Here is a 41,064-nt window from a genome sequence, read left to right on the forward strand (position 1 = left end):
CCTGATAAGGATGAGGCCCCAGGTTCAAGTCCTGGTACGCCCACCAGCAGAAAGGCCCCCCGATGGGGGGCCTTTTTTCGTGCCCGTGCGCCACTCGTGCGCCACGGCGAATCCCGCGCTCCGCCGTGCGCCACTTCTCTTGCGGGTAACGCTCATTACATGTATCGTCTGTTACGTGGAACCGAGCAACGGTCCCCCGACACCGGAGCAGGCCCGCGCCGAGCTCCGCGAGTGGGCCCGAATGAACCGCGACCGCGACCGGCGCGTCCGGCAGGCGATCGCCGCCGGGCTGCAGAAGAAGGAGATCCACGAGATCACGGGCATAGGCCGCCCGACCATAGATCGAATCCTCGCCACCAAGAAGTAGCGGCCGACCCTACCGGCCGACAACCGAAGAGCGGCCCCGCCGCGGCGACCCTACCGCCGGGCGGGACCTAACCCACCACCTGCGTAACCAGGAGAGTGAGCTGTGAGCGACCCTATCGCCGTAGCAGGCGCCGACGACAACCCTCCGCCTACCGGCGACACCCGTTTCACCCTCGGCCTGATCACCGACGTTCTCGCCGTCCTCGACGCCCACGGCTACGTCCGCGGCGGCCCCGCCGCCACCGGTGCCGCCGTCGGCACCCTCGCACGCTTGGTCGCCGACTACGAGGGCACCGCCGCGCAGCACGCCGAGGACGGTGAGCAGTGATGCGTCTCCCGTTCACGGGCGCCACGATCGGCGCCGACCCCGTGCGCGCCACCATCCTGGCCGCCGCCATCCCCTCGCTGGCGTCCCTCGTGCTGACCGCCTGGTCGCTCATGGACGCCCTGCCCGAGTCCGCCCCGTGGGGTGTGGGCCTGGCCGCCGGTGTCGTCCTCGACATCGCGCTGGTCTCCGCTGTGGCGATCGCGTGGGTCACTCCGGCCGTGGCCAAGCCCGCGCAGGTGGCCGGGTGGCTGATCGCCGCCCTGGCCGCCGGGTTGGTGGGCTGGCATTCGTGGCTGATCGACTGGCCCCTGATGGCGCTCGGCCTCATCCCGCTGGCCGCGAAGGGGCTGTGGGGGCTGGCGCTGCAGGCCCGCCTCGCCCGCCTCGCCCAGGAGGCGGAGGACGCGGAGGAGACGCGCGCGGCCGAGGTCGAGCGTGAGCGTCAGGAGGCCGAGCAGCGCCGAGCCGCCGAGCAGGAGCAGGCGCGCCGCGCCGCGGAGCTGGCCACCGACCTGACGCACGACCAGCAGGCCGAGATCGCCCGCCGCCGCCGCGACGCCGCCTACGCCCGGGAGCTGTCCGACGCGCAGCGCGACCTCGACGACGCGACCGCCGAGGCCGCCCACCAGGCGGAGATGGCGAAGATCCGGCGCGCGGCCGAGCAGCAGCGCGCGCTGGAGCGCGAGCAGGCCGAGGTCGTGAAGGAACGGCAGGCGCTCGTGCGGGAGATCCAGGCGGGCCGCGGCCTCGCGCTGGAGGTCGGCGACACACCCGACGACCTCACGTCCCTGCCCGACCTGGACGCCTCGCTGATGGGGTTCGGCTCGGCCCGCCCGCGGGAGCTGGAGCCGCGGCTACGGGAGCTGCTGGAGTACGTGGCGGCCGCCGAGGCGCCGTCGGTGCGCGGCGCCGCCCGCGCCCTCGGGGTCGACGCCGCCACCATCCGCCGGCGCCGCGACGAGCTGACCGAGCAGGGCTACAACGTCTCCGCGCTGAAGCGCACCCAGCAGTAGCCCGCCTCCCCGGGGCGCCCGCGCGCCCCGGGGGCGCCTCCCCCGGGCGGCGCGCCCGCCCCCTCCGCCGCGTGCGGGGTGGGCGAGCACGCCGGCCGAGGACGGGCCAGGCCAGCGAGCGCCCGCGGGCGAGCGCAGCCGGCGCCCTCCAGATCCACCGACCTCCGACCACTGGAGACCGCTATGCCCAACCGCCCGATACCTCTCGACAGTCTGGTGCCGGTCGCCGTCGCCTGCGTGATCATCGCCGCCCTGGTGGCCTTCGGCGCACCCGACCTCATCCTCATGCCGATCGCGGCGATCACTGTCCTGTGGTCGGCCGTGATGGTCGCCCGCCACTACCTGGCCAAGAAGAAGACGGAGGACTGATCTTGTACGGCTTCCTCGCCCTGTGCATGTTCGGCTTCGCCTACTGGCTGAACAAGAAGCTCCAGGGCAAGCGTCACGGGCTCATCGCGCTGCTGGTGGGATTCGCCGGGTCGATGCTGCTGTACCAGTCCCCCGCGTCCATGGAGATCGCGACGTGGTCCGACAACCACTTCCTCGGGACGCTCGCCTCCAACTTCGGCGGGTGGATCGGTGAGCCGCTGCCCACCGGGACCGTGTGGTCGGTTCTGTGCATCGGCGGGTTCGTCATGACGCTGGTGGACCTGCGCTATGACCACACCTACAACCCTTGGGCGATCGCGGCGCTGATCATCACGCCGGTCGCCGCGAAGGGGTCCGGGTCCGGTGTCGTCACCGGCTTCATCGACTGGCTGCACTCCGGCGGCGCATGGGTCGTCGCCTGGGCTGTCGGCGGGGCCGTCGGCTCCTGAGCGTGAAGCGGGCCGCCGGCGCTCCCGGCGGCCCGCGCTGGAAGAAAGGACCACAATGCCGGATCAGGACGACACCATCACGATGGGTGTGGTGTGGGAGGCGGGCGCCTCGGAGGCGCCCCGGGGGCGCGAGCTGGTGCACGTCCCCCGCCCCGCCCCCGCGGCTGACCGCCTGCGGGCGGCCGCGGCGACGTGGAACACCTATGCCGCGCTGGCGTGGTCGCGGCGGTGGCAGACCGCCGAGGCTTACGTGCAGGACCCGGATCTGTACCGGGAGACGGTGGACGCGGCCCGGGAGGAAATCCGCCGCGAGCGCGCCCAGGTCGCCAAGAAGCTCGACAAGGCGCGGATGCGCAAGGACGAAGCGCAGGTCAGGCTCCTGTCGGAGCAGCTGCAGGATCTGGAGCGGCGGGCGCCGTCAGCGTTGAAGATGGACGCGCTCACGCTCAAGGCGAGGAGCGGCCGGCTGGCGCGGCAGGCCGCTGTTCCGGCCGCGATCACGCTCGGGCCGGTCGCCGCGCTGGCTCTCGCGGGCATGTGGTGGCCGCTGCTGGCGTGGCCGGCCGCGTGGGTGTGGCTGGCGGTGCAGGGTCACGGCATCGCGGTGGCGGAGGGCGCTGTGAGTGCTGCGGAGGCGCCGGCCGCCGTGGAGCCCGCGGCTGCGCCGCCCCCCGGGGCGCCCCGGGGCGCCTCCTCCGACTCGGTGGGCGCCTCGGAGCAGGAGACCGCCATCCTCGGCCACCTCGCCGACTGGGACCGGCGGTCGGCTGGCCGCGGCCTCGACGGTGTCACCCCGGCCCCGCCGTCCCTGGACTCTCTCGGGATCCGGGTGGTGCTCGCGACGTCGGGCCGCATGACCCCGGAGAAGCTGGGCAAGCGGCTGCCGGAGGTGCGCGCCGCTCTGGCGCTGCCGCGCGGGGTGCGCGCCGACCTGTCGCCCGGCGACGTCGGCGACCAGGCGGTGCTGCGGATCCGCACCCGCACCCCGGAGCGGGACATGACCTGGCGGCCCGGCCGCGCGGGCATCGGTGTGGACTCCGACACCGGCCGCCCGGTTGTCCTGCCCAAGGGCCGGATGCTGATCGCGGGCACCAGCGGCGCCGGGAAGTCGGTGCTGCTGCGCGTGGTGATGGCCGAGGCGCTGTGCGCCGCCGAGCCCACCGCCGTCGTCTATATCGACCCGAAGGGCGAGGAGTCGGGGCTGTGGCGCGGGAAACTCCGCTGCGCGAACACTGTGGACGAGATCCTGGCGGTGTTGGCCGAGCTGGATGCGGAGTCCGACGAACGGTCAGCCATCATGCAGCAGCGCCGTGTCTCGTCGTGGGCACCGACCGAGGAGCGGCCACGGATCGTGGTGGTGGTCGACGAGGGCGCCGAGATCGTCTCCATGGACGCACCGCAGGATGACGTCGACCTGATCCGGCGGCTGCAACCGCTGGCCACCATGGGCCGCTCGCGCGGCATCGACCTGGTGTGGGCCACGCAGAAGCCCCTCCTCGGGTCGGGCATCCCGAGCCAGCTCAACGGCGTCATGCAGGACAAGGTGGTGCTCAAGACCGCCGGGCGCAACGAGAACAACCAGGTGCTCGGCGCCGACTGGTCGAGTCACGAGCTGGAGCTCGGCGGGAGTGCGCTCGCCAACACTGGCGGGCGCGGCCCCGACCAGGCGCCCATCCAGGTGTGGGACCTCTCCGACGACGCCGCGGTACTCGCGCTGCCCGACGCGCAACCGTGGGCGCACCGCCCCGCGGGGAAGCAGCCCGCCGAACCGGAGGGGATCCCGCCGGTGCTCGCGGCCGCCTTGGCGCTGTCCGAGGGCGCGCGGGGGGTGACCGGCCCGGAGATCGCGGACGGGTGCGGCCTGGACTTGGTGGACGTGCAGGAGGCGCTGCGCGCGGTCGGGGTGCTCGGCGACCGCTTCACGCGCGACGGCGTGCAGGTGCGCGGGTACCGCCGCGACGCGCTGGAGGAAGCGTCTCGGCGATACGCGCAGTGAGCAGACAGGCGGGTGTCTGGGGGGTGTCTTCTAAGACGGGCGGTAGACACCCCCTAGACGCCCCGCTGACCTGCGGAAAAGTTGATCTTAGACGGCCAAGACGCCTATGCAACCGGAAGCGCACCACACGCGTTTCCGCAGGTGGGCGACGCGTCTAGGGCATGCGTCTGCGCAGGCACCCGGGCGTCTAGGTAACGCTCAGTCCGTGGGGCGCTTGAGGACCGCGCGGATCTTCGGTCCCCTCCGCTCGTCGGGCAGTACGACCTCGGACACCAGTTCCCACCCGGACCGGCCAAGGCTGTCCAATCGTCCCTGGCTCAGCCCGTACTCGTGCTCCTCGACGCGGTACTCCCAGCGCTGCACAGCGGCCTCCCGGTGTGTGGATGAGTCGAGTGTAGGCGGACGCCCGCCGCCGCCACTGTTCAGAATCGAACACTCGCCGGTATCGGCCGGCAGCCCGCCGCGGAGGGTGGCTGCAATCCCCCCGGCGGGATACCATCGGATCGGTTCTGGTACGAGAAAGGCCCCGGCAGGCGAACCTGCCGGGGCCTGCCTCATGCCGGGGCGGCTTACATGCCGCCGGACTTCAGCCCTTCGACGAATGCCGACCACTCGGCGGCGGGGAACTCCAGGTGTCCGGCCTCGCGGTCCTTCGTGTCACGCACCGCCGAGCCGCCCGCGAAGTCGGCGACCTCGACGCAGTCGTTGCGGGTCGCCGAGTAGCTGGACTTGCGGAAGGTCAACGTCTGGTTCTGGTTCTGGTACATCGGGTTCTTCCTACTTACTGGTAATGGTTCTGGATCAGGGTCCGCATCCGCTCGGCCGACGCCTCGGGATGCAACGCCATCACGCGGATGTCATCCCAAGCGTCCCGGTACGTCTCGACCTCCGGCGACTCCTCCAGGTACAGCCCGTCCGTCCGGTTCTCGATGTAGACGATGGACGGATCCGCCGGGTTGGGGAAGTCGAGGAGAGTGAACGATCCGGCGGTGCCGGGATGCAGGCCGACCTCCAGGGGAAGTACCTGTACTTTGATCGTATTGACCTCCTCCGAGACCTGGATCAACTTCTCGATCTGGGCGCGCATCACATCCCGTCCACCAGCCGGACGCAGGAGAACAGACTCGTCGATCACGGCCCACAGCCGCGGCGCGTCCTCGCGGTCAAGGATCTCCTGCCGCTCCATGCGGGCATCGGCCGCCCGCTCGGTGGCCGCGGCATCCTGGGTGTGAACCGCACGATCTGAGGCGGACGCGTACTCGCGGGTCTGCAACAGCCCTGGAATCACCATGGACTGATACGTCGAGATCACCGATGCCTCAGCCTCGAATCCCACGTAGGCGCCGGTCAGCACGTCGCCGTAGCGGGCCCACCAGCCCTTTTCGCGAGACTGGCGCGCGAGCGTGACGAGCCCTTCGCGGACCTCCTCAGAGGCGCCGTAGAGGTCGGCCAGGGCCCGCACGATCACCGGGTCGGTGCGTTTCCACTTGTTCAGCTCCATGTTGGTGAGCCGTCCGCGCGACCATCCGAGGCGGTCACCTACCTGCTCAGCCGTGAACCCGGACTCCTCGCGCAGTCTTTTCAATTCGGCGGATAGCCGCCGACGTCTCACGGTCGGGCTGTGCCTGTCCGCCACGGTCCGTGCTCCTCGCGTCTTCCGGCGCTTTCGTCCTGCGGCGATGGTAGATCACCCCTTCGGCCAAGGTTTTGCGGACAGCATCGCATCACTCCGAACCTTTGTATTGAAAATACTGCGCCGGTGTGCTCACCATGGGGTCACCAGAACCACGCGGCCTTACCAGCCGCCCGTCCCCGCAGGGGGTACGCATGCGCAGACTGTCCAGGATCGTCCAGGAATGGCGCGACAGGGTCCTGCCGCCGCCGACCGGCCGCCACGCCGCCGCAACGGCGCCCGCGCCCGCCCCGGAGGTGGAGGCGCCGGCCGAGCCGCCCGCCACCCAACCGATCCCCACGGTGCCGCTCTACACGCGGCGCCGCATCGTCCCCCCGTGGGCGCCCCCCGCGGCGCCCGCCGACGACGGGCTCGACGACCTCCGCGCCGCGCTCGCCGGGCCGATCCGCGCGCTGATCGCCGACCGGCCCGACCTCGCCCACCCCGCCCCCGACGCGGGCACAGTGCGCGAGCTGGCGGTGCGGTGATGGCCACCCTCCCCACCCCGCGCGCCGAAGACGCCGAGGAAACGCACCTGTCCGTGCGCGACGCCGCGCGGCTCGCCACCGTCGCCGGGCAGCTCCACGCCGCCGCCTACGCGGTCCGCGACGACCAGCTGCTCCTGCGCGCCCTGCTCGACGACGCCCTCGACAGCATCGACCAGGTCCGCGGCCGCGACAGCCGCTGCGCGCTGGCGCGCGCCCGCACACCCCACCAGCAGCCCTGACCCTGCGACACGGACACCGGGGGGGATCCGTGCCCACATACCGCCTGCGCGTCGAGCTGGAGCTGACCGACGACCAGCTCACCCAGTACCGCGCCGAACACGACCTGCACGCCACCGACGACCCGCGGCCCCACCTCGCCGCCACCGTCCGCGACGAGCTGACCGGGCTCGGCGAGGACCGCGGCTGGTGGCACACCGCCCACGTGACCTGACCTGATGAGAGGGGCCCTGGTGCCCGACCCCGACCACGACGACCAGCCGGAGGCCACCGGCGCTGACCGGCCCGACCCCGACCCGCGGTACCCGCACCGCTACCAGGACGACCCCGACGACGGCACCTCGCCCTGGTTCTACGCCGGGTTCCAAACCTGAAGACCGGCCGCGCCGGGACCGTCCACGTCTTCCCACCGGCGCGGCCACCCGCCCCCTGCCCCGTCCTCCCGGGCAGGGGGCACCCCACACGAAGAACCGCCCCCGCCCCTCCCGAAGGAGGAGCGGGGGCGGTTCTGTTCGGCTGCCTACTGGATTGACGCGTCCTTGCTCGCGCCTTCCAGGCGCCGCTGTATGTAGGCCGCCAGCGCGGTGACCACGGCGGTGCCGATCGCGGTCGCGGCGGCGGGCCAGTCCACCAGCTCGCCGGGGGTGACAGTGTCGACGACGACGGTGGCGGCGGCCACCAGGACCACCGACACGGCGCCCTGGGCGATGGTGCGCCAGGACCGGTTGGTGGCGTCCTGCTTGGTTTCGCGGGTTGCGGGCATGAGCGGCCTCCTGTCTGTCCGGTGGACCATGACGGCCCTCCACATGAGTGAGCCCCGGCCGGAAGGCCCGGTCGGGGCGGTCGTGCTTGGGGGCGGGTGGCTATTTGGTGAGGCGCAGCTTGCCGCTGACGTCGACGGTGTCGGGCAGGGCACCGCCCGAGGCGGATCCCACGGTGTCGCGCACGATCTGCTCGACCCACCCGCGGATGATCTGCTTGGCGGCCCAGCCGCTGACCCAGTCGCCGAAGTCCTGCTCGGAGCCCTCCGCCTGGCGCGCCCCGAGCACAGCGGACTCAACGTCGCCGCCGTATTCGCCGTCGACGCCGTACTCGCCGACGTCCTGGCCCTGCTCCTTCAGTACGATCTGCAGGAACTTCACGTGCTCGCGCTTGCCGGTCTCCGAGCCGTCGCCCTTGCGCAGGTTGATGATCATGTTCATGGCCTCCTCGATGACCCCGACTCCGCCGGGCATGCCGTCGTCGACCCAGGACTGCAGGTTGCTGCCTGGGCAGGATGTGCTGTTCACGTCGCCGTGGGTGCGCTTGGGCAGCGCCCGACCGGCGCGCTCGCTCGCTTCGTCGTACAGCGCCCGGATCGTGGCCTTGGCCGCCGGGGTCGGGCTGTTCTGGCCGATGTAGCAGATGCCGATGCCGCTGGTGTTGTGGCCCACCGCGTGGGCGCCGGCGACGGTCCACCCGCGGCCCTCGTAAGCGGCGCCGTCGTCGTCAACGAGCAGGTTGTAGCCGATGTCGGACCAGCCGCGGCCGTCGAGGTGGAAGTCCTGGATGGAACGGACCGTCTGCGTGGTCGGGCCCGCCGAGTGGTGGACGACCACCTCGGTGCGCTGCGACCACGACACGTATGACCGGTCACGGGGGGCGCGTGCCCCCCACTCCGACCGGGAGATGATGCGGACCATGCTGTGTGCCTCCTGGCATGCGAGCGCCCCGACACCGGGCCGGGGCGTATGCGGGCAAATCGGGTCAGGGGTCGGAGCGTCGGCGGAGCTCCGCCATGTGCACCTCGGTGCGCCGGACCGCGTCCTTCAGTGAGGAGCCGTCGTTGGTGCGGACCTCGTGCTCGACCGCGCCGAGACGGTCCTCTATCGTGCACAGCCGCTCCATGACGCCGGGACGCGCCTCGACCCCGCGCCGCGCCGCCTCACCTGTCCAGTCGTCGAGGAAGTGCCCCACGCGGCGGCCGAACGTCCAGACCTTGCGGGCCGCCGCGATCAGCACCCCGGCGGCACCCACGACGCCGGCCGCACCCAGCAGCCACGGGCCCGCCTCCGCCAGGCTGCCCGGCCACATCAGTCCACCTCATAGCGGCCGGACATCAGCAGGAAGTTGCCGTCCTCCCAGCCGTGGCCGTCCCACCCGCCGGCGCTGAGACCCGAGGTCTCACCGTCGTCCGCGACCCGCACCAACCCGGTGTTGTACAGCAGCACACCGAAGCTGTACCGGTTGGTCGCGGACCCGATCTCGATGATGCAGGTGGCGGTGCCGCCGATGTTGGAAGAGCCGCCGTAGGCCTTGGGGGCGGCCGGCAGCCCGAAGTCGTAGGTGCCGTCGCCGTCGGAGGTCGTGCTGCCCCACACGATGCGGACCATGAACTCGATCGTCGACCCGATCTGCATGTACCGGAACGCCAGGGCACCGTTGCCGATGCTGGGGTTCGTGGTGGAGGCGGTCCACGCCCCGCCATAGTCCTGCCACACCCCGGCCGTCTCGCGCAGCCGCTCCGCGGTGGTTCTCATCCCGGCGAGCCACTGGACCATGGCGGCCTCCTCTCTACAGGGCGACGACTGCGGGCGCGGCGAGCTCCACGGCCGTGCCCTCCGTGTGCGGTTTGCTGATGCCGTTGACCGAGCGCACGACGGTGAACTCCTGCAGGTCCCCGAGCGGCGCGGCGGCCGCGGTGACGGTCATGACCTCGCCGCCCACCCGGATGTCGAACGGGAACTCGCCGGGCAGCGCTGCCGAGGCGATCCAGGGCGGCCCGTCGTACACCTCGACGTCGAAGCTGGCCTGCCCAGCGGTGATGTCGGTCCACAGCCGCGACCCGGACGTGTCGGCCCGGTCGGGGCCGCCGATGGTCGCCGGCGCGTACACCTCGCCGACGGTGTAGGCGGCCGCGTCGCTCGCGTTGAACACGATGTTCCAGGTGAAAACCGAGATGGTCTCGGTGTAGCCCTGGATCAGCAGGTCGATATCGCGCGGTGGGAGCCACTCCGGCGGGTTGATGACCCGCAGCCAGTCCCCGGAATCCCGGGACGTGACGTCGTCCACCAGGAAGCTCTTGTTGCTGAGGTCGACGCGCACCTGGGGGTAGCGGGCCTCGTCGACCGTGCCCAGATGCACCCGCCACGCCGCCTGATCCGCCAGCTGGTCGTCGTCGGCGACGTTGAGCGTCACCGACTCGTCGTAGACCCCCACCCCGTCCGGAGGCGGCAGCACACTGAGCGGCCCGGTCTCCTGCACATGCCGCGCGCTGGAGCCGCCCTCGCGTTTGACCTCGACGTCGTTGCGGATGTGCTGGTCATCGTCGATCGGCTCGAACGGGTCCGAGACGTGGCCCGCGCCGTAGTCGATGAACAGGGTCGTGCCCTGCTCGGTGTCGACACCCCCGCCGAGCACGATCCCGCCGGACGCGCCGATCGTGGTGCTCTTGGACGCGGCGGCCGCGCCGCCGAGCGTGATGCCGCCGGAGGCGGACACGGTGACGTGTTTGCGGGGCGAGGCCGACCCGCCGAGCACGATGCCGCCGGAGGACGCCGGACGGGCGTTCCTGGACGCCTGCGCGGTGCCGCCGAGCACGATCCCGCCGGCAGGCGAGACCACTACGCCGTCGGAGGGCTCCTCCGCTGGGCCGATCAGCGCCGCCGTGTCGGCGACCGCCAGGTAGCCCACGTACACCGAGGTGGGCAGGCTGCTACCGGAGACGCGCGCCGTCGACCGGTCCACGTCGATCGCGCGCAGGATCTCCGCGCCCGCGCCGCCACCCGCACCGAACGTCCCCACCAGGGAGTCCAGGCCGACGTCGGCGGCGTAGGCGTCCCACTGGCCCGCCATCTCGTCGCCGTAGAACCCGTCCGCACCCCATTCGGGTGCGGGGTACCCCTGGTCGATCAGTTTCTGCTGGTAGTCGGCCACCCGCTGGTCGAAGGACCCGTTGCCGTAGGGCAGGTAGGAGCCGAACGTGAACGGGTACCCGGTCAGGTTGTTGGCGTCGGCCGAGGGTGCGAAGCCCGCCAGGGTCGCGGTCCGCGGCGTCGACTCGTCCTGCCCGAGGTAGGTGTAGATCGTCGTGTCGGTGCCGTCACACAGGACCTCGACGCGGATGAGCTCGTCGTTGAGCGCGTGCGCTGACCCGCCCAGCGACACGTTGACGCCGGCGGCGTCCAGGTCGAGCGGCTGCATCCGGAACCCGATGTTGCCCGACCCGGTCTCGTAGACGGTCAGGGCGTAGTCGCCGAGCCGGACGAGCCAGCACCGCTCGTTGAACAGGTCGTCGTACTGTTCGTTCCACGTGTTCCACCCGGCCGGGAAGTAGGCGTAGAACCGGATTGCCCACGGCGCACCCGGTATCGAGAACGCCAGTTTGGGTTGCGGCCCGGCTGAGAGCCCGTCGTCGCGGGTGGTGCCGTCCCGGTGGTTGCACTGCCACAGCCGGACCATGGTCTGACCCGAGAACACCTGCTGGGTGTCGGAGTAGGCCGCCTGCGGGCTCAGCCCGGTGCCGGTGTTGTTCGCGTCGGAGACGGTGACGGTGCCCGTCTGCGCGGAGGCGGCCAGGGTGGCGTCGGTGACGGCCGCCCCGTCCGCCCCGGTGAGCGTGTTGTCGGTGGTGATCGTCGCCGGAGGCGGGGCCACGGGCCCCACCGGCGCGGCCGTGTCGGTGATCACCATCTCGTCGGCGTGGACGCCGCCCGCAGAGTAGTCCTCGATGAACGCCGACCAGTCACCGGACGGCGCCGACGCGAGGGTGCCGGTGGCGTCCACGTCGGGGGTGGTGCCGTCCGGGTCGGTGACATAGGCCTGGACCGTCCAGGCCGTGCCGTCCACCAGGATCTCAAGCCGGAAAGCGGACCCGTCGGTGGGCAGCACACCGGTCTCGGTGCCGCCGGGGTGGTCCAGGTCGCCGTTGCCGCGCACGGTCGCGGCCATGATGCTGCCGGTGTCGGGGGACATGGCGATGTCGAGCGCGTCGTCCGAGGCGACGCGCAGGTACATCCGCCACGCGGTGGTGCCGGTCGGCCAGTCGGGCGGCTCGACGCCGTTGAAACTCCCGACGCCGGGGCCGCCGAGGAGGATGGAGGCCGACCCGGCGGCCGACCATGAGGTGTCGTAGACGACGGTGCCGTTGACCGCCGCCAGGGCGTCGCCGTGATCGGCAGAGTTGGTGGTGGTGACCGCGACGCCGTCACTGCCGTCGAGGGTGTTCTGCCAGACGACCGCCACGCTGCCCCCTCTCCTACGACGGGTCGGTGGCGGCGGTCAGCGTCGCCGGGTCCACCGTCAGCTCGCCGGCGGCCCCGTACTCCTCGGGGACGTCGAACGCGAGCGCGCCGTAGAAGACGGTCTCTCCCGAGTCCCAGAACCCCACGTGCGTCACGGTCGTCGAGGCGGGCACCGTGAACGTGGGGATGGACGTGGACGACAAGCTGCCGCCGGAGGCGGTGCCCCACGTCACCGACTGGCGGGCGTAGCCCGACCCGGCGAGCTCGTTCGAGCCGGACGCGTTCGGCTGCGCGCTGTGCAGGCTGGCCACCGTCGCGTTCGCCGCGACCTCGGACAGCGCCGCCTCGAAAGCGGGCCCATAGAACACGGTCATTCGCCTACTCCTTCTGTGCGGCCGCGGTTGTAGAGGGTGTCCCGGCCCCGGTAGGCCAGGCCGAGCGCGGCGCGCTGCTCCGACAGGATCCCGCCGTCGGCGTCCGCGCACTCGGTCAGCACGTCCAGATACGACGCGGCCGGCTGCGCACCCATCCGGGTCGCCGCCTCACCGGAGACCACCATCGGCACCCCGGCTTGGGCGGAGGTGCGGGAGATGCGCTGGCGCGCGGTCTCGCCCGGGAAGCCGGCGACGGCGCCGAAGTAGCCGCGGGTGGTGGGCGCGCCCCACACCGACAGGTGCCCGAAAGCGAGGGCGCCGACCAGCTCGGTGCCGAAGGTCGTGGAAATCGAGGCGACCCGTCCGGGACTCCCGGAGAACGTGCCGGTGGTGCCGCCCCCGGCACCGTCCTCGTCGACCCAGAACAGCGTCCAATACACGTCGCCGCCGTCCTCGCGGACATTGAGACGCAGTTGCCGCCACACGTCGAGGAACGCGACCCCGGTCCCCTGGACGTCGACCGCGCTGGAGTCCAGCACCGCGTCGTCCTCATCGAACGCCTGCAGGACGATCAGCAGGTCGCCGGAGGTGGTGCCCGTTCCGAGCGAGACGCGCCAGCGCACCGCCCGCCCGGAGCTGGCCACCGACAGCATCTCCTGGTCAACGCCCTCCGGGAAGTCGTCCTCCGCCAGGTAGTAGAGGAGGTCGACCTCCCACACCCCGGTGTCGGTCATCTCGATGGCGGGCGAGACGAATCCTCCGCGGACCCCGGTCACGACCGGCAGCGGCCCGGACCCGGGTGGCCCGTCCTCCTCGGCGAAGGTGAGCCCCTGCACGCGCAGCGGCTGGCCGCCTTCGAGCCCCGAGGCGGCCGACAGGCCCGCGTCGGGCCCGTCCTCCAGCGGCCAGTACGCGAGCGGCTGGTGCGCGGGGATGGTGGCCGCCAGCGCCGACGGCGCCGCCGCCGACCCCTGGGAGAGCCTGCGCAGGATCCCGCTGGCGGTGATGGGCACCCACACGTCGTTGCCGGACAGGTCCCACCGCATCGGCCACTCGCTGACCTCGCCCACCATGCGGGTGCGGATGTCGGGCGGGGTGGGTTCGCGCACCTCGAGGTCGGAGAACTCCAGCAGCGCGGGCACCGGCGTGTCCAGCGCGGTGATGCCGCCGCCCACCGCCACATCGCCCGCGGCCAGGTAGCCGGTGGTATAGCCCTGCGCATGCCACACCTCAGGCTCCTCGGCCCCATCCGGCCAGACGCGCATGCGCACCTCCGGGCCCGTCGCGAGCACCCGCAGCCGCAGCCAGCCGCCCGCCTGGGCGGTGACGCCGGGCGCCACCTCCTCCGGGGCGGGGGTGCTGGCGGGGGTGAGGATGGACGTGGACACCCGCAGTCCCCCGTCGGGCCGCCCGGTGTCGGTGCCGATCGTGACCCCGAAGAACAGGCCCTCGTTGGTGTCGGGGTCCCACCGGACGTACACGCCGGCCTGGATGCCGCGGTAGGCCTCACCCACCGGGGCGGTGTCGGTGCGGATCCGCACCGTCAGGTCGAGGTCGGCCAGGCCCGCGTCGAGGGTGACGCGGCGGATGGCGGAGACGGCGTCCACGGTGATGGTCCCGACCCCGCCGTCCACCGAGAAGTCGGCGACGTCGCCGGCGTCGACGACCCAGGCCTGACCCGAGTCGGCGCTGCCCCACCCGTCGGCCACCGTCCGGTCGAAGGAGTCGACCAGCACCGGCGACGGCGCGGGCGGAGGAGTGCCGACCCGCACCCGGATCGGGGTGTTGCGGCCGATCAGCCCGTAGTACGGCGAACCCGGATGCCGCGGCGAGTACTTCCCGTGCCGGTTGTTCAGCAGCAGGCTGCACGTCGTCGGATCCACCGAGGCGCCCTCGTCGCGCCTGCCGCGGTTGATCGTGATGTCCTCCGACGTGCGCACATCGGAGGTGATGTCCACCCACTCCGAGCCCGCGCGCATGTGCACGCGGGGGTTGATCTTCCCGGCCACGCTCACCCCCTGATCTCGGCCGCGAGGCCCGGTGTCGTGCGCAGCAGCTTGCGGAACATCCGCTTGAACTCTTCGTCGGCGCCGGTCACGTCGATGACCACGCGCGTCTCCGCGCCGCCGGTGTGGCGCACCGACCCGGTGACGTTGCGGGGGATCTCCCGCGTCACGCCCTGCAGGGTCGAGCGGAGCCCGGGCAGCGCCTTCTCGACGCCGCGGCCGAGGCCGGCCATCAGCGCCGCACCGGAGGGCTCCAGCAGCCTCATGTCGACGGACATGGGGCCCTTCCAGTCCGGGATCATCCCGGTGATGGAGCTGAACTTGGCTTTCAGCTTGCCGATCATCCCGGTGACGCCGTCGATCAGACCCTGGATGATGCGCCGTCCGGCGCTGAGCAGGAAGTTCTTCGCGTTCGACAGCGCCGACTTGACCTTGCCGGGGATGGACGTGACCAGGCTCATCATGCGGCCCACACCGTTGGACACGGCGTTCTTGATCGCGTTCCACGCGCGGCTGGTGAGGCTCTTCGCGGCGTTCCACGCCCCGGAGATCGCCGCCTTCGCGACGCTCAGGTAGCGCTTGACCAGGTTGACCGCGCCGGAGATCAGCGCACCGATCTTGGCCTTGACCCACTGCCAGGCCGCGGCGGTCGCCGCCTTGATCTTGTCCCAGTGCTTGATGATCAGGCCGACGGCGAGACCGACCGGGCCCAGGATGATGCCGAGCAGCAGCATCCAGTTGGACTTGAGCCAGTTCAGGACGAACTGGACAGCCGCGGAGATCGCGGACTTGATCCATTCCCAGGCGGCGGTGACCGCGTTGACGATGCCCTGCCACGCGGCGACCGTGACCTGCTTGACCCACTGCCAGGCCGCGGAGATGGCCGCGACGATCTCGTCCCAGTACAGGATGATCAGCGCAACCAGGGCGATGACGGCGGCGATGATCCAGGCGATCGGGCCGAGCCCGATGATCCACGCCAGCGCCATCCGGGCGGCTTGGATCATCGCCTGCACACCCATGAGCACCCAGGCGGCGACGTAGCGGGCCGCCGAGACGACCATCTTCGCGGCCGCCTTGGCCATGGACGCGATCATCTTGGCGGTGGCCGCGGCCACCTGCGCGGCTGCGCGGCCGGCGGCGGCCCCGACCCTGCCGAACGCGGACGCGATCGTCTTCAGCCGTCCGCCCGCGGTGGCGGCCTTGCCGAGCTTGAGCAGCCCGCCGGAGAGCATCTTGATGCCGCCGTACAGCGGCATGATCTTGCCGGAGACCGCGCCGAGCACCATCGACCAGGCCAGCATCTGCGTGATGGTCGACTGCACGGGCCCCGGCAGGCTGGTGAAGGCGCTGGCGATGGTGCCGATCACGGAGGCGACCCCGGGCAGGATCGCCAGCAGGTCAGTGAAGATCTGGTTGAGGGTGGTGAAGATCTGGCCGAGCTGCTCCTGGCCCTGCGCACTGTTGGCCCAGGTGGCCCACTGCGCGGTCAGCTGGGTGACGGTGTCCAGCAGGGACGCGCCGTCCACACTGGCGGCACCGAAGATCCCGGCCAGCAGCGAGCCGAGGTTGCCCGCGATCTCGCCGAGCTGGGCGAGGACGTCGCCGGCGCGCTGGACGATGCCGGTCATTCTGGCCGCGCCCTGCTCCGACGTCAGGAACGCCGCGGCGCTCTTCAGCGCGCCGGCGGCCCATTCGTTGAAGCGGGTGATCAGCGGCAGCCCGACGATCGCCAGCTGGGCGAGGACCGTCAGTAGCGGGCCGACGACACCTGAGAAGGAGCGGGTGGCCTTCGCGGTGCCGTCGAAGATGTCGGCCATCTGCCCCTTGAACAGGGGCGTCTTCATGGTCGCGAGGGCTTCCTTGCCCAGCCCGTTCAAGGCGGAGGCGACCGCGGTCATGCCGCGGCGTGCTGTCGGCAGGATCCCCTGCGCGAGCTCGGAGAGTTCCTTGCCGAGTCCGGCGAACAGCTTCTGCTGTACGGCCTGCTGGATCGGCTTGAACTGCTCGCGGATCCCAGCGAAGCTGCGCACGAACTTCTGTGCGCTGGGCGCCAGCTTGTCGAGGGCCTTCTGCAGCTCCTCGCTGGTGCCGCCAGTGGCGACCATCGCCTCGCCCACACCGGACAGGCCGGCCGCGAGGGTGGCGACCCCCGCGGAGGCGACCAGCGCGGCCGCGGGCAGCGCCAGAACGGCGCCGGAGGCGGGCCCGGCGGCGGCGGCCAGAGAGGTGAACGCGGACGCGCCGGCCGTGATGGCGGTGAACTTCCCGAGCTTGTTCAGCTTGTCGAGGCGGCCGACCAGTTGGTCGAGGCCGCGGACCGCCTTCTTGGCGCCCTTGTCGAACCTCTTGCTGTCTAATCCCAGCTTGACCAGCAGGGATGCCACTGTCGCCACGCGGGATCACCTCCCGCCTGACGCGCTATTCAGATGGTTCGTCGGCGACCGTGCCGCCCAGCTCCGCATTCGCCGCGCGGATCTGAGCCCACATGTCCTCGTCGGACTGGTAGTCGTCCCACTTGGGCAGCAGTTTTTCGGGGTCGATGGCCTTCGACCCCTTCTTCCGGTTCACGTTGTAGATGGCCGAGGTGATGACCGCCATGTGGATGTCGCCGCGGCGCTGGCCCAAGGGGCCGGCGCGCTTCTCGAACGCGATCCACTCGGACAGCTCCCGGGAGCTGATGCGGGCGAGGAGTTCCTCGACCGTGTAGCCGAGGTAGCCGGCCAAGCGGAAGTAGAACTCCCGCTCTGGCCGGCGCCTCATTCCCCCAGCAGCTCGTCGACGTCGTCGTCGGTGAGCCCGGACAGCTTCTGGCACGCCTCGAACACGCGGTTGAGCACGGCGGCGTTCTTGCGCCCCAGGGCCGCCACGTCCGCGGTGCTAAACACCTGGTTGCCCTGGGCATCGACCACGCTCTTGGCGACGAACTTCGCGCGGACGTTGTCGAGCTTGAGGCGCTTGGTGTTGCCCGCAATCTCGGACTCGAACTTATCCCTCTCGGTGCCGGTCAGGCTGCGGATGCGCACCCGGCCGCCCCATTCGGGGACGTCCACGTGGTCGTACTGGGCGTCGTCGGCGCCGAGGATCTGATCGCGGCTGAGCAGAGGCCCCTCGGCCTCGGGCTGGTCGCCGTCCTTGCGTGTGCTGTTGAACACTGTGTCTTCTCTCTGCTGATCAGGGGGCGGGGGTGATGATGGGCTCGCCGGAGACCTGCCAGGTGATGGTCGCGGCCATCTGCCCGTCGACAGGCATCTCCCGCTCCCAGCCGTTGAGGACCGCGTCGAACGCCCACACCTCGCCCTCCGGGGACTCCATCTCGTAGGAGACGGGGTCGGGGTTCTTGAAGTCGCCGTAGAGGGTGTCGTGCTTGGCGGGGTCGTAGTGGACCTCGACGGACACTTCGCCGCCGTCGACCAGCCCGCCGATGAATTCGCGGAAATTGCTGGCGCTGTCGTGGGCGGTGACGTCGTAGGTCTCCCGCTCGGAGTTGGGGCCGCCGAAGTTGCCGACGTTGCCGATGGGTGCGAAGGTGCCGGCGCCGTCGTCGCGGCGCAGCTCGGTACCGAAACCGTCCTTACCTGCCATTGCTCTACTGCTCCTCGCTGAGCCAGACCCGGAAGCGCACCGGGCAGTGTCTGATCTGTGGGTCGGGGTCGCGCATCATCCGGTGGTGCTCCCGGTGGATCGACGACATGGTGAAGCCCTCGACTTGCAGCGGCCGACGGTCGAGGAGCCGGTCCAGGTGGGCGAGGATGCGCGCGCACTCGGCATAGCCCGGGTACTTCGACCAGATGTGCAGCACCAAGGACACGTCGAGGCCCTGGTTGTCGTGGGTGTCGTCGAGCTCCTCGATGACCTCGCCGAGCGTCACGTGCGGGTACGGCGAGTCCTCGCGCACCTCGTCGAGGACGGCGGCGACGGCGGTCAGCGGCGGATCGGAGGACAGGCGCGCGACGACGGCTGTCTGCAGCGGCCAGGCGCAGGTTGCCATGGCTCAGCCGCCCTCGACCTTCTTCTCGAACTCCTCACGCACCCAGCCCCTGATCTGCTTGTTCGCCTTCTTGGCGTTGGGGTACATGAACGGCTGTGCAGGAAACGCGGACGTGCCGAACTCCTGGAACTGGCCGTAGTACTCGTCCTTCTCCCACACACCGACCTTGGCGTCGGCTGTGGCACCCGAGCCGGACCGGCGCTTCTCCAGCGCCGAGCCGAGGTCGCCGGAGTCGATCGGCACGTCGGCGATCGCGCCCTCGTACATGGTGTCGGCCCACTTCTCGGCAACGACGTCCATGGTGTCGTGCATGTCGGTTGTCAGCCGGGCCAGCGCCCGCCGGGCCGCCCGCGCCCCAATCACCCGCACGCTCATGGTCACCCCCTCGGCAGCTGCACGACGGCGACCTCGACGCCGGTCGCGTCGTCGTAGGCCACCGAGGCGCGGCCGGTGGCCGGGGCGCGGTAGACCTCCCCCAGCGGCACGATCGCGACGGCGTCGGCCGCCACGGTCCGGTCGACGTCAGCGATGGCGATGCCCTCGACCGTGCCGGGTGTGGTGATCGTCAAGGTGTGGGGCGCGGCGTCGGTGTTGCTGACCAGCAGCACCAGGCCGCGCCCGGTCGGTGTCTCGTCTCCGCCCGGTGCGGCAGCAGTCCAGGTGACCGCGTCCAGCCCCGCTACGGGCACGCTCTGAGCCGTGATCGTGGCCATCAGTCCTCACCGTCCTCGTTGCCGTCGTCGGCGGTCTCCATCTCGTCGGCCACGGCGCGCAGGAACTCGGCGATCTGCTCGCCGACCGGTTGCCCGCGGTCGAGGGTGATCGTCCCGGCCTCGGCGGTGTGCTCGCCGACGGAGATCCGTACTGGCAGCTCCACCTCGGCCGGCACCGCAATGGTCGCTGTCGCCATCAGGTGGGTGTCCCTTCTGCTTGGTGCTCGCGGCAGTCCGCGCGCTTGTAGATCTCGATGGAGGGCTCGACCACCCACAGCACCCGGAAGTAGCGACCGCCGGTGCGGATCTCGTCGCCGCGGCGCACGTCCGTCCCGGGCCGGAAGTAGACCTGATGGGTCAACTCCGCACCACTGCGTTCGGCGCGCTCGCGCTCGGTGGCGTGCGGCTGCGACATGCGCGCGGGCACCCGCTCGTGCATCGGGCCCCAGGTCTCCGAGAACCCGCCGCCGCCGTCCGGGGTGCGGGTGACGCGCCATATGTCCACGCGCCGATTCAGGCGGTGGCCGATGCTGCGGCGCCTCACCGCGACCCCACCACCGCGGCGCCGCCGCCGAACCGCTCGGCGAGCCGCTGACGCAGGTAGTCGGGCAGCTCCATCTCGGTGATCAGCCCGCCGTCCCCGTAGGAGACGCTGTAGTCGCCGATGCGTTCCTGGGTGACGGCGCCGGCCGCCAGGCCCTCGCCGCCGTCCCCGTCGCGCCAGGCGTTCAGGGTGGCGGCGACGATGCGGCACACCAGCATCACGATGTCCTCAGGCACCGCCGGCATGCCGTGCGTCAGGGTGACCTGCACGGTGGACGGTTCGCCGCAGGTGGTCTGCCACCCGCGGCGGCGCCACAGGTCGGTGGTGCGAAGCCGGTAGTCGGTGACCTCATCGCCGTCGAGGAGCACCTGCGACACGGCGGTGATGGGCGGGCCGGGCAGGCGCAGCCATACGCCCGTCCGGCCCTCCAGCTCCACGGTCGAGGTGATCTGACTGATCGGCACCCCGGCCGCGTCGCGCACGGCGGCGGACGCGGCCCGCAGGTACCGCTCGACCATCGGTTCCTCGTCGTCGGCCACGGTCAGGCCGAGCTCACGGGCGTCGGCCACCGTCGCCAACGGGTCCAGCGCCACGGCAGCCACCCCCTCCTATCCGGCTCGCTTGGCGAGTTCGGTCCGGATGCGTTCGGCGATGTCGGCCTTGGTCAGGGGCTGCATCTCTGTGCGGTCCAGCCCGAGCACGTCGGCCGCGTAGTCGACGTGGCGCGGCTTGGGCTCGCTGATGGCCGGCGGCTCCGCAAGCGGCTGATTCTTCTCGGCTGCGGGCTGCTCCTCCGGTGCGCCGTCGCCGGGCGCCGGGGCGTCGGAGGCGGCCGCGGGCTGCTCGCCCTCGGCCTCCCGCGCGCCGTCGCCCTGCTCGCCGCCGTCGTCGTCGCCCGGGTCGCCGGCGCCGGGCAGGGTCTCTCCCGGAGCCAGCGCCACACCCTCGGTGCGGATACCGGTGAGGGCCGCGGCGGTGGCCGGGTCGTCGACCTCGGCCACCCCGTCGCGGAACCGCACCTTCAGCGCGGGCAGCCACAGCTGCGGATACCGAGTGCTCACGAACTTCGTCATGATCAGCTCGCAGACGTGGTCAGGTTGATGATCTTGCCGTGGGCCTTCTCGTTGCCGTACTCCAGCCCGACCTCGCCGTAGATCTGGGTGCGGTCCGACGCGCCGACCTTCGCGAGCTGCTCCTGGAACAGGAACCCCTTGCCGGGGATCGGCAGGAACCGCGGCGCGCACTGCTCCAGCGACACCACCGACAGCTCACTGGCGGGCATGTAGCGGTTGAGCATGATGTTCAGCCGCCCGAAGTCGGTCTCGATGGTCTGCAGGTTCACACCGCCGACGTTGCGGGTCTGCTCCTGGTAGTTCTTGTCGGTCACGAAGATGCGCGTGAGCTGCCGCTTCTGCCACGCGTTGGCCATCACGGTCGCCGTCTCCGACTCCGAGATGCCGCCGTTCTCCCACACCGACTGCATCAGGCCGAGGATCATGTCCTCGTCCAGCGGCTGGTCGGCGGTGCCGTTGTTGGCGTCGACCGCGTTGGTGGTGATCGCCGCCATCAGGCCGCGGGTCTTGCGGGCGGTGGCGTTGTCGGCGGGCTCCTGGAACGTCCCGGCGATGAACGTCGCCTCGACGTCGCGGGCGATCTGCTTGAGGGCCTGGGCGATCTGCCACGAGTGCTCGTCAGCGACCGCGTTCATGCCGCTGAGGCCGGCCGCGTGCGGGTGGTTCGACCCGGTTCCGGAGAACTGCCCGGTGGCGGCCTGCTTGGTGTAGGACGTGTTCACGGTCTCCTGGTGGATCTCGACCACGTTGGAGACGCGGAAACGGGACCGGCCCTCACCCGAAGGCGCGTCGGCGCCTTCGAGGCGCTGCCGGTCGGTGGCGGCGTCACGCAGGTCGTAGCCGCTCCACGTGAAGATGGTGGCTTCGGCGGGGCGGCCGCCGGTCAGCCCACCGATCGCGGACAGGAACGGGGTGTCCTCCGGGGTGACGGCGAACAGTTCGCCGACGTAGTTCGGCAGGTTGAACGTGGTCCCCATGCCGGTGATTCCGGGCACTGGTCCTCCTCATGCTGGCCCGGCACAGGGCCGGGGATTACTTGGTCTGGTTGAGCTTCTGGGTCTTCAGCCCGATCGCGCGCATGGTGTCGCCGGCCTTCTCGGCTTCGGCGATCTGCTCGTCGAGGCTGGGCTGCTTGGAGCCGCGGCCCTGCCCGCCGTCGCCGCCGCCCTGGAACCGCTTGTTCGCGCCGGCGGCCAGGTACGGCTTCGTCCTGAGCAGGTCCTCGATGGCCTCGCCGATCTCCTCCTTGTCGACGTCACCGGAGTCGTTGACCTCGAACTGTGTGAGGTCGATGAACCGTGCGGCGTCGGCCGGGTCGGCGAGCTTGCCGGCGGCGGCGGCGCGGACCTCCGCCGAGACGATGCGTTCGTTCGCCTTGCCCATGACCTCGGCCTGGGCTTTGCGCCGGATGGTCTCGGGGTCGTCTTCGCCGCCCTCGCCGCCCTCCTTGGAGGCTCCGTTGCGGAGCTTCTCCAGCTCGGCCTCGGCCGCCTGCCGCTTCTCGCGCTCTTCCTTCCACTTCTTCTTCTGGGCGTCCAGCGCCTTCTTCCCGGCGTCGCCGAGCTGGTTGGCGTCCGGGTCGCCGTCTCCTCCTGCGTTTCCGCCGTCGCCGTCGCCGCTGCCTCCGTCGGGGTCGGGGTCGCCGGTCCCGCCGGCGGGGGGCTCGCCGCCGTCCCCTCCGCCGCCGTCGGGCGGCGGGGTGGTTCCGTCGCCGCCGAGCACCGGCCAGATCGGGGCGCCGTTGCGGCGCCACCCGAGCGCGGTCAGCCCGGTCGCAGGGTGGGCAGGCAGCTCAATCGTGTTGTGCATGGTGATCTCCCGTTGCGGGTGTTCGGTCGCGCGTTGCGCGCGCCCGGGCATGGCTCGGCCCCGGCAGCGTTGCGCCACCGGGGCCGGAGGTGAAGGGCCCGCCGAGCGGGCCGGGTCTCAGCCGGAGTAGTCGATCCTCATCGGCCGGACGGTCTCGTAGCCGGTCAGCCACGCGCGCCACAGCATCCGCTCGCGGGCGGTCGCGGCGGCCGGCCGGTAGGGGTTGGCCGAGAGGGCGTCGCCCTGGCGGGCGGCGCGGACGCCGGCGGCCCGCGCGCGCAGCAGCTCGGTCGCTACAGCCACAGCGGTCCCCCTCTCAGCGGTTGTAGTCGCGGCCGGGCCCGGACATGCGGCCCTGCTCAATCGAGGTCACGTACTCCTCGAACGTGAACCTACCGTTCTCGTCCCACCAGCGTTTCAGCTCCTCGCTGGCCCACCGTTCGGCGCGCGCCCGCGGTCCGGAGAACAGGGACACGGGGTCGACGCCCTGGCGGCGGCCCTCGTTGGTGAGCAGGTACCCGCGGGTGGCCTCCTCGGCCTGGTCGACGCGGCGGGCTACGTCGAGCTTGTACTGCTCCCTGGCCACGTCGCGGAAACTCCGCCGGTCGCCCGGGGGCCGGTACTCACGCACGTACTCCTGGCGGCGGATCTCCTCGACGGTGCGGCCCTGCACCTCAGCGACCGCCTGCTCCCAGGGGTAGCCCTCCTGTTCGACGAGCCGTTCGATCTCGGTGTACTGCTCCTCCTCGCGCTCGCGCCGCTGCTGCTGCTCGTCGGTCTCGTCGTCGGGCACCTCGGCCTCGGCGGGCGGGGCGTCGGCCAGTGCGGCGCGGCGCTCCAGCTCCGCCTCGATGACCGCGGCATCCGCTGCCCGGTCATCTGCCCAGGCGTCGCCGAGCATCGTGGCCAGCCGGTCGTCGGTGACGTACATGAGGTCGTCGGCGGTCACGCCGCGATCCACGGTCGCGGCGGGTGCCGGGGGGTCGGCGGGCTGGTCGCGCCGGTCCAGCTCGGCGACGAGCGCGGCCATGCGCGGCGACTCCACGTCCCCGGCCGCCAGCAGCTCACCGATCTCGGTTTCGAGGTCGGTGTCGCTCATCGCCGGCGGGTCCGGCAGCGCCGCCGGTGCCAGGGCGGCCGGTGGTTCGGGTGCGGGCACGTCCGGTTGCACCGGACTGGACCGCGCGGAGACGACCGGCGCCAGGTAGCCGTAGCGGATCAGCCCGTCGATGGCGGCCTGCCGGTCGCCGTCGGCGTCGGCGATGATCTGCTCGGGCATCAGGCGTGCCTGCGTCGAGCGGGCGTAGCGCTGCCCGGCCTGCCGGACGAAGTCGCCGCCGCCCATGCGTCGGGCCGCGTAGCCGCGGCGGGTGGTGCCCTCGGTGGTGGCCACGCGCCCGCCCGCGACGGACATGCCGCGGCGGGCGTTGACGACCTGCCCGATGTCGGCGCCGTCGCGGATCGCGGCGGCCGCCGCCGCACCGAACCGCCGGTCCTGCTCCTCCGCGGTCATCGCGTCGAACAGCTCGCGCGGGTCGATCATGCCGGGCGGCTGTTCGCCGGAGCGCAGCGGCAGCGTCACGCAGTCGCACCGCGGATGCCGTTGAAACCCCTCCGACCAGGAATAGGTCTGCCCGGCGAGCAGGATGCACCGGGCGCACGCCGGGAGTGTCACCACCCGGGTGTAGGCCACACCGGCGGGTCTGCCGGTCAGCCCGACCAGGTCCGCGACCCGGCCGGCGTCGGTCACCTGCGTGCCGACGATCATCTCCAGCGCGGTCGCCGCGGCGCCGAGCGCGTCAGCGACCGCCCGGCCGCCGGCGAGGTAGGCCAGCGCGGTGATGACCGGCTGCGTCAGCAGCGTGGGCAGGTCCCGCCCGTCGGATGCGACCCCGGACAGGGCGCCGGGGGCCAGCCGAGCGAGCGTCTCGCCCGGGATGACCTGGTCGAGGTAGTCGTCGCCGAGGCGGGCGGCGGCATACTGGGCGGCGGTGGTCAGTCCGAGGATCTGCGGCAGGGTCGCACGCCATGACCCGCGGATGTCGGCCGGGTCGAGCCCTTCTCGGAACACCTCGCGGGCGCGGCGGGCGGCGCCGTGGGCGAGGTCCACCTGGTCTGCCCGATGCTCCCGCGCCTGCGCGACGGTCACGGGCCCGGCTCGGCCGCCGGTTCGCCGGCTGGCTCCGCCGCGGGCTCGGTCGGTGGTTCAGCCGGGGCGCCGCCGCTGCGGCCCATCTCGTCGACCATCGCCGCGAGCGGGTCCATGCGCGACTCGTGCTCACGCATCTCCATGACCCGCGCCACCTCCTCCGGCTCCAGCCCGTACTGCTCGGCGATCCACGCGAAGGGGAACCCGATCTGCTTGAGCTTCATCATCGCGTCGACCTTCTGACCGAGCGCCCGGTACTGGGGGTCAGCCCACAGCACGGTGCCGCCGCGCATCGCCCTGGCTTTGGCATCGTTGTCCAGGACCAGGTAGGACAGCGCGTGGATCTCGCGGACGTCCGGGTTGGCGTAGACGATGCGCTCGCCCGTCTTGCTGACGAGGCCCGTCTCCGCGCTGGCGAGCGCCTCAGCGGAGAGGTTCGCGATGCGCCCGATCAGGTAGTGCGGCGGGGTGCGGGTCTGGGCGGCCACGTGTTCGATCGCGCGTTCGATCACGCTGGAGAATACGTCCAGCCGGGCGGCCGACCATTCCGACGTGCTGGCGCTCTCGCTGGGGATCCACAGGATCCGGTCCTTGACAAGCTGGTCGAGGTCCAGCGGTTTCTCGTCGACCTTCTGCCCGTCGGAGTTCAGCACCGGCACCTTCGGCATGTCGGCGCCGGTGACGACCCGTTGCGGCAGGGTCGCGTAGTCCAGCGCGTTCATGAGGTACGCCCACACCAGGTTGATCGCGTTCTGCATCGCGATCACACCGTCGATGTCGGAGATCGGCGCGTCGTCGAGCAGGGTCTGGTTGCGGAACTCCACCAGCGGCAGCGCGCCGAGCGGGTTGGGCACCGGCCAGGTGTCGTCTTTCGCGGACTGGCGCGGCTCCCACCCGCCGCCGGCCTGGACCGCGGGGTCGGGCCGGTCGCCCTCGGGGACGACGCGGGCGGCGGCCCGCCGCCACTTCCACAGCGCCTCGGGGGTGTAGAGGGTGGCGTACTCGTACTTCTCGTCGCGCCACAGCTTCAACCCTGCGGTGGCCTCCCCGGTTTCGGGGTCGTGGCGCACCACGCACTGGTCGGCGCGCTCGAACGTGATCCGCGGGGTCTGCTCGTCGCGGGGGTTGTTCCACACCAGGGCGTAGGAGCGGGCCGCGGCAAGCATGACGGTCAGCGCTTCCGAGCTGGTGCGGTCGCAGGCGTTGTCCCGCCAGATGCGCTGCATCTCCTTGTCGGCGGCGGTCTCCCCGGCGGGGCGGATGCCGAGGATGTTCATCCGCTCCGCCGGGGAGTTGATGACCGGTGCGCACCAGTTGTCGGCGAACCCGTGGAACCGGTCGCCCATGTAGGACTGGAACTCGTCCGAGGCGTACACGAGCGGGTGGTGGCCGCGCAGGTAGTTCAGCCGATTCTCGATGACGGGCTGGCGTGCGGTCAGCTCCGAACCGAGGCGGCTCAGCTGCTGCAGCGCGGCCGCGGTGCCGTCGTCCATCTGCACCCCGTCGACGTCGGGCACGGTGGAGTCACCTCCTGGTCCTGGTCGTCGAGGATGTGTAGACGTAGGAGTCGCGCGGGCGCGCGCCGGCGGCGATCGCGTCCCCGCGGGCCTCCCAGCTCAACGCTCCGGCCATGGCGTAGTCGATCTTGAACGGGCTGTCGGGCCGCTCCTTGCGGATCACCCACAGCGGGCGCGCCTCGTCGTCGAGCATCTTCAGCTCGCGACGCCTTGCGTTGCCGATGTGGTCGCGCAGCGCCCGGCCGCCGTCGTGCGTGACCGCGCCGGTGACCATCGCGGTGCGGTAGGCCCGCATCGCATACGCGGTCGGCTTGAGCCGGTTGGTCCACCACGGCTGCACGCGCTTCTCGCCGTAGGTGCCCGACCAGGCGTTGACCTCGGACTCCCAGTAGGGCGGGTCAGCGTAGAGGCGCCATACCTGCCACCGGCCGAACACCTCGGCCATGGCCTCGTGCACCTCGTCTTCGGGAACCTCCCAGTCGGCGGACCCGTCGGTCTCCCAGCCGGCATAGAGCTGCTGGTATCCGGTGGCCACGTCGGTGATCACGATCCCGGTGGCGTCGGCGAAGCGGGCCCCGTCGAACCCGACGGTGACCAGCCGGTTGGGGGAGATCAGCCCGTGGTCGCGGGCCAGCTCGTCCCACCGGCCGGCGTCGAACGCCTGGTTGCCCGCGCGCACCCGGCGGTTGAGCCAGACGCGCTCCCAGTAGGACCGGTCCGTGTCGGGCTGGTTGTACAGGGACGCGATCTGCTCGACCTGGCCGTCGAAGTCGGGCCAGGATGCGATGGCGGGGCCGGAGGCTTCGCGCACCGCGGCGTGCAGCTGGGCGGGGTCGGTGAAGTCCTCGTCGTCGCGTGCGACGGCTTCCCGGTGGAAGAAGAACAGGGTCCGGTCTTTGACCTTGCCCTGGTGGATCAGCTCGGCGTACTCGTGCGTCCCCTCGGCCACCGAGCCCTCGCCGGGCGTGTAGGTGGTGGTGGTCTCCAGGCTCCAGGGGTCCGCCAACTGCCGCTTGGGGATGTTGGCCTGCATGGTCTGGTGCGCCTCGCGCAGCCGCGGGAGCACGAACCGGTGGGTCTCGTCGAAGTGCTGCCAGGTCGTCCGCGCACCATCACGGCTATCGGGCGCGGCCGCCAGGGCGACCGCCTTCCCGTCGCCGCCGGCGCGCATGATGCGCTCCAGGCCAGCGTCGAACAAGTCGGCGTCGTGCCCTTCGGTGACCATCACCAACAGGGCGGCGTAGGCGAGGTCTTCGGTCTGCTCCTCGGTGTAGGCCACCATCGGGATGTAGGGGTCGACGACCGGCACCCCGACCGGCTGGCCGTGGGCGTCGAACCCGTCGCAGCGGACGGGCGCCTCGGGGTGGAGCTCGGCGAAGGCGACCGCCGCGGCGAGCTCGGTCTTAGCCGTCCCCTTGCGCACGCTGAGCCCGCACCGCTTGAACCGGCGCTTCCCGGCGCGCGGGTGCCCCTTCGGGTACACCTCGTACCACCGGTAGATCAGCGCCCGCTTCTCCACGTCCAGCGTGTAGTCGCGGCCGCGAAGGTCGCCCGGCCCGTGGACGGCGCGCTCCTCCAGGAGGCTGCAGACCTGCGGGCCCAGGGTGGGCCATGACTCCTCGTCGCGGGCGGGCACGATCAGAGTCGCCATGGCGGCGGCTCAGACCGCGTACAGGACCGACCGCGGATCCTCCGGCGGCTCCTGCCCGTCCGTCCCGCCAGCAGGCGGCGTACCGCGCCGACGGTTCCCACGGTCTTGGGCTTCCTCGGTGCGCTCGATCTCCCACTGCAGGCGGCGCCGGTCGATCGGAGTCAGGCCGAAGGCGGTCCGCTGCAGCCGGATCTCCGCGGCCAGCTCCCGCGACCCCGTGCGCCAGAAGTCGTCCACCAGCAGCGCCAGCATGTACAGCCCGTGGATGTCGGCGTGCCCGTCGATGAACTCCGGCGCCATAGGAGAGGACCACACGTCCGCCCACCACGCGCGGGTCTGCGGCAGCCACTCGCGCTCACCGACATCGGGCAGCTCCGGCGCGGTGAAGTCCTTCGGCAGCTCGGCGGACAACCGGCGTGCGGTCGAGGTCTTGTTGCGGCGCTGGCGCATGGCCGCCGGCTTGGGGGGCGGTCCCGACATGGTTCACCTCCGCGCCCCGTTGCGGGGCATCGTCAAGCGCGCCGCGTTGCGCGGCGGTTCGGATCCTGGGAACCCGTACAGATGGAAATCGCCCTCCCCGGCGTTCCCCAAGGGCACCCCCCGGAGGGGGTCACCCCCCACCTGACCTGCGAAAACTCTGCACGCATGTTGGCGCGTTGCGCGCCTGGTGTTTGTGCAGGTCAGAGTGTTAGTAGTGGTCGGCGTGCCAGCCGCCGGGTTGGTCGTGTGCTGTCTCGCGTGAGTGGTGCGAGTGTGTGAGCGCCTGAAGGTTGTCCCAGTCATGGCCCCTAGGCCCGAGGGGGCCGAGGCCGTCCTTGTGGTGGACGTGCTCAGCCAGTGGCCGCAGCAGCACGGGCAGCGCGGCGCACTGGTCGCACTCGCAGTAGGGGTGCTCGTGGAGGTAGGCGGTGCGGGTGCGTTCCCACCGGCGGTTGTAGCCCTTCTGGCGGGCGGTGGGGCGGTCCTGGGCGGCCTTGGCCTGGCACCCCCCACACCTCCCCCCGGGGGTCAGTTCTGGGCACCCTGGGGTGGGGCACACCCGGAGGGGTCTACGGCGCGGGCTCATCAGGCGGATGTGGCGTCGTCCTCGTCCAGGCTGGCGAGGTTGACCCAGCACTGGGCGAGTTGGATGTAGTAGCCCATGAGGTCGCGGTCGAGGACGGTTTCGGCGTCGCGCAGGAGGCGGGCGGCTTCGGAGCGGGCCTCGGCTTGGGTGGGCGGCGCGGTGGTGGGGTCGCTCACGCGGCCTCCACGGCGGCGCGGACGGCGGCGTCCTTCGATTCCAGCAACTTCCGGAGTGCGACGTCCACCTCGACGCTGTCCGCGGGGAGGGTGGCCACGAGGTGGTGTGCGAGGTCCGCGAAGGGACGGCTGACCGCTTGGAGGTGCGTGGGGAGGTGGGCGTAGGCGAACAGTGCCAGTGAGGGGCGCATTCGGTCCTCCAGAGGACGCGCGCTAGGGCGTGTGGTTGGCGTGGTGGCCTGTGGTGGCCATGCCCGGTGGCTGGCGGGTGGGGCGGCCTACCGTTGGCCGAAATCCCCTGTGATCCCCAAGGAGGGCCCCATGGCCGATGTTGAGCTGCGCCCGGATATCGCGGCGGCGCGGGACAGGATGTCCAGCCGGATCGGCGCGGGCCGAGAACTCCGCAAGCTGGTGGAGTACCTGTGGGATCCCCGCCCGCGGGTGACCCGCTCGGGCAGGTGCCGACGTTCGATCTGCTGCGGGCGCTGCGCGACAGGGGCGCGGTCACCCCGGACGAGTTCGCGTTCATCGCCCAGCGGCTCTAGGAGGAACGTCATGTCTGCTTCGTGGATCATGGGCACGGTCGGGGTCGCTCTGGTGGCGGCTGGCGGCCTCATGTTGGTGCTGTCGCTTAACGCCGCGGATGCGGCGCTGCTGGATCCGGTGGCGGTGGTTGACCCGTTGGGTCCGGGCGCGATCGCCGCGGGTGTGGTGCTGCTGCTGGGCGTGTGGATGGGGTCGGACCCGGTGACGTCCGCGCAGCGCCCGAAGGAGTGAGTGGCGCGGCCGCCTCGGGTCACAGGTGCCGAGGCGGCCGTAGGAGCAACCCTCTATGAAGAGTCGTTCGAGCGCCGGTTCGTGACGGGGCCGCCCCGGGTTTTCCATGCCCGGGGCGGCCCTTTCCCCATGCCCGCACGCTCCCCGCACCGCGGGGTCTGTGGGTCCCGGCCCGGCTCGACGCGCACCCCCACTGGGCGCGGAGCCGGGGCCGGGACGAGGGTGTGTCCGGCAGGGGACGGTGACCGCCGGGAGGGGCTGGTGGTCTGCCGGACACGTCTGTGGGCATGCGAAAGGCCCGGGAGCGGGAGGGCGCTCGACCGGGCCTTGGATACAGCTCCGCTACGGCGGTTGATCTTTCGCAATCGTAGCAGGGCGTTTCGGGCGCCGCATTGTCCGCTGTCGTCCGGATTCGGCGGCGAACACGTCGGTCAGCCAGTAGCGGCGCGGACTGGTGTCGGGGATGGGGGTGAGGTGGCCGCGGTGGACCCAGGTGTCGATGGTCGCGCGGGTGACTCCCACCTGCACGGCGGCTTCGGCGGCGGTCACCCCGATGTCGCTCATGCCGCTCCCTTCGTGGCGAGGTCGGGCCAGTGGGTGGCTGGCCATTGGTGGCGGGTGCGGCGGGGGACGTCGGTGCAGCCGCACAGGAAGTCGACGCAGGTGCACTTCGGGTTGAAGCACTCGACGAGGTCGGCGTCCTGGCGCAGGCGCAGGGACAGGCAGTCGCACAGCGGGCACCGGATGGTGGTGAGGCGCACGGGCGGTTCGTGTTCGCCGAGGACGGCGGCGGCGCGCTGGGTGAGGCGGCGGGCTTCGGCGGCGACGTGCCGGGCGAGGTCCGCGTCTTGGGCGGCTTTGCCGAGCAGGTCCTTGATGCGGAGGATGCGCGCCTGGGTGCCGGCGGCGGGGGTCAGCGCGGGGGCGACCCGGTCGATCACCGCGCCTTCGAGGTCGGCGAGGTCGAGTTCGATATCCCGCGTGGTGTCGAGGAGGGTGAGGTCGAGCGGTGCGGGGCTGGTGCCGATGGGTGCGGGGGCGTGGGGGTTGGCGGCCATCTGCGCGAGGGCGTCGGCGCGCTCCTGGTGGTGCTGGGCTCCGCGGGCGGCGAGCTGGTCCGGGCCGGGGGTGGTGTGGGTGGACTCGGTGCGGTATCCGGCCTGCAGGCGCCGGCGTAGCTCGGCGAGGCGCCCCGCGAGCGCGTCGAGGGCCTCGTATGCCGCGAGGGCGTCGTAGGCGGCTGCGGCCGGGTCGGTGCTCATCGGTGTGCCCCCTGGGTGGTGGGTGGGTGGTGGGGTGTGCGGGGCGCCGGGCGGGCAGCGCCCCGCGGGGTCAGGCGCCGTCGGTGCGACTGTCGAGGTCGGCCACGCATGCGCAGATGACGGCGGCTGCTTGGACCAGCTCGGCGCGGACCTTCGCGGGGTCTTCTTCGGCGAGCGCCTCGTAGACCTCTTCCAGCACGATTCCGGCCCAGTCCTTGCGGGGGTCGGGGTCGCGCGGGTCGAAGTTGCCGTCGTTGAACTCGCGGTAGTTGGAGGCGTATGTGGCGAAGAGCGCACGGGATCGGCGGCGGGTGGTCGCGTCGCCGGAGTGGACGGGGTGGTGTTGGTCGCCCCACTTGGTGAGCTGGCGCTGTCGCTCGTCGTCGATCTCGCGGGTGATGGCGTCGAGGCTGGGTGTGGCGAACTCGGCGGGCTGCTCGGTGGTGCTCATGGTCTGGTCCTTTCAGAGGTGGATGACTGCGGAGAAGCGGCGGTCCCTACAGCTGCGGCACCGGACGGTCCCGGCTCGGGTGGGACGGCGGCAGGTGTGGCAGGTAAGGGATCGGGAGGGGCGGGGGCCCGGTGGCGGGGTGAGCGCCCACCGGGCGTCGACGAGGGCGGTCACCCGGCGGCGTCCTCGGTCAGGTACTCCACGCGCCAGGTCGGGTGCGCGGGCACGGGATGCCGTTGGCCATCGAGCCGCACGTTCAGTTGGCCGCCCCGGAAGCTGGTGATCACCCCTGGTTGGCCGTCCACGGTCACCCGCATGCCGCGTTTCGCGGGGACGCTGTAGGTCCGGCGGACGTAGGCCGCGCTCACCGGGCGTCCTCGGCGGTCTCGTCTGCGGCCACGTAGCGGGCCGGGTCGGTGGGGCCGTGTCCCCAAGTGGTGCCGCCGTCGAGGTAGAGGTGGCCGCGGTTCGGTCCGACGAGCACGAGCGCGGTCACCTTGCGGACGCGGTCGTCGTCGCTGTCGATGCGGCGGACCTTGTCGCCGACCTGGTAGGGCAGGTCGGAGGTGTCGGCGGTGAGGCGCCGGCGGTCGGCCTGCACGGCGTCGTCGTCCAGGTGCGCGAGCGCCCATTGGTAGCCCTGCAGCCAGGCGAACCGTTGCAGCCAGGCGGCCCCGGTGGTCGTGGCGCCAGTGCGGGCGATGGAGCGGGCGAGGGCGCGGCCGCGGCGGGCGGATGCCCAGGCGGTGCGGTAACGGTCCCGCTCGGCGGTCAGCCGCGCCACCTCGCGCGTGAGGACATCGGTCTCGGTGAGGGCCTCACTGATCAGCACGTCGCTGTCGTTGGTCTCGGCGGGGATGGTCATCTTCCACCGGCCGCCGTTGCAGAGGCGGGTGACCTCGTTCGCGGCTGCTTCCACGTTGGCTGCGATGCGGTCGGGGCGGTAGGTCACTGGTGCTCCTACTGGGTGTTGTCGGTGCCGGTGGCGAGTCCGGCGCGGGCGAGTGCGGCCCATTCCTTGGGTGTGCGGGGCGCCGCCGGGGCCTGGTTGTCGGTGGCGGCGGGGACGGTGGTCAGTAGCGGGGCCTGGCCGGGCGTGTGGCGGCCGCTGGGGCGGTTGTGGCCGGTGTGGACGGTGAGGTCGGGGCGGGTGTCCTCTGGCGGCCCTGGGGCGGGCTCAGCGGCCCGCTCCTGGGCGCACCGGAAGCAGCCGTCGGCGTCGTCGGCGGGCCAGCCGTGGCCGCACGGGGCCTCCTCGACGGGCGGGGCGGGTGCGGGCAGCACCGGCACCTCCGCCGGGAGGTCCCGCGCGCTGGCCGGTGTGGGAGTCGGCAGCAGGTCCTTCGTGCGGTTCTGCTCGGCGCGCTTGCGGATCGCCTTGCGGACGTAGGCGGCCTCGTCGCGCAGAGGGCCGCGAGCGGCAGCGAGCAGGTCCTCAGCGACGCGCCGTCCCCACTCCGGTGTGACTGTCCGTCCCGTCGCCGCGCCCAGTTCCTCGGCGGCTGCCGTTGCAGCGTCCTCGCGCGGGACAGACTGAGGAGAGTCCTGAGGAGACTGAGGACTTGGGGGGGAACTGCTTCCCCCCTTTGAGGGAACGTGTTCCCCCCTTTCGGGAACCTGTTCCCCCCTTTCCGTGGCCGCTGGGCCGCGAAGGGGGGAACTGCTTCCCCCCTTCGCGGGGACGTCGGACCGCTCCGGGAACACCGGCACCCGGTAGACCGTGTGATGCCCCTTCAGCGCGTAGATCGGCCTCCCGACCGCGTCCGTGCCGATGGGCTGCCGCAGCTCGTAGCCCGCCGTGGCGAGGCGCTGGAGAGCCTTCTTCAGCGTCGCCGGGGTCAGGCCGGTGCGGTGGCACAGCAGCTCCTGGCCGAGGTACAGCGACTCGCGGGTCTCGTCGTTGGCGTCGTCGGCGATCGCCAGCAGCACCAGCCGGGCAGCGGAGTCGAGGCCGTCGGGGGCGTGGTCGAACACGTGGCGGTACAGCTTGAACCCCACGTCACACACCCCTTTCTGTGGTCGTGATGGGCGGCTGGCTACTGGTCGGTGGTGCCGAGGCGGGTGCGCAGGCGGTTGACGGTGGACTCGTTGAGCCCAGCGCGCACACCCAGCTCGGACGGGTCGAGCAGCGCCGCCACCAGGCAGTCGGTGCGGGCCGGGCACCAGTCGCAGACACGTGCCGCCTCGGCGTTGACGCCCGCCTGCCGCGAGAACGGCACCCACAGGTCCGGATGGGTGTTGTCCGCGCAGGCGGCCCGGTCGCGCCAGTTCAGCGGCGGGACCTGGTGGCGGCCGCGGGCGACGAGGGCGGCGATGTGCTCGGCCCACAGCCGGCGCTTCTCGGCGTCGGTGGGGGCGGTCTTCACGCGCGGCTTAGGCATCGTTGGTCTCCGGTGTGGGGTCGATGTGGTCGCGGGCGGCGGTGAGCAGCGCGACGAGGTCGGCGAGCGTGAGCATCACGAGCTGGTCGCCCGGCGCGGAGAGCCCGCGGCGCTTGGCCACCACCAGGGCGGCGGTGGCGTCGTCGTTGCCGCGCTCGGTTTCGGCCTCAGCAAGCCAGGTGGCCGGTTTCCAGGCGGTGGTGTCCTTGCACTCGACGATTAGGCGCTGGCCGAGGTGGCGCAGCCCGGTGATGTCGCCGCGGTCCTGCGCGCCCGTCTTGGCGCGGCGGTCGATGCGGTCGTCGACGTGGGCGGCGAGGTAGTCGGCGACCTGCCGCTCGAAACGGGCGCCGGCCTTCTTCGCGCTGCTGTGATTACGGGTGCGGGGCACGGGGTCCCTTTCCAGTGGGAGCCGCGCGCCGGGCGGGGGTCTGGTGGCCGGCCCGCCCGGCGCGCGGCCGGACTATGCGGCGTCGGCGTCGGCCTGGGCGGCGAATCGGTCGACGGCGAACGCGGCGAAGTCCTGGCAGTGGTCGCAGCCCGCCGCGGCCTCGGCGGTGCCGCCGCACAGCTCCACGTGGGCGCGCTCGGCGAACTGGCGGATGGCGCGGTCGCGCTTGGTGGCGGGCGCCTGGTCGTGGTCGCGGACGAGGGCGAGCAGGTAGGGCACCAGGGCGCGCACGGTGTCGTAGTCCAGGTCCGCGATGCGTTCGCCGTCGTTGAGGTCGACCAGCCGCACCTTGCCGCCCAGGTGGTGGGCGTAGATGTCGGCAGTGTAGGAGTCGGGCAGCGGGGCGCGGCCGGGCACGGGCACCTCGCCGGGGACCTCGACGGTGATGGTCAGTCCCTGCTCGGTGCGGGTGTTCATGTCGGCGACGCTGGCCTGGACCGCCTCCAGTGCTGTGGTTGCCCGGTCGGCGTCGGTGCGGGCGGCGGCGAGGTCGTCCAGCACGCCGGAGGCGGCCGCCGAGGCGGTGCGGTGGCCGGAAATCCAGGCCTGCACGATCATCTGGACGAGAGTGGACTCGTCGGCCGTCACGCTGGTCTGGTAGTAGCTCGCCACGCCGAGCTCGCGGGCGCGCCGCAGGCTGTCGGCGGCGTGCTCGGTGGCCTGGTCCACCGCCTCGACCGTGGAGGCGGTCAGGTAGTCGGCGGCGTCGGCCGGGCCGGTGCGGGTGCGGGCGAGGACGACGGTGCGGGCGAGCAGGCCGTCAGCGACCTGCAGGAACCGGTCGCGGACGTTGTCGGGCACCTGGTCCCAGGGGGCGGGGAGGTCGTGGGTCATGGCGTGGACGCGGTAGAGCTCGGCGGCGACCTGGTCGCGGTTCATGTCGGTCGGTGCGGTCATGGCGTCTCATCTCCCGTGGAGTCGTCGGGGGTGTCGGTGGGGAGCCAGCCCAGCGCCGCGCGGATCTGAGCGGCCGTGGCGCGGGCGGTGTCCGGGGCCGCGCGGTGGTGGGCGGCGCCGCGCCACGCAGGCGGGTGCTGCACGTCGGTGGGCCGCCACCCCATCCACCGGGCCTGGACGACGATCGCCATCGCGTGGTCGTCCGCGTCGGCCACGCCGAGGTCGCGGAGGTAGGCGGCGACCCAGTCCAGGAGGTGGCGGGTGTCCTCGTCGGGCCAGCCGGCGCCGCTGCCGGTCATCCCTCTGCGTCCTCGCGGAGGGCGTCGACCCGCATCCGGTGCAACCGCACGAGGCGGGTCGCGTTGCGGAGGTGGCGTTGCGCGGCGGCCAGCTCGTGGACCAGGTCGGGGGTGTCGATGCCGCAGCAGTCGCCGCCGCAGTCGCCCTCGGTCAGCTCGCGGGACGCCCGCATGGCCTGCTGCGCGTCCTGGTCGGCCTCGATGACGCCTTCCTCGGCGGTGTCGAGACGGTCGGTCACGAGGCCGAGGTGTTGGAGGTCGCGGGGGCTCATGACGGGTCTCCCGTGGTGTCGCGGGGCGGGGAGGGCAGGGCCGCCCGGGATTTGCCGAGGGCGTGCATGGCGTCGGTCAGCTGGCTCGGCGTCGTCCGTGGTGCCGTGCCATGCCTGGACGTCCTGCAGCGCCGCGATGGCGTGGCGGACCGCCGTGGTCAGGTGGCGGCGCGCGGCGCGCACCCGCTCGTCGTGGTCGGGTCCTTCGGAGCCGAGAGCGATCCCGATCTCGTAGCCGTCGCGATTGGCCTGGTGGATGGCGTCCCAGTCGTCGACGGGGTTGGGCCACAGCGCGGTGATGCGGCGGCGGTTGGCCCACCGGTCGCCGAGCAGGCGCCGCAGCACGGCCACCGGGTCGCGGTGCGTGAAGCGTCGGCTGATCATCAGCCCTCACCCCCGTCGAGGTCGGCCACGGCCAGGTCGATGTCGGCCTGGGGCCAGCCCAGCTCTGCCAGGTGGTGGCGGACCGCGGCCTCGACCACCTGGCGGGCGCGGGCGCGGGACGCCTGCTGCTGCGGCGTCAGCGGCATGTCGGCGACCAGCGCCGCGGCGCTGGAGCCCTCGGCTGCCCGCGGCAGCTCCAGGTCGGGCCGCTCGTCGAGGTCGGCCAGCCGCACCCGGGGGCCGCCGGTTGCCAGGTCCAGGCCGAGCATGGCCAGAAGATCCGCGGCGTCCCCGGCGGCGCGGTCGGCGATGGTGGCGCGCGCCAGCGCCACCATGGTCGTGTCGACGCCGGTGGCGCCGTTGAGGATGGCGTGCGCGTCATGCAGGCTGTCGCCGGTGCGGGTGGTGGTCATCGGGTCTGCCCCTCGTCGTCGGTGCGGATAGCGGTGATCAGGGCGTCGATGTCGCCGGTGGTGGCCTGCTCGGTGAGGTCATCGACGCGGCGGGACACCTCGCGGCGGCGGACGCCGGCCACCCCGGCGAGCACACCGAGCGCCAGGAGCAGGGCGACGGTCGCGGTCCCGGCGAGCAGGAACAGGTCGAACTCGGTCATCAGGACCCCCCGGCGACGAGCGAGAGCTGCGTGGACGGCGGGTGGGGGCGGTCCTCCAGCCCCTGGGAGTAGCGGCGCCGCCATATCCCGACCTCGCCGCGCGGCGTGACGTAGGTGGTCCACGTCCGGCGTTCCGGCTGACCGGCCAGCCGCGACTTCGACACCAGCCACTCGCGCTCGATGGCGTAGGCGGTGGGGTCGTTGCGGCGGGCGCCGCCGCGGATCAGCAGCCCTTCGGCGTAGAGGTACTGGCGGAGCTGCTTCTCCTGCATCCCCCACGCTTTGGCGACCTGGCCGACAAGGCGAAGCCCGTCCGCGTCGGCGGTGCGGCGCGTGTACTCGGCGTCGGGCTCCAGCGCGGCCGCGCGCTGCCGCTCGACCTCGGTCGCCTCGTGCTGGTCGGCCAGGGCGCGCAGCGCCTCGGCGTAGGTCTGCGGCGCCGACGGCACTGCCGGGGCGGCCCCGTAGCCCCCAGTGCGGCGAATGGACGGCAGCACCTCGGCGGTGACCCACTCCTGGAACCGCTCGGCGGCGGGGGTGTTGCTGCGCATGATCAGCCGGTAGAGACCGGCCTCGGAGATCAACACCGTTTGCGGGTGAAGTCCCAGGTCAGAAAAGGGTAGCGATTCGCTACCCTTACGGTGACCTGCGGGAACGTGGTACTTCAGTGCTTCGCTGGTGTTGGCGTGCCCGAGGATCAGGGCCGCGTCGCGGCCGACGAACCACGGGTCGCCGTCGATCTCGACGACCCGCACCGGCTGTCCGGTGTCAGGGAAGGTGAAGGGCTGCAGACTCATGCGGTCACCGCCGTGCGGGCGTGACGGTCGCTGTACTCCTGGATGCTGGAGTCGGGGACGCGGGTCTTGGTGCGCGTCGAGGTGGGCGACTTGATGTCGGTGACGCGCAGTTCGCCGCGGGCGATGAGCCGGTAGACGTGGGACCGGTGGCAGCCGAGCAGGCGCGCGGTCGCGGGGATGGTGTGCAGCGTCGTGCCGCTGCGTTCGGAGTGGGGCACGTAGACTCTCCTCACGAAGTAGTGGTTTGGGAGCCCCCGCGGACGCTTGGCAGGCAGCGCGGGGGCTTCGTCGTGTTCAGGGGCAGGTGGCGCCGTCGTCGGGGAGGACCACGAACAGGTCGTCGAACCGGCGGTCGAGGAGATGGAGGGCGCGGGCGATGATCGCCGCGGAGGGTGGGAGGTCGCCGGAGCCGACGCGGGCGGCGGTGGTCCGGTCGACGCCGAGGGCGCGGCCGCGGGCGACGTGTGTGGTGTAGCCCGCCGCGGTCATGCGGCGGTTCCACTCTGTGCGGCGCACCGCAACCCGTGCAGCCTGTAGTGACCGGGTTTGTGTGTGCATGCACCGCACGTTACCCGTGTGATGTGAGTGCACGCAACAATGATCTTGGGTTTTTCGCGGGAGGGCGACATGTTAGCGCGTAGTGTGCGGTGTATGCACTCACGGTTTGGAGAGGAAAGCCTTGCCAAACCGGTGCCGGTAAGTAGCTGCCCGTTGTGTAGTTACACCTGTAGTGTGCGCTGTATGCACGGTGATACTTGGGCCCCGGAGGGATTCGCGGCCGCACTCGCGGCCGTCGCTACCGCCTACGGCTACACCCACGACGACATGGCACGCCGCGCACGCATACACCGCTCCCAGATCAGCAGATGGGCCTCCGGCCGGCACCGCCCGTCCTATGAAGCCCTCGACCGCCTTCTCGCCGCCGCCGTCGCCGAAGACCCCACCCGCACCGGGCTGATGGCGGCCGCGGCGCGCACAGCCGGATACCAGAGGCTCGCCGCGGTCTACGCCGACCGCGCGCCCGACCCCGACCCCGACCCCGAGCCCCCCGCCGAGCCCGCCGGAGGCCGCTACACCGTCGAGACCCGCCCGGTCGAGGGGCCGATCGGCGAGACGGTCGCCTACATCGTCCGCGACCTCCAGGCCGACACCGACGACATGACCGAGGAGGAGGGAGAGGAGGCGATCCAGGCCGTGCTGGAGAGCATGAAGTACCAGGCGCGGATCGCCTGGGAGGCGGAGCGGGCGCGGATTGCGCGTGAGCGGCGTCGCCGCGAGCGCGAGCACGACGGGTGAACGCGCGGCCGGTTCACATTGTCGCTGAAAGCAAGTGGCCGGATGCGGACACCAAATCCGTAAACCAGCCACGCATTGTCAACATCGCCTGCACATTGGGGTTTTTGCAGGTCAAACGCTAGCAAAGGTATGGATTCGCACTCGCGTGCGAATTAGGCTTTCCCTCTCACCCTGGTAAAGGGACCCCCAATACGGGCGAGCACGGAGGGGGAAGCTCATGCCCGACACTGCATTGACCCCTGCCCCGACTACATTCCGTTTCCACGACTGGCGTCGCGGCGCCGACACACAGCCGCGGCTGTCGATCACCAGCGCGCGACTCCCGCGCCGATGCCCCTATCTCGTCGAAGAGGTGGCCCCCCGGTGGTGGGCCATCACCGTGCGCCACAACGCACGATGCGGCGACCTCTTCCCCGCCTACGTCGAGACCTTCGCCCACGACTACCCCTGCGCGTGGCGACTGCTGGTGGACGCCTTCGGCGTCGACCCGATCAAGGAGGCTGACGGGCTCGCCGCCGCCTATCGCCACTACCCGGCACACGAACGGCTGCCGCTGCACATGATCCCGATCATGGAGGCGTGCGGCCTGCTCATCCCGTGGCCGCACGGTCGGCGCCTGCACCCATGAAGCGGGGCCGCCGCGAAGCGACCGCGGCGGCCCCGGAGGGATACACACCTCGGAAGGAACTGTATATGCCCTATATCCGACGTCTGCCGTCAGGGCTGTGGCAGGCGACCGTGCGCGGCGCCGACGGGAAAAAGCACACCCGCACCGACCCCCTGAAGAAGACTGTGCAGCAGTGGGCGCGCGAGCAGGAGACGGCGCGCGACCAGCAGGTGTGGCAGGACCCGCGCGCCGGGCACCTCACCCTCGGCCAGTGGCACCCCGTCTGGCTAGACATGCGCACCGTGGAGGCGATGACGGCCGCGCAGGACACCTCCACGTGGCGCGTGCACGTCGAGCCGAAGTGGGCGGGGTGGAAGCTAGCGGCGATCGATGTCGAGGCGGTGCGGACCTGGCGCGCACAGATGGAGAAGTCGGGCGTCGGTCCGCATGCGCAGATCAAGGCACTGAACTACCTCTCGGCGATGCTGTCGGCCGCAGTGCCGAAGCGGATCTCCCACAACCCGGTGCACGAAGTCGGGCGTCCGAAGACCCCGACGCGGACGCCGTTCTACTGGTCGACCGAGGAACGGTCCGCCATCCTCGCCGCGGCCGACCCGCGGTACCGGACCGCGCTCGACCTCGACCTCCACGTCGGGCTACGCCCCGGCGAGCTGATGGGCCTGCCCACGACCGATGTCGACTGGCCCCGCGGACTGCTGCACGTCACCCAGGTGTGGACCCGCAAGGGCATCAAGCGCTACCCGAAGTCGAAGAAGTCGCACCGGACAGTGCCGATCCCGCCGCACCTGATGGATCCCCTGCAGGAGATCCTGAACGGCGCGGCCATCAGCGACGCGACGCCGGTGTTCCCCGCGCCGGGCGGGTCGTGGCTCGATGACCGGCATTTCCAGCACCGCATCATGGACCCCGCCCTGGCCGCGGCGCGCCTATGCGGGCATCCGCCGGCAGCCGCTGAGGAGACGCACGGCGAATGCCGAGAAGAAGGGTGCGGCTACGTCCGGCACCGCGTGCGGCGCGGCACCCCCAACGACATGCGGCACACCGCCGCGAGCCAGCTCGTCATCTCCGGCGTCGATCTGTACCGAGTGCAGGAGCTGCTCGGGCACGAGAGCTACCAGACCACCCAGCGCTACGCCCACCTGTCGCCCAACCGGTTCGACCCGGTCGTCGAGGCGTGGCGGTCGCTCTCGTGCGCCACTGATGCGCCAGAATCCGGCATCACCCAGCGACATCCCGAGACTCCGGGCGACAAAAACAGCAGGTGAGAGCATCCGGAGTGCCCATGACCAGGGGTGCCCGAATGCCTGATAAGGATGAGGCCCCAGGTTCAAGTCCTGGTACGCCCAC

The 41,064-nt window shown here is 71.7% G+C and carries 62 protein-coding genes; 15 read left to right on the forward strand and 47 right to left on the reverse strand.

Annotation, left to right across the window (positions count from 1 at the left end; translation table 11 throughout):
- Positions 1-175: 175 nt before the first annotated feature.
- The 6 genes from RM446_RS23190 (at position 176) to RM446_RS23215 (ending at position 4,521) form a co-directional block, all read left to right on the forward strand.
- Positions 176-367, forward strand: a complete 192-nt coding sequence (locus tag RM446_RS23190; protein ID WP_311547554.1) for a hypothetical protein — start codon at positions 176-178, stop codon at positions 365-367.
- A gap of 102 nt (positions 368-469) precedes the next feature.
- Complete coding sequence (locus tag RM446_RS23195) at positions 470-694, forward strand: hypothetical protein (protein ID WP_311547555.1); 225 nt, start codon at positions 470-472, stop codon at positions 692-694.
- Entirely contained in the window at positions 694-1,707 is a 1,014-nt protein-coding gene (locus RM446_RS23200) for a hypothetical protein (RefSeq protein WP_311547556.1), read from the forward strand. Before RM446_RS23195 ends, RM446_RS23200 begins: the two co-directional genes overlap by 1 nt.
- Positions 1,708-1,890: 183 nt before the next feature.
- Entirely contained in the window at positions 1,891-2,076 is a 186-nt protein-coding gene (locus RM446_RS23205; protein WP_311547557.1) for a hypothetical protein, read from the forward strand.
- A 2-nt stretch (positions 2,077-2,078) separates the two neighbouring features.
- Positions 2,079-2,525: a hypothetical protein gene (locus RM446_RS23210; protein WP_311547558.1), complete on the forward strand. Its 447-nt coding sequence runs from the start codon at positions 2,079-2,081 to the stop codon at positions 2,523-2,525.
- 55 nt (positions 2,526-2,580) lie between these two features.
- Complete coding sequence (locus RM446_RS23215; RefSeq protein ID WP_311547559.1) at positions 2,581-4,521, forward strand: FtsK/SpoIIIE domain-containing protein; 1,941 nt, start codon at positions 2,581-2,583, stop codon at positions 4,519-4,521.
- A gap of 198 nt (positions 4,522-4,719) precedes the next feature.
- On the opposite strand, the gene RM446_RS23220 is transcribed toward RM446_RS23215, so the two are convergent.
- The 3 genes from RM446_RS23220 to RM446_RS23230 all read right to left on the reverse strand — a co-directional run bounded on the left by RM446_RS23220 (position 4,720) and on the right by RM446_RS23230 (position 6,157).
- A complete protein-coding gene (locus tag RM446_RS23220; RefSeq protein ID WP_311547560.1) occupies positions 4,720-4,884 on the reverse strand; it encodes a hypothetical protein in 165 nt (54 codons plus the stop codon).
- Between the two features lie 206 nt (positions 4,885-5,090).
- A complete protein-coding gene (locus RM446_RS23225) occupies positions 5,091-5,288 on the reverse strand; it encodes a DUF397 domain-containing protein (RefSeq protein ID WP_311547561.1) in 198 nt (65 codons plus the stop codon).
- Between the two features lie 14 nt (positions 5,289-5,302).
- On the reverse strand, positions 5,303-6,157 hold the full coding sequence (locus RM446_RS23230; protein ID WP_311547562.1) for a helix-turn-helix domain-containing protein: 855 nt from the start codon (positions 6,155-6,157) through the stop codon (positions 5,303-5,305).
- A 191-nt stretch (positions 6,158-6,348) separates the two neighbouring features.
- On the opposite strand from RM446_RS23230, the gene RM446_RS23235 reads away from it, so the two are divergent.
- The 4 genes from RM446_RS23235 to RM446_RS23250 are packed head-to-tail and all read left to right on the forward strand — an operon-like array spanning position 6,349 to position 7,292.
- Complete coding sequence (locus RM446_RS23235; protein ID WP_311547563.1) at positions 6,349-6,681, forward strand: hypothetical protein; 333 nt, start codon at positions 6,349-6,351, stop codon at positions 6,679-6,681.
- Complete coding sequence (locus RM446_RS23240; RefSeq protein WP_311547564.1) at positions 6,681-6,920, forward strand: hypothetical protein; 240 nt, start codon at positions 6,681-6,683, stop codon at positions 6,918-6,920. Before RM446_RS23235 ends, RM446_RS23240 begins: the two co-directional genes overlap by 1 nt.
- A gap of 29 nt (positions 6,921-6,949) precedes the next feature.
- Positions 6,950-7,132, forward strand: a complete 183-nt coding sequence (locus RM446_RS23245; protein ID WP_311547565.1) for a hypothetical protein — start codon at positions 6,950-6,952, stop codon at positions 7,130-7,132.
- Positions 7,133-7,136: 4 nt separating this feature from the next.
- Positions 7,137-7,292: a hypothetical protein gene (locus tag RM446_RS23250; protein WP_311547566.1), complete on the forward strand. Its 156-nt coding sequence runs from the start codon at positions 7,137-7,139 to the stop codon at positions 7,290-7,292.
- Positions 7,293-7,438: 146 nt separating this feature from the next.
- Here RM446_RS23250 and RM446_RS23255 read toward each other — a convergent pair whose 3' ends face one another.
- The 28 genes from RM446_RS23255 to RM446_RS23390 all read right to left on the reverse strand — a co-directional run bounded on the left by RM446_RS23255 (position 7,439) and on the right by RM446_RS23390 (position 29,400).
- On the reverse strand, positions 7,439-7,681 hold the full coding sequence (locus RM446_RS23255) for a hypothetical protein (protein ID WP_311547567.1): 243 nt from the start codon (positions 7,679-7,681) through the stop codon (positions 7,439-7,441).
- Between the two features lie 100 nt (positions 7,682-7,781).
- The gene (locus RM446_RS23260) at positions 7,782-8,600 is read right to left on the reverse strand and encodes an N-acetylmuramoyl-L-alanine amidase (protein ID WP_311547568.1); all 819 of its coding nucleotides are present in this window, start codon (positions 8,598-8,600) and stop codon (positions 7,782-7,784) included.
- Between the two features lie 64 nt (positions 8,601-8,664).
- Positions 8,665-8,991: a hypothetical protein gene (locus RM446_RS23265; protein ID WP_311547569.1), complete on the reverse strand. Its 327-nt coding sequence runs from the start codon at positions 8,989-8,991 to the stop codon at positions 8,665-8,667.
- A complete protein-coding gene (locus RM446_RS23270) occupies positions 8,991-9,458 on the reverse strand; it encodes a hypothetical protein (RefSeq protein ID WP_311547570.1) in 468 nt (155 codons plus the stop codon). The genes RM446_RS23265 and RM446_RS23270 overlap by 1 nt, the downstream gene beginning before the upstream one ends.
- A gap of 13 nt (positions 9,459-9,471) precedes the next feature.
- Positions 9,472-12,141, reverse strand: coding sequence for a hypothetical protein (locus tag RM446_RS23275; RefSeq protein ID WP_311547571.1), 2,670 nt, complete (start codon positions 12,139-12,141; stop codon positions 9,472-9,474).
- A 13-nt stretch (positions 12,142-12,154) separates the two neighbouring features.
- Positions 12,155-12,514 carry a phage tail fiber protein gene (locus RM446_RS23280; protein ID WP_311547572.1) on the reverse strand — a complete coding sequence of 120 codons (360 nt, stop codon included), beginning with the start codon at positions 12,512-12,514 and terminating at the stop codon, positions 12,155-12,157.
- A complete protein-coding gene (locus tag RM446_RS23285; RefSeq protein WP_311547573.1) occupies positions 12,511-14,523 on the reverse strand; it encodes a hypothetical protein in 2,013 nt (670 codons plus the stop codon). Before RM446_RS23285 ends, RM446_RS23280 begins: the two co-directional genes overlap by 4 nt.
- Positions 14,524-14,525: 2 nt before the next feature.
- Positions 14,526-16,916, reverse strand: coding sequence for a phage tail protein (locus RM446_RS23290; RefSeq protein ID WP_311547574.1), 2,391 nt, complete (start codon positions 16,914-16,916; stop codon positions 14,526-14,528).
- Between the two features lie 25 nt (positions 16,917-16,941).
- Positions 16,942-17,283 carry a phage tail assembly protein T gene (locus RM446_RS23295; protein ID WP_311547575.1) on the reverse strand — a complete coding sequence of 114 codons (342 nt, stop codon included), beginning with the start codon at positions 17,281-17,283 and terminating at the stop codon, positions 16,942-16,944.
- Positions 17,280-17,675: a hypothetical protein gene (locus RM446_RS23300; RefSeq protein WP_311547576.1), complete on the reverse strand. Its 396-nt coding sequence runs from the start codon at positions 17,673-17,675 to the stop codon at positions 17,280-17,282. The genes RM446_RS23295 and RM446_RS23300 overlap by 4 nt, the downstream gene beginning before the upstream one ends.
- A 19-nt stretch (positions 17,676-17,694) precedes the next feature.
- Positions 17,695-18,105: a phage tail tube protein gene (locus tag RM446_RS23305; protein ID WP_311547577.1), complete on the reverse strand. Its 411-nt coding sequence runs from the start codon at positions 18,103-18,105 to the stop codon at positions 17,695-17,697.
- A gap of 4 nt (positions 18,106-18,109) precedes the next feature.
- Complete coding sequence (locus RM446_RS23310; RefSeq protein WP_311547578.1) at positions 18,110-18,511, reverse strand: DUF3168 domain-containing protein; 402 nt, start codon at positions 18,509-18,511, stop codon at positions 18,110-18,112.
- 3 nt (positions 18,512-18,514) lie between these two features.
- Positions 18,515-18,886, reverse strand: coding sequence for an HK97-gp10 family putative phage morphogenesis protein (locus RM446_RS23315; RefSeq protein ID WP_311547579.1), 372 nt, complete (start codon positions 18,884-18,886; stop codon positions 18,515-18,517).
- A gap of 2 nt (positions 18,887-18,888) precedes the next feature.
- Positions 18,889-19,224, reverse strand: a complete 336-nt coding sequence (locus RM446_RS23320; RefSeq protein WP_311547580.1) for a hypothetical protein — start codon at positions 19,222-19,224, stop codon at positions 18,889-18,891.
- Complete coding sequence (locus RM446_RS23325; protein ID WP_311547581.1) at positions 19,224-19,421, reverse strand: hypothetical protein; 198 nt, start codon at positions 19,419-19,421, stop codon at positions 19,224-19,226. Before RM446_RS23325 ends, RM446_RS23320 begins: the two co-directional genes overlap by 1 nt.
- Positions 19,421-19,768: a head-tail adaptor protein gene (locus tag RM446_RS23330; RefSeq protein ID WP_449657182.1), complete on the reverse strand. Its 348-nt coding sequence runs from the start codon at positions 19,766-19,768 to the stop codon at positions 19,421-19,423. The genes RM446_RS23325 and RM446_RS23330 overlap by 1 nt, the downstream gene beginning before the upstream one ends.
- Entirely contained in the window at positions 19,765-20,370 is a 606-nt protein-coding gene (locus tag RM446_RS23335; RefSeq protein ID WP_311547583.1) for a head-tail connector protein, read from the reverse strand. Before RM446_RS23335 ends, RM446_RS23330 begins: the two co-directional genes overlap by 4 nt.
- Before the next feature lie 6 nt (positions 20,371-20,376).
- Positions 20,377-20,829, reverse strand: coding sequence for a hypothetical protein (locus RM446_RS23340; protein WP_311547584.1), 453 nt, complete (start codon positions 20,827-20,829; stop codon positions 20,377-20,379).
- Positions 20,830-20,843: 14 nt separating this feature from the next.
- Positions 20,844-21,836 carry an SU10 major capsid protein gene (locus tag RM446_RS23345; protein WP_311547585.1) on the reverse strand — a complete coding sequence of 331 codons (993 nt, stop codon included), beginning with the start codon at positions 21,834-21,836 and terminating at the stop codon, positions 20,844-20,846.
- Positions 21,837-21,873: 37 nt separating this feature from the next.
- Positions 21,874-22,650, reverse strand: coding sequence for a hypothetical protein (locus RM446_RS23350; protein WP_311547586.1), 777 nt, complete (start codon positions 22,648-22,650; stop codon positions 21,874-21,876).
- A 117-nt stretch (positions 22,651-22,767) separates the two neighbouring features.
- Positions 22,768-22,953: a hypothetical protein gene (locus tag RM446_RS23355; RefSeq protein WP_311547587.1), complete on the reverse strand. Its 186-nt coding sequence runs from the start codon at positions 22,951-22,953 to the stop codon at positions 22,768-22,770.
- Between the two features lie 13 nt (positions 22,954-22,966).
- Positions 22,967-24,799, reverse strand: coding sequence for a VG15 protein (locus RM446_RS23360; RefSeq protein ID WP_311547588.1), 1,833 nt, complete (start codon positions 24,797-24,799; stop codon positions 22,967-22,969).
- The gene (locus RM446_RS23365; RefSeq protein ID WP_311547589.1) at positions 24,796-26,316 is read right to left on the reverse strand and encodes a phage portal protein; all 1,521 of its coding nucleotides are present in this window, start codon (positions 26,314-26,316) and stop codon (positions 24,796-24,798) included. Before RM446_RS23365 ends, RM446_RS23360 begins: the two co-directional genes overlap by 4 nt.
- Positions 26,317-26,323: 7 nt before the next feature.
- Entirely contained in the window at positions 26,324-27,967 is a 1,644-nt protein-coding gene (locus tag RM446_RS23370) for a hypothetical protein (RefSeq protein WP_311547590.1), read from the reverse strand.
- A 9-nt stretch (positions 27,968-27,976) separates the two neighbouring features.
- Positions 27,977-28,447, reverse strand: a complete 471-nt coding sequence (locus tag RM446_RS23375) for a phage terminase small subunit (protein ID WP_311547591.1) — start codon at positions 28,445-28,447, stop codon at positions 27,977-27,979.
- A gap of 208 nt (positions 28,448-28,655) precedes the next feature.
- On the reverse strand, positions 28,656-29,006 hold the full coding sequence (locus RM446_RS23380) for an HNH endonuclease signature motif containing protein (protein ID WP_311547592.1): 351 nt from the start codon (positions 29,004-29,006) through the stop codon (positions 28,656-28,658).
- A 26-nt stretch (positions 29,007-29,032) separates the two neighbouring features.
- Positions 29,033-29,209, reverse strand: coding sequence for a hypothetical protein (locus RM446_RS23385; RefSeq protein WP_311547593.1), 177 nt, complete (start codon positions 29,207-29,209; stop codon positions 29,033-29,035).
- Positions 29,206-29,400: a hypothetical protein gene (locus RM446_RS23390; RefSeq protein WP_311547594.1), complete on the reverse strand. Its 195-nt coding sequence runs from the start codon at positions 29,398-29,400 to the stop codon at positions 29,206-29,208. Before RM446_RS23390 ends, RM446_RS23385 begins: the two co-directional genes overlap by 4 nt.
- A 231-nt stretch (positions 29,401-29,631) precedes the next feature.
- Here RM446_RS23390 and RM446_RS23395 point away from each other — a divergent pair, with 231 nt between their 5' ends.
- On the forward strand, positions 29,632-29,754 hold the full coding sequence (locus tag RM446_RS23395) for a hypothetical protein (protein WP_311547595.1): 123 nt from the start codon (positions 29,632-29,634) through the stop codon (positions 29,752-29,754).
- A 10-nt stretch (positions 29,755-29,764) separates the two neighbouring features.
- Positions 29,765-29,986 (forward strand): hypothetical protein, encoded by a 222-nt coding sequence (locus RM446_RS23400; protein WP_311547596.1) that lies wholly within the window; start codon positions 29,765-29,767, stop codon positions 29,984-29,986.
- Positions 29,987-30,328: 342 nt separating this feature from the next.
- Here the strand turns inward: RM446_RS23400 and RM446_RS23405 are convergent, their stop codons facing one another.
- The 16 genes from RM446_RS23405 to RM446_RS23480 form a co-directional block, all read right to left on the reverse strand.
- Positions 30,329-30,550: a hypothetical protein gene (locus RM446_RS23405; protein WP_311547597.1), complete on the reverse strand. Its 222-nt coding sequence runs from the start codon at positions 30,548-30,550 to the stop codon at positions 30,329-30,331.
- Positions 30,547-31,248, reverse strand: a complete 702-nt coding sequence (locus tag RM446_RS23410) for a hypothetical protein (RefSeq protein ID WP_311547598.1) — start codon at positions 31,246-31,248, stop codon at positions 30,547-30,549. Before RM446_RS23410 ends, RM446_RS23405 begins: the two co-directional genes overlap by 4 nt.
- Before the next feature lie 70 nt (positions 31,249-31,318).
- The gene (locus RM446_RS23415) at positions 31,319-31,699 is read right to left on the reverse strand and encodes a hypothetical protein (protein WP_311547599.1); all 381 of its coding nucleotides are present in this window, start codon (positions 31,697-31,699) and stop codon (positions 31,319-31,321) included.
- 170 nt (positions 31,700-31,869) lie between these two features.
- Entirely contained in the window at positions 31,870-32,067 is a 198-nt protein-coding gene (locus tag RM446_RS23420; protein ID WP_311547600.1) for a hypothetical protein, read from the reverse strand.
- Positions 32,064-32,651, reverse strand: coding sequence for a hypothetical protein (locus tag RM446_RS23425; protein WP_311547601.1), 588 nt, complete (start codon positions 32,649-32,651; stop codon positions 32,064-32,066). Before RM446_RS23425 ends, RM446_RS23420 begins: the two co-directional genes overlap by 4 nt.
- An 8-nt stretch (positions 32,652-32,659) precedes the next feature.
- Entirely contained in the window at positions 32,660-33,697 is a 1,038-nt protein-coding gene (locus RM446_RS23430; RefSeq protein WP_311547602.1) for a helix-turn-helix domain-containing protein, read from the reverse strand.
- 38 nt (positions 33,698-33,735) lie between these two features.
- Entirely contained in the window at positions 33,736-34,080 is a 345-nt protein-coding gene (locus RM446_RS23435; RefSeq protein WP_311547603.1) for a WhiB family transcriptional regulator, read from the reverse strand.
- Complete coding sequence (locus tag RM446_RS23440; protein ID WP_311547604.1) at positions 34,073-34,471, reverse strand: putative PDDEXK endonuclease; 399 nt, start codon at positions 34,469-34,471, stop codon at positions 34,073-34,075. The genes RM446_RS23435 and RM446_RS23440 overlap by 8 nt, the downstream gene beginning before the upstream one ends.
- A gap of 72 nt (positions 34,472-34,543) precedes the next feature.
- Positions 34,544-35,428, reverse strand: a complete 885-nt coding sequence (locus RM446_RS23445) for a hypothetical protein (protein ID WP_311547605.1) — start codon at positions 35,426-35,428, stop codon at positions 34,544-34,546.
- Positions 35,425-35,727 (reverse strand): hypothetical protein, encoded by a 303-nt coding sequence (locus RM446_RS23450; protein WP_311547607.1) that lies wholly within the window; start codon positions 35,725-35,727, stop codon positions 35,425-35,427. Before RM446_RS23450 ends, RM446_RS23445 begins: the two co-directional genes overlap by 4 nt.
- A complete protein-coding gene (locus RM446_RS23455; RefSeq protein ID WP_311547608.1) occupies positions 35,724-36,383 on the reverse strand; it encodes a hypothetical protein in 660 nt (219 codons plus the stop codon). The genes RM446_RS23450 and RM446_RS23455 overlap by 4 nt, the downstream gene beginning before the upstream one ends.
- Positions 36,383-36,796: a hypothetical protein gene (locus RM446_RS23460; RefSeq protein ID WP_311547609.1), complete on the reverse strand. Its 414-nt coding sequence runs from the start codon at positions 36,794-36,796 to the stop codon at positions 36,383-36,385. Before RM446_RS23460 ends, RM446_RS23455 begins: the two co-directional genes overlap by 1 nt.
- Positions 36,793-36,996, reverse strand: a complete 204-nt coding sequence (locus RM446_RS23465; protein ID WP_311547610.1) for a hypothetical protein — start codon at positions 36,994-36,996, stop codon at positions 36,793-36,795. Before RM446_RS23465 ends, RM446_RS23460 begins: the two co-directional genes overlap by 4 nt.
- Positions 36,996-37,793 (reverse strand): phage antirepressor, encoded by a 798-nt coding sequence (locus RM446_RS23470; RefSeq protein ID WP_311547611.1) that lies wholly within the window; start codon positions 37,791-37,793, stop codon positions 36,996-36,998. The genes RM446_RS23465 and RM446_RS23470 overlap by 1 nt, the downstream gene beginning before the upstream one ends.
- Complete coding sequence (locus RM446_RS23475; RefSeq protein WP_311547612.1) at positions 37,790-38,011, reverse strand: helix-turn-helix domain-containing protein; 222 nt, start codon at positions 38,009-38,011, stop codon at positions 37,790-37,792. Before RM446_RS23475 ends, RM446_RS23470 begins: the two co-directional genes overlap by 4 nt.
- A gap of 76 nt (positions 38,012-38,087) precedes the next feature.
- Positions 38,088-38,282 (reverse strand): hypothetical protein, encoded by a 195-nt coding sequence (locus RM446_RS23480; protein ID WP_311547613.1) that lies wholly within the window; start codon positions 38,280-38,282, stop codon positions 38,088-38,090.
- A 252-nt stretch (positions 38,283-38,534) separates the two neighbouring features.
- On the opposite strand from RM446_RS23480, the gene RM446_RS23485 reads away from it, so the two are divergent.
- The 3 genes from RM446_RS23485 to RM446_RS23495 all read left to right on the forward strand — a co-directional run bounded on the left by RM446_RS23485 (position 38,535) and on the right by RM446_RS23495 (position 40,982).
- Positions 38,535-39,089, forward strand: a complete 555-nt coding sequence (locus RM446_RS23485) for a helix-turn-helix domain-containing protein (RefSeq protein ID WP_311547614.1) — start codon at positions 38,535-38,537, stop codon at positions 39,087-39,089.
- Between the two features lie 217 nt (positions 39,090-39,306).
- Positions 39,307-39,717 (forward strand): hypothetical protein, encoded by a 411-nt coding sequence (locus RM446_RS23490; RefSeq protein ID WP_311547615.1) that lies wholly within the window; start codon positions 39,307-39,309, stop codon positions 39,715-39,717.
- Positions 39,714-40,982 carry a tyrosine-type recombinase/integrase gene (locus RM446_RS23495; RefSeq protein WP_311547616.1) on the forward strand — a complete coding sequence of 423 codons (1,269 nt, stop codon included), beginning with the start codon at positions 39,714-39,716 and terminating at the stop codon, positions 40,980-40,982. Before RM446_RS23490 ends, RM446_RS23495 begins: the two co-directional genes overlap by 4 nt.
- Positions 40,983-41,064: the final 82 nt, after the last annotated feature.

Origin of the sequence: Streptomonospora wellingtoniae, from assembly GCF_031845375.1 — a bacterium.
GTDB lineage: Bacteria > Actinomycetota > Actinomycetes > Streptosporangiales > Streptosporangiaceae > Streptomonospora > Streptomonospora wellingtoniae.

Coding starts and splice junctions, on each gene's coding strand:
- RM446_RS23200 (WP_311547556.1), top strand. CDS start 694: ATGCGTCTCCCGTTCACGGGCGCCACGATCGGCGCCGACCCCGTGCGC.
- RM446_RS23205 (WP_311547557.1), top strand. CDS start 1,891: ATGCCCAACCGCCCGATACCTCTCGACAGTCTGGTGCCGGTCGCCGTC.
- RM446_RS23215 (WP_311547559.1), top strand. CDS start 2,581: ATGCCGGATCAGGACGACACCATCACGATGGGTGTGGTGTGGGAGGCG.
- RM446_RS23225 (WP_311547561.1), bottom strand. CDS start 5,288: ATGTACCAGAACCAGAACCAGACGTTGACCTTCCGCAAGTCCAGCTAC.
- RM446_RS23235 (WP_311547563.1), top strand. CDS start 6,349: ATGCGCAGACTGTCCAGGATCGTCCAGGAATGGCGCGACAGGGTCCTG.
- RM446_RS23240 (WP_311547564.1), top strand. CDS start 6,681: ATGGCCACCCTCCCCACCCCGCGCGCCGAAGACGCCGAGGAAACGCAC.
- RM446_RS23250 (WP_311547566.1), top strand. CDS start 7,137: ATGAGAGGGGCCCTGGTGCCCGACCCCGACCACGACGACCAGCCGGAG.
- RM446_RS23255 (WP_311547567.1), bottom strand. CDS start 7,681: ATGCCCGCAACCCGCGAAACCAAGCAGGACGCCACCAACCGGTCCTGG.
- RM446_RS23260 (WP_311547568.1), bottom strand. CDS start 8,600: ATGGTCCGCATCATCTCCCGGTCGGAGTGGGGGGCACGCGCCCCCCGT.
- RM446_RS23265 (WP_311547569.1), bottom strand. CDS start 8,991: ATGTGGCCGGGCAGCCTGGCGGAGGCGGGCCCGTGGCTGCTGGGTGCG.
- RM446_RS23270 (WP_311547570.1), bottom strand. CDS start 9,458: ATGGTCCAGTGGCTCGCCGGGATGAGAACCACCGCGGAGCGGCTGCGC.
- RM446_RS23280 (WP_311547572.1), bottom strand. CDS start 12,514: ATGACCGTGTTCTATGGGCCCGCTTTCGAGGCGGCGCTGTCCGAGGTC.
- RM446_RS23295 (WP_311547575.1), bottom strand. CDS start 17,283: ATGAGGCGCCGGCCAGAGCGGGAGTTCTACTTCCGCTTGGCCGGCTAC.
- RM446_RS23305 (WP_311547577.1), bottom strand. CDS start 18,105: ATGGCAGGTAAGGACGGTTTCGGTACCGAGCTGCGCCGCGACGACGGC.
- RM446_RS23310 (WP_311547578.1), bottom strand. CDS start 18,511: ATGGCAACCTGCGCCTGGCCGCTGCAGACAGCCGTCGTCGCGCGCCTG.
- RM446_RS23315 (WP_311547579.1), bottom strand. CDS start 18,886: ATGAGCGTGCGGGTGATTGGGGCGCGGGCGGCCCGGCGGGCGCTGGCC.
- RM446_RS23320 (WP_311547580.1), bottom strand. CDS start 19,224: ATGGCCACGATCACGGCTCAGAGCGTGCCCGTAGCGGGGCTGGACGCG.
- RM446_RS23325 (WP_311547581.1), bottom strand. CDS start 19,421: ATGGCGACAGCGACCATTGCGGTGCCGGCCGAGGTGGAGCTGCCAGTA.
- RM446_RS23350 (WP_311547586.1), bottom strand. CDS start 22,650: ATGCACAACACGATTGAGCTGCCTGCCCACCCTGCGACCGGGCTGACC.
- RM446_RS23370 (WP_311547590.1), bottom strand. CDS start 27,967: ATGGCGACTCTGATCGTGCCCGCCCGCGACGAGGAGTCATGGCCCACC.
- RM446_RS23375 (WP_311547591.1), bottom strand. CDS start 28,447: ATGTCGGGACCGCCCCCCAAGCCGGCGGCCATGCGCCAGCGCCGCAAC.
- RM446_RS23390 (WP_311547594.1), bottom strand. CDS start 29,400: ATGCGCCCCTCACTGGCACTGTTCGCCTACGCCCACCTCCCCACGCAC.
- RM446_RS23400 (WP_311547596.1), top strand. CDS start 29,765: ATGTCTGCTTCGTGGATCATGGGCACGGTCGGGGTCGCTCTGGTGGCG.
- RM446_RS23405 (WP_311547597.1), bottom strand. CDS start 30,550: ATGAGCGACATCGGGGTGACCGCCGCCGAAGCCGCCGTGCAGGTGGGA.
- RM446_RS23410 (WP_311547598.1), bottom strand. CDS start 31,248: ATGAGCACCGACCCGGCCGCAGCCGCCTACGACGCCCTCGCGGCATAC.
- RM446_RS23415 (WP_311547599.1), bottom strand. CDS start 31,699: ATGAGCACCACCGAGCAGCCCGCCGAGTTCGCCACACCCAGCCTCGAC.
- RM446_RS23435 (WP_311547603.1), bottom strand. CDS start 34,080: ATGCCTAAGCCGCGCGTGAAGACCGCCCCCACCGACGCCGAGAAGCGC.
- RM446_RS23445 (WP_311547605.1), bottom strand. CDS start 35,428: ATGACCGCACCGACCGACATGAACCGCGACCAGGTCGCCGCCGAGCTC.
- RM446_RS23450 (WP_311547607.1), bottom strand. CDS start 35,727: ATGACCGGCAGCGGCGCCGGCTGGCCCGACGAGGACACCCGCCACCTC.
- RM446_RS23455 (WP_311547608.1), bottom strand. CDS start 36,383: ATGATCAGCCGACGCTTCACGCACCGCGACCCGGTGGCCGTGCTGCGG.
- RM446_RS23460 (WP_311547609.1), bottom strand. CDS start 36,796: ATGACCACCACCCGCACCGGCGACAGCCTGCATGACGCGCACGCCATC.
- RM446_RS23465 (WP_311547610.1), bottom strand. CDS start 36,996: ATGACCGAGTTCGACCTGTTCCTGCTCGCCGGGACCGCGACCGTCGCC.
- RM446_RS23470 (WP_311547611.1), bottom strand. CDS start 37,793: ATGAGTCTGCAGCCCTTCACCTTCCCTGACACCGGACAGCCGGTGCGG.
- RM446_RS23480 (WP_311547613.1), bottom strand. CDS start 38,282: ATGACCGCGGCGGGCTACACCACACACGTCGCCCGCGGCCGCGCCCTC.
- RM446_RS23485 (WP_311547614.1), top strand. CDS start 38,535: ATGCACGGTGATACTTGGGCCCCGGAGGGATTCGCGGCCGCACTCGCG.
- RM446_RS23490 (WP_311547615.1), top strand. CDS start 39,307: ATGCCCGACACTGCATTGACCCCTGCCCCGACTACATTCCGTTTCCAC.
- RM446_RS23495 (WP_311547616.1), top strand. CDS start 39,714: ATGAAGCGGGGCCGCCGCGAAGCGACCGCGGCGGCCCCGGAGGGATAC.